Here is a 55496-nt window from a genome sequence, read left to right on the forward strand (position 1 = left end):
GCTATTGCTACATCGTCTTGATCGTATTGCTGCCGTTTCGGTTTATCGGCGTGGACGGGGCCAGCGCCTTTGAAGCGGGGCTGATGATGTTGGCACTCTCTGCCCCGATGCTGATTGTCCCGATCATTGCCGCGTCGCTAACTCGCTGGTTGTCGGCGGGCGTACTCTGCGCAATCGGCTTCGTGATCGCAGCGGCCGGGCTCTACTGGCTGAGTACGATCCCGGCCGGCACGCACGCGCAGATCATCGCGGCCATGCTGCTGACCGGTATCGGTACAGGCCTGCCCTGGGGTTTGATGGATGGTTTGTCGATCAGCGTGATCCCCAAGGAACGGGCGGGGATGGCCGCTGGTATTTTCAACACGACGCGGGTGGCCAGCGAAGGTGTCGCCCTGGCAATCACTGTTGCGGTGCTGACAGCCCTGGTCGCACACCATCTGAGCATCAGTGACTCGGTCAAACTGTCCGCTGTTGACTATTCAACTATCGCGCAACGCCTGGTGATGGGTGATATCCAGCACGCGAGCACCGACGCCAGCCAAATCCCGTTGACGATGCTGCGCTCGGCCTATACCGCAGGATTCAACACCTTGTTGCAACTGCTGGCGATGTTCACGCTGTTCACTGCCGCCGTGGTCTTTCTATTCCTGGGACGTCAAAACGAGGTCGGCGCCGAATCCGCGCCCGATGTCGCCCGTCTCTCATCGGATACCTGAAAGTCGCTTTGGAGCCATGCCTGATGTCACTCAACACACACTTCACGCCGCTGATTCTGGCGGGCATTGCCTTACTGTGCAGCTTGTCGATGGCCAATGTTTACTTCAACGAGGCACTGCTGCCGGTCTTCGCCAATGACATGCAGGACGTCGACAGACCGCTTTTGGCCGATTGCTACCCATGGCGATGGGCAGCAAACCCAAAGCTGCCTCTCAGAGAGCCAAAACTGAGGTTGTCACTCGTCAAACAGAGTCCAGCCATGGCAAATGCCGTCAAAGTCTTTTGCCGTAAAAAATAATACAAGTTCTTCTGGGTCAAATTTTTTGTACAGCCAGTGTCCAGAAACAGGGCCTCTCGTTATCACGTATTCCAAGCGGTACTTTTGAACAGCTACAGAACTGAAGGAGGCTGAATTCAACTGTAATCTGTCACCTTGGTTGAGCGCCCATAGTTTTCCAACAAGGCAATCATCAAGTACCACCTCTTCAGCTGTCTCCATCAGATGCCGTGTATGAAGTTTTTTTTGAAGCCTAACGCTTCTGGCCATAGATCAACCTACCTATAAACAGTCCGAGCATCGGCATAGTAATACTGGAACGCGGAGGTGACCGCTTTGAGTCGAAAACGCCCCTTCATAAAGACGCTCAAGCCCTGCGCGTAGAGCAATACTCCACAATGAGCTGAGTGACCGCTGCCGCAATCGCCTGATCCGCTTCAGGAGAGGTGAACAACCGAAATTGCACATCCGGTAAATCCGGTAACCCTTGTTCGGCCCCAAGAGCCACCAGTCCTTGCCCCAACTGGCTGAGAGGCATGGGCGCGACCGCGAAGCCTGCAAGCGCCGCCGCCCGCAACCCGGCAGCGCTGCTGCATAACATCGCCGTGCGTTGGGCGATCCCCGCCTGGGCCAGCCGTGTCAGCGCTGTCTCTCGATAAGGGCACGGCTCGGGGAACAGGGCCAACGGCAATGGCGTCGGTAACCGGGTGACGGGTTGCGCCGACCAGGCCCACACCAGCGGTTCTTGCCACAGCAGTAGCCCCGCTTCGCTGGTTTCGCATAGAGAACCGATGACCAGTTCCAGATGGCCTTGCTTCATCAGGTTCAGCAACGTGCCAGGAATGCCCACCTGCACGTCGATTTCCAGGCCCGGGTACTGCGCCGCGAAATCCTGAAAAGTGCGCAATAACCGCGATTCGACAAAATCCTCGGACACCCCGATCCGCAGCCGTCCGTGAAACGGCGTGCGCGTCAGTTCTGCCCAGGCATCACGGTTCAGCACAAGGATCGTGCGCGCATAAGAGACCAGGCGTTCGCCATCGGGAGTCAATTGCTGGGAGCGGGTGGTGCGCGTCAACAGCGGTTTACCAATCTGCTCTTCCAATCGCCGCATGTGGCCACTGACCGCAGACTGAGTGAGGTGCAGCTTCTGGGCGGCACGGCTGAAGCCTTGTTCATCGACGACAGTGACAAATGTCTTGAGCAGCAGTGTATCGAACATAGTTTTATTCGTGATCAATGGTGTTGGTATTTACGATTTATATTTCAAATCCAACTATGTTGCAATGCGCCCACTGCCCTACCCCCCACCACTCGAGGCGAACCATGACGACTCTTCTGCACATTGAATGTTCTCCGCGCAAGCAGCGCTCGGCCTCCCTTGAAGTCGCCCGCAGCTTCATTGCGCGTTACCAAGAACACGCCCCAGACACCGAAATCATCACGCTCGACCTTTGGAACATGGCGTTACCGGAATTCGATGATCTGGCCATGGAGGCCAAATACGCCGGGCTCAATGGCACCCCTTTGACCCCGGCACAACAAGACGCCTGGAACACGTTGAAAGCGTTGGCAAGTCACCTGCACCGCTCGGATGTGCTGGTGATGTCTGTACCGCTGTGGAACTTCAGCATTCCGTACAAGCTCAAGCACTTCATCGACCTGGTGTCGCAGAAAGACATCCTGTTCAGCGTTGACGCGGAGCGCGGCCTGGAAGGCATGTTGCTCAACAAAACCGCTGTGGTGATGTACGCCCGAGGCCTGGATTTTTCGGCGCAGTCGAGCACGCCGGCAACGCGCTTCGACTTTCAGAAGCCCTATGTTGAAGCCTGGCTGAAGTTTGTCGGCGTGACGGATGTGCATTCAGTGATTGTGGAGAAAACCATCCTGGGCGAAGACGTTGATCGCAGCGCGCGTGAGGCCGCGACTCAGCAGGCCAGGAGATTGGCAGACAGTATCTGTTGCTGACGTTTCAGGGGCTCGGTTGGTGTGGGCTGTCTCACGCGACAGCTCGCGCTTTCGCGTATCGCACCAGGCCGATCTTGATGCCGATCAGTATGGGCGCGGCGACGACAAACAGCAGGGCCACGGCGTAGAACGCGGTGTCGAAGGCAATCACCGTGGCCTGACCTGACACGACCTTGCCCAAGAGGCTCGTCGCTGCCCTGCCAGCGGCCACTTGATCCATCCCCTTTCCCGCCAACATCGCCGTGGTGGCCGTCAGTCGTTCGATGAGCGCGTTTCCCCCCGGGGTGACGTTGGCGCCGAGAGCCGCGACATTGATGACGATGTGATGGTCAATCAGGGTCTGGATCCCGGCGACGCCCATTAAGCCACCCAATTGACGCCCGGTATTGAACAGCCCGATGCCGAAAGCGAGGTTGCGGCTGTTGAGGTCGCTGAAGGCGATCAGCGTAATTGACAGAAACAGGAAGCCAAGGCCCAGGCCCCGCAACAGGATAGCCGCCATCATGTCACCGGCGCCGCTGTCGCTGGTGGAGCCGGACAGCATCCACATCGCCCCCATGATCAGCAGGATGCCGAAGGGCACTGTCGCAACCGGTGGAACGCGGCGCACTTTGATAAAAAAGGCAGCGATGAGCAGCGAGCCGACAAACAAACCGCCACTGGGCAGCAGGAGCAAGCCGGCGTCGGTCGGGGTGAACGCCAGCACCGACAGGGCGAATGCCGGAATCAGAAATGCGCTGCCGAACAAGGCGGCGCCAGCGACAAAGCTGACGATAAAGGCAAAGGTAAAATCACTCGATTTGAACACCGTGAAATCGAATACCCCCAGGCCTTTGGCCAACGCTTGTTGGCCGAAAAATGCCAGCAGCGCGGCGGTGCCGATCATTGTCAGCATCAGGATCCGAGGTTCCTCGAACCAGTCCCATCGACTGCCTTGGCTGAGCACGTAGGTGAAACAGAACAAGGTGGCCGAGATCAGGGAGAAGCCGAGCCAGTCGAAGGGGCGCTGCCGGACTTGGGCAGGCGATGGGCCGTCTGCAATGAGCAAAAGACCCGTCGCCGCCAGGGCCAGCGGTACCACGCTGAAGAAAATCCAGGTCCAGGACTGACTGTCGATCAACCACCCTTGAAGGGCCGGGGCAATAGTCGCGGGCGCAACCACCGAGCCCATGGCAAACAGGGCTTGAAGTATCGGCTGAAAGGCTCGCGGCCAGGCACGAAAAATCATCGCCTGGCCCGCCACCAGCAGGGTGCCACCGGCGAAGCCTTGAATGATCCGAAGCGCGATCAGCAGGTCCAGTCGAGCGATGATGGCGGCCATGCAGCACGCCAGGCCCATGGCCAGGGTTGAGCCGATGATCAGGTTACGCGCAGAAAAACGCTGCATCAGCCATGCGGCCATGATGAACCCGATCAGCTTGAGCGTGGTGTAGCCGACATCCAGCCAGGCGATTTCATCAGGTGTTGCATAGGTGTCGCCGATGATATCGCCGCGCCCGATTGATAGAACGGTGCCGGCGATCGCTTCCGTCAGTGTGGCCAGCACGACGCCCACGATGAGCAGGACGCCAGTCGTAGCCTTGGCGCCGCTCGGCGTTGCGCTGGCAAAGGTGTTCATGAGCCGCCCCCTTGCGTCACCTCCACCCGCGCGGACAGACCTGGCACGATGCGCCCCGGCAGCGGATTGTCGGCCAGCCGGATCTTGACCGGAACCCGCTGCACGACACGGACAAAGTTTCCGGTTGCGTTGTCAGGCGGCAGCAAGCTGAACGCCGCCCCACTCCCCGGCGCAAAGCTGTCGACCACGCCTTCAAGTGCTGTGTTGGGGTAACCATCGACCGTGATGCGCACGCGCTGTCCGGGACGGATATGTTCGAGCTGGGTTTCCTTGAAATTGGCCACGACCCACACATCATTGACCAGCACGATATCGAGCAGGGAAACGCCCGGCGTCACGAGCCGGCCGACACGAACCTGGCGGTTACCGACGACGCCATCCACTGGCGCGCGTACCACGGTGTAGTCAAGATCGATCTGGGCGAGATCGCGCGCAGCCTGTGCTTGCGACACGGCCGCCACGGCAGCCTCTCGCTCGGCCACATAGACGGCAATGTGTTGCTGTTGCGCCTCCACCGTTGCCGAAGCGGCCGATACCGACGCCTCGGCTCTGGAACGCGCCGTGCCGGTTTCATCGAACAAGGCCTGGCTCACCGCGTTGCTGGCGATCAGTTTGCGACTGCGATCGTGGGTCTTGGCTGCCAGATCCATGTCGGCGCTGGCTGAACGTCTTTGAGCTTCGGCCTGCCGAATCAACGCGCGCTGAAGCTGGGTCTGCGCATCGACATGGGTCAGGCGAGCCTTTGCCGCGCTGACATTAGCCTCTGCTTGCGCAAGCTTTGCGCGAAAGTCCCGGTCATCGATACGAAACAGGACGTCACCCGCCCGGACGGTCTGGTTGTCCACGACCTCTACCGCAGTGACATAGCCGGCCACCTTTGCAGCGAGTGAGGTCACGTCACCGCGAACATAGGCGTTATCGGTCGAGGTTGTGCCGCTCGAAACAGCCATGGTCCCCCAGGCAGCCACGACCACCACCGCGCCGACGCACAGCAGTATGCCGATTGTCTTGCGCGTGCTTCGCCGCGCCACTACGACGGGGGACCCGGCGATTGCCCCGGTGGCAATGGCGGCCGTGTCCTGGAGCGAGTTCATTTTTTCATTTCCTGTTCAATGCCATGCACTACAGCAGCCCAGGGCGACAGTGGCCTGCCGCCCGGCTGTCGAGCATTTATGAGCGCGTTGATCGGCTCACTTTTTGATAGGTGTAACGAGTGTCTTTTCGTCGCTGTCGAGGACGAACACGGCCAACAGGCGTGCAGGTTCGGTGTTGCTGGCGTTGGCGCTGACTTCGTGCACGGAACCCGGTTCCTCTACGAAGTTTTCGCCGACGTGGTAGATCTTTTCCGGCTGGCCTTTGACTTTGATACGAAACGCGCCCTCCAGGACCGTTGCATAGATGAAGGCCGTTTTCGGATGGGTGTGGGACGGCGACGCGGCGCCCGGCCCATACTCGACGACCACACCCTTCATGCTCTTGCCAGGGATGTTGGGAATGGGACGGTCAAACACGACTGTCACCTTGGCATCAGGCGGCTCAGCGGCCGACGCTGCGCTGATCGACAGTGCTGCGAAAGCAGCGGCTAAGAGAAATCGGGCAACCATGGCAATACTCCTTCGTGTGCAGGGGTTATGACGGCGCGCCCCACTACCGGGGCGGCGCCTTCGTGAGTTGTCCCTGGAGACCTCAGCGGCCCGCTTCGGCCGTTGACTGGCTGAGCCAGTCTTCGAAACGGATCGCGCCCAGGAGCGGGTTCTTGCCGGGGGTCAGCGATCGATCGTCAAGCACGGCGCCGTAGTAGCGTGCGTGTACGTCCGGTACGACCTGGCGAGTATCCTGAGTGGCCCGCAGAAAACGCCTGATCAACTCGTCGAGCGGCATAGCCTCGGGCCCCGCGACTTCGACCGTGCCATTGACCGGCGATGCAAGCACGACGTCGGTAAGTGCCGCCACCACGTCATCGGACGCCATCGGCTGGATCAGCGCCGGCGAAACGCAAAGTTCTTCGCCGACGGTAAACGAATGGGCAATGCCGCCGACAAATTCGAAGAATTGCGTGGCACGCAAAATAGAGTAAGGAATGCCGGATGCCTTGATGAGGTTTTCCTGCGCGACCTTGGCCCGGAAATAGCCGTTCTCGGGAAGCCGTTCGCTCCCGACAATCGACAGCGCAACGTGATGGCGAACCCCGGCAGCCGCTTCCGCGGCCAGCAGGTTACGGCTCGACGTTTCGAAAAACTCGAGGACGGCCTGGTCCTCCCACGACGGCGCGTTCGCCACGTCGACGACGATGTCGGCACCATCCATCGCTTGGGCCAGGCCGTCGCGAGTGATGCTGTTTACGCCCGTGCTGGGGCTGGCAGCGAGCACGTCATGGCCGCGCTCGCGGAGGTTCTTCACAAGTTTCGATCCGATGAGGCCGGTGCCTCCGATGACGACGATCTTCATGGGCTTTCTCCACGTATCGACTGCAACCATTGCGTCGGTGTAAGGGGAGATTGCCTGCGCGCGTGAACTTAGTCCTTGTGCCTGCTATGGGTTTCCCTCCACGAATGCTTGGTTTTACGTCCAAAGACGCCGCTGTCCGCCGCCGTCTCTGCCACGGACGGTGCGGCGGTTTTAGCGCTGCCGTATCATCAAATCAAATACTAATCGCCAGTCGCCCGGGACACGGAGTTGAGGGCGCTTCGCCAGGGGAACCGCACTTTGCCATTCGTATTTGAAGACTACGTGCTCGATGAGGAGCGCCGGGAACTCACCTTGCGCGGGCAAACCGTGGCCGTCGGACCGCAGGTTTTCGATCTATTGCTGCTGTTCGTCAACAACCCTGATCGTGTCGTCAGCAAAGACGACCTGCTCAAGGCGGTGTGGAGTGGCCGGATCGTCTCGGAATCGACGATCACCAGTCACATCAATGCGGTGCGCAAGGCCATTGGCGATACGGGGGAGGAGCAGCGCCTGGTGCGCACCGTCGCCCGCAAGGGCTACCGCTTTGTCGGCCAGATCAAGGTCGGCGGAATCGGCGAAGCGCAACAGCCTGACCAGCCTGTCATCGACGAACGCGCGCATACAGACCCGAAGGAAACGCCCTCCTCCTCGCTCGTCCTCCCGGACAAACCTTCGATTACCGTCTTGCCCTTCCAGAACTTGAGCGGCGATCCGGAGCAGGAATATTTCGCTGACGGCATCGTCGAAGACATCATCGCTGCCCTGTCGCGTATCCGCTGGCTGTTCGTCATCGCGCGCAATTCGAGCTTCACCTACAAGGGCCGGACGGTGGACGCCAAGGGCGTCAGCCAGGAGCTGGGCGTTCGCTACGTGCTGGAAGGCAGCGTGCGCAAGTGCGGGAACAAGGTACGCATCACCGGGCAGCTCATCGACGCGACGAGCGGGACACATATCTGGGCGGAGCGCTTCGAAGGCACGCTCAACGACATCTTCGAGCTGCAGGATCAAATCGCCGAAAGCGTCGTCGGAGCCATCGCACCGCAGCTCGAACGGGCAGAAATCGAACGTGCCAAACGCAAACCGACGGAAAGCCTGGACGCCTACGACTACTACCTGCGCGGAATGGCAAAACTGCACAACGGCACCCGGGAAGCCCTCGACCAGGCGCTGCCGTTGTTCTACAAGGCCATCGAGCTCGATCCGGAATTTGCATCGGCCTATGGCATGGCAGCCTGGTGTCACTTCTGGCGCAAGCTGAATGGCTGGATGACCGATCGTACGCAAGAGATCGCTGAGGGCGTACGGCTTGCGCGGTTGGCGGTGACGCTTGGCCGGGATGATGCAGTCGCGTTGACGCGAGGCGGACATGCATTAAGCCATCTCACCGGCGATGTTGACGGCGGCATTGCATTGCTCGACAGGGCACGTCTGCTCAACCCCAACCTCGCCCCCGCCTGGTACCTGGGCGGTATCCTGCGCACGCTGCGCGGTGAAACAGACGCCGCCATCGAGCAACTTACCCATGCCATTCGCTTGAGTCCGCTGGATCCGGAAATGTTCAGGATGCAGGTCGGAATGGCGCTCGCGCATTTCTTTGCCGGGCGCTTCGATCTCACGACGGACTGGGCGGAAAAGGCGCTGGGCAACCTGCCCAGGTTCCTCGCCCCGGTGGCCTTGGTGGCGGCCAGTCATGCCCTCAGCGGACGAATGGATAAAGCGCGGCTGGCGATGCAGCGTCTTCGCGATCTGGATCCCTCTTTGCGTATCTCCAACCTGAAAGACTGGCTACCCATCCAACGGCACGAGGATTCCACGCGCTTCGCCGATGGACTACGGTTGGCCGGGTTACCCGAGTGATCGTGGAACGGCTCCAATATCCCGGATAGATTATTTGCCGGTACCAACCTTCGTAACGTTTCGCCCGGGAGGTTGCCTGCAAAACCCCCAAGGGCTGACCTTTCCATCCGCCCAGCCACAAGCGATGCACATGGGCCGAAGGCGCCAAAAATCTCCGGCTGGCGATAGCATTTTTCCATCCTGCCACCCTCCTCCTTGAACGCAATCGGTCTAAAAAAGCCCGGCCTGCGCTTTAGAGTTTTTGCTATTCTGAAACTGTAGGTGAAGACGCAGACTGATGCGCAAGAGGATAGCAAGGAAACGTGGGGCGACGTTCCGAAGGGTACACGGTTAGAAAGATCTCCGCGCTGAGATCCAGCCCTTATGCCGTGTGAAGCAGAAGAGCATATTTTTGTTCCCGTGCAATTCTGTGAGAGGCCTGATAAACCTTGTAAGCCGGGGACCAGCGCCGGCCACCTACTCGATTTTCAAAGCCCGCCTTGTGCGGGCTTTTTCGTATCTGCTGGTGCAAGAAAGGCCCCCCCTTCAACCGCGCTCGTGTCCAATGCCCGCTCATTGCCGGGTTGCGCACACACCTCCCGAAGGCAGCCGCGCAACCAGCGATGCGCCAGGTCGGCATCCAGCCGTGGATGCCAGAGCATTGAGACGGTGAACGTCGGCAGGGTCAGTGGAAGCGCAAAGCTGTGCATGCCGGCGCGCAGGTTTTCGGTGTGCCGCTGCGGAACGCTGGCGATCATGTCGCTGGCCCGGGCGAGCGACACTGCAGTCGAAAAGCCGTCGACGATAGTCACCACTTCCCGCGCAAGCTCCAGCGACTTGAGAGCTTCATCGATCGGGCCCTTGTCGAGCCCCCGCCGGGAAACGTAAATATGCTTGCCCGCCGCGTAACGAGCCGGCGTGATCTCGCCTTGGCTCAGCGGATGCCCCTTGCGCACAACACCAATGAAACGGTCCCTGAACAGTGCCTGCGTACGCACCTCGGGGCCTTCACTTTTCCCCACCACACCCGTTTCCAGATCGACGCTCCCATCGCGAAGTGACGTGCTGTCTTTATCGGGCTTCTGCACGAACCGCAGCCGTACGCCGGGGGCTTGCTCGCTGACGCGTGCAATCAACTGCGCGCCGAAACTCTCCACAAAACCTTCACTGGTGCGCAGCGTGAATGTGCGGACCAGCCGTTGGAGGTTGAGTGCTTCAGCCGGGCGCAGAACCGTCTCGGCATCCTGCACCAACTGACTGACCTGCTCGCGCAGTTCGAGCGCTCTCGGGGTGGGCACAAGTCCGCGGCCGGCCCTGACCAGCAGCGGATCGCCGGTGGTTTCACGCAGTCGCGCCAGTGCCCGACTCATCGCCGACGGGCTCAGCCGCAAGCGCTTCGCAGCCCGTGCAACGCTGCCTTCTGCGAGCAGCACATCAAGGGTGACCAGCAAGTTGAGATCGGGTGTCGACATGGATCGCCCCTTGGTACGGCGTGAGGGTGATAAGGCGTTAGACGCACGAATTAAGTGCAAATGCTGCGCCTTCCGCCATGTTATGCGCCAGCGTAGATTTCTGACAACTCCGTTTCGGACGTCGCCAAACAAAGGGAACATGATGAAGCCAATCAGTGCAGCACGAGATGAGGCCGTCGCCGGCAGCGCACCACGAGTACCCTCGGTTCGCTGGGCCCTCGCCAGCCTTTCGTTATCCATGTTGCTGTCCTCGCTCGGCACCAGCATCGCCAACGTCGGCTTGCCGACGTTGGCACAGGCGTTCAACGCCTCCTTCCAGGAGGTCCAGTGGATCGTCCTCGCTTACCTCCTCGCTATCACCACCCTGATCGTCAGCGTCGGACGCCTCGGCGATATCACTGGTCGTCGGCGGTTGCTACTGGCCGGCATTTTCTTGTTCACGCTGGCCTCGGCCTTGTGCAGCGTCGCGCCCACGCTCTGGCTGCTGATTGCCGCCCGGGCGCTGCAAGGCCTCGGCGCGGCCATCATGATGGCCCTGACCATAGCCTTTGTCGGCGAGACGGTTTCGAAGGCAAAGACCGGTAGCGCCATGGGCTTACTCGGGACGATGTCTGCGATTGGCACCGCGCTGGGGCCGTCGCTCGGCGGCGTGCTGATCGCCGACCTCGGCTGGCAGGCGATCTTTCTGATTAGCATACCGTTGGGCATCCTGACGTTTCTGCTTGCGCATCGTTACCTGCCCGCCGATCGCCAAGCGCCGAAGCCCGAGCGCGCCGGCTTCGACCCGCTGGGCACTTTGCTGCTGGCGCTGATGCTTGCGGCTTATGCGCTGGCCATGACGATTGGGCGCGGCAGTTTCGGTCCACTCAATGTGGCCCTGCTGGTGGCGGCAGCCTTCGGTGTCGGCCTCTTCGTGCTCGCCGAAGCGCGAGTTGCCTCACCGTTGATTCGATTGGCGATGTTCCGCGATCCGGTGCTGAGTGGGAGTCTCGCCATGAGTGCGCTTGTCTCGACGGTGATGATGGCGACGCTGGTGGTCGGGCCTTTTTATCTCTCGCATGGCCTCGGGCTTGACGCCGCTATTGTCGGGCTGGCCTTGTCGGTCGGGCCGATTTTCGCGGCGCTGACCGGGGTGCCCGCGGGTCGCCTTACCGACCGTTTTGGCGCACAACGCATGACCGTCTTCGGACTCATCGCAGTGGCGACCGGTTGCTTCATGCTCTCGCTGATACCAGAGACGCTCGGGATCCTCGGCTACATCGCCCCGATGGTTGTCATCACCATTGGCTACGCGCTGTTCCAGACGGCTAACAACACCGCGGTCATGAGCGATATTCGCCCGGACCAGCGCGGCGTTGTCTCCGGCTTGCTCAACCTGTCGCGGAATCTGGGGCTGATCACCGGTGCGTCCGCGTTGGGTGCGGTGTTCGTGCTCGCATCGGCAACAAACGACATCACCGCGGCGCGTCCCGAGGCCGTTGCCAGCGGTATGCGAATCACATTTGCCGTCGCCATGGCGCTGATCGCCGCTGCGCTCGTTATCGCGCAGGGAAGCCGCGCGCTGACACCCCGCCCTTCTCTCCCCGCCGACGTCTCGTGACGTAATAATAATCTGCAATCTTTACGCTCCCCCTCGGCAGCTGCTACGGAGGTAGTCGATGGTCATGAGGTAGTCCGTGGTCATGACGCGAAAAACAAAATCGGCTGCAGCCTAAAAAGGCATTGCGCTGGGTGGGGCTAATTCGCGCATCATGAGCGCAGTCAGCTCAAGGAGAGTTTCATGCGCGTCCTGTCATCCGTTATGCGTCTTGCCACGTTGTCGCTGGGGCTGGTGTTCGCCGCCACTGCCGTGGCCACCGAAGAGTCGCAGCTGGTCGAGTCGATCAACACCTACCGCAGCCAGGTGCAGCGTTGCGCCAGCCTGGTGTCTCAAGAGCTGCCACCGCTCGCGGCCGATCCGCGCCTGATCCTGCCCGGCAACAATATCGGCGACCTGCAGCAGGCGCTGGCGCGTACGGCTTATCCGATGGTCAGCGTACAGGCGATCACGCTGTCCGGCCCGCGAGATGCGCCATCGGCCATGAAGGCTGTTCGGGAGAGCTTCTGCCAGGTCGTGCTGGACCCGCAGTTCGTCGATATCGGCGTGAGCCATGAAGGAACTCTATGGCGCATTGTGCTCGCGCGCCCACTGTTGGCCGGCCGCCTGGGCGACTGGCAGGCCGAGGGACAGAAGCTGCTCGAGATGATCAACAGCGCCCGCAAGCAAACGCGTCAGTGCGGCGCTCAGTCCTTTACCGCCACCCAACCGCTGGCCTGGAACGCCACGCTGGCGACAGCCGCCCAGGCGCACACCCAGTCCATGGCCAATCACAACTTCTTCGACCACAAGGACCGCGATGGCCGCACACCGGGTGATCGGGCCGAACTGGCAGGCTACGCCGGCCAGCAGATTGGCGAGAACATTGCCGCCGGGCAAGACACCGTGCGCAAGGTGGTCGATGGCTGGCTGTCCAGCCCCGGTCACTGCGCCAACCTGATGAACCCGCAGTTCCGCGAGCTGGGCGCGGCGTATGCGGTTGATCCGAAGAGTGATGCGGGCATTTACTGGACGGCGATGTTCGGTACGCCGTAAGTACTTTGGCGATCCGGCGATCGACCTATACTGTATGGATTACCACACTCGATGCGCCACGCATTCGTGTTCGATGGGCTGCGTGACGTGTCGAGCGGTCCGTTCACGCAGGCGCAGGCCTGCCTTCGTATGAAGGAGAACATCATGTCGCGTAAATATATCGATTGCCGTGAATTTCCAAGCGGAATCAAGTGCTCTGTCGCACTGTCCGCTGACTCCGAAAAAGAATTGCTGGATGCCGCCGCGCAGCATGCGGTCAGTGTTCACAAGCACGTCGATTCGCCAGAACTGCGCGCGCAACTGAAGACCATGTTTCACGATGGCACGCCGCCGCTAGAAGCCCGACGCGCTTGATGCAGAAGGTTTGGCGGGGGATTCAGAGTCGCCTGCGGGGCTCATATTGATGAGCCCCGCAGTTTTAACGCGTCTATCGAAGCCTGTCGCCCGCCTCGCTCAACCCCCACTCAACTGCCGGTTCTGTCATGACGTCCAGTGATCCCCTTCGAGCCGTCATTCCAGCGACTATGATGAGGGGCAACACCACTGAGGAGTTGAACGATGTCGCTGACTCTTTACTACCATCCACTGTCGTCGTACTGCCACAAGGTGCTGATCGCGCTTTACGAAAACGCTACCGAATTCGAAAAGCGGATCATCGACCTGACAGACGATGCGGACCGCGCGGAGCTTCAAGCCCTTTGGCCACTGGTCAAGTTCCCGGTCATCAGTGATCACCTGCGCCAGCGCGCCCTGCCAGAGGCCACGATCATCATCGAGTACCTGGATCACCACTATCCGGGTGAGCAACGGTTGATTCCGAACGATTGGGAGACCGCGCTGGAGGTGCGTCTGTGGGACCGCTTTTTCGACAACTATGTGCAGGGGCCGCTGCAACAGATTGTCAGTGATCGACTGAACAGCACCAACGCTGATTTGAGCAAACAACGGTCCATGCTGGAGACAGCCTACGCCATGCTCGACCATCGAATGGCGTCGCGAATCTGGATGGCCGGCCAGGACTTCAGCCTGGCCGATTGCGCCGCAACCCCGGCGCTTTTCTATGCCAGCACGCTGGTGCCGTTCCCGAGCGAATTCAAGCACTTGAGTGCCTATTTCGACCGGTTGACACGCAGACCCTCCGTGCAGCGAGTCATCGACGAAGCCCGACCTTACTTTTCGCTCTACCCGTTTGCGGACGCCATCCCCAAACGGTTTCTCCAGGCACCGGGCATCACTTGAGGAGCGGATACAAGCCCCTGCGACACTCGACTAACGGTACTTGAGCCCACGCACCCACCTTCCTAGGATAGTTTTGCGCAACTGTTAAATGCTCCAACAGTTGCGTAGGTGGTGAGTGATCTGAACCCCTACCAAGCTCACCACTTGCTTCACGTGCATCTTGAGCCTCTGGGCTCTACTTCCTCCCCATCAAAGAGCTTTGAGGCTCTTTTTTTGTCTGAAAAACCCCAGAAACCGTTACGCAACTTGTAGCAGCTGGCGAAGTCGAGCGGCCGAGCGGCCGAGCGGCCGAGCGGTTACTCAGCGTCAATCGCGGTGCCGGGTCAATCCTTTTGGGGGCGTGCCGGGTTGTCCTGACGATAGGTATGCTGGGGATTGATGACCAATTGCCTGACCTGACTGTCCAACTCTTTGCTGTGATAGAGGTCCAGGCATTTGAGCAGTTCAAAGCGAACGCCTTGACGCTCTGACTCGACCAGTGGGTTGTGATAATCACGAGCCAGAAACTGGTCAATCAGAGGTCTACCGGCTTGAGGTGCTTGCTCCAGATCGAAATAGGTCCAGTCCATAAGCGCACTGGCACTGCTTCCGGCATCCTGGGCGGCTTTAGGTTCGCTCTTGTAGGCGGTAGCGATGCAATCTGCCAGTACCATATCCTTGTAGTTTTGCGCGTAGGTACGTTCGCCTGCCTGTGGAGAGTGTTTCGGGGCATCCTTGGACCAACTATTGGAAGGTGCGGCTGCCCAAGCCAGTACCAAGACCGCAGTTAAATATTTCATCAGGACAATCTCCAGAAGCTTGCGCGGTCGGTTTGATAGTTCACACCTGGCCCATTGAAATAGCAGTGGTCATAACACATTCTGCCGTCAAACAATCAGGACCTCATACTTCGGCCCTTGGCGTTACGACCACCGGGGGAAACTGAACGGTGTACATCTGAGTAGGTAGCCATAGCCCGAAACCATGTCCTGGCTTTGCGGGGCTGGGTAGATGACTTGGCCGGATGCATACGAACAAACGCCAGAAACGATAAAGCCCGGCACGAGTCCGGGCTTTATCGTTTCTGATCGGTCCAGCAACAAGCCCCGCCAAACAGTGTGTGGCGGGGCTTGGTCTTACAGGGCCATATCAGTCGCTGGGTTGCTTTCTTTCTGTGGTTGCGCTGGAGCTGGAGCAGCTGGTTGCGCGGCCGCTGCCTTGCCAATCACAGGCGGTGTAGCAAGTTGCAGAATTTGACTGGTGTACGTCCATTCCTGGTAAACACGCTCAGGACTGTCGTTCAGCTTGGTGCCGTAGCTCGGGATGATCTGGTGCAGCTTTTCCTGCCAGGCCGGGGTCGCCACCTTGTCCTTGAAGATCTTCTCAAGCACGCCCAGCATGATCGGAGCCGCGGTGGACGCACCTGGCGATGCGCCCAGCAGACCGGCAATGCTGCCGTCCTCGGAGCTGACAAGCTCGGTGCCCAGTTTCAGGATGCCGCCCTTCTCTTCATCACGCTTGATGATCTGAACGCGCTGACCGGCTTGCCACAGGCGCCAGTCTTCCTTCTTGGCATTCGGGAAGTATTCCTTCAGGGCATTCATGCGGTCTTCGTCCGACAGCATCAGCTGGCCGGCCAGGTATTCAACCAGTGGGTACTGCTCGATGCCCACCTTGGTCATCGGCCAGAAGTTGTGCGTAGTGGTGCTGGTCAGCAGGTCGAAGTAAGAGCCTTCTTTCAGGAACTTCGTGGAGAAGGTCGCGAACGGGCCAAACAGAATCACGCGCTTGCCATCCAGCACGCGGGTATCCAGGTGCGGAACCGACATCGGCGGTGCGCCGACCGACGCCTTGCCGTAGGCCTTCGCCATGTGCTGTTCAGCGATTGCCGGGTTATCGGTCACCAGGAACGAGCCGCCGACCGGGAAGCCTGCATACTCTTGAGCCTCAGGGATGCCCGACTTCTGCAGCAGATGCAGTGCACCGCCGCCCGCGCCGATGAACACGAATTTGGCGTCGGTCTGGGTTTCGGAACCGTCTTTCAGGTTCTTGTAGGAAACGCGCCAGCTGCCATCTTCATTGCGCTTGATGTCTTCCACTTCGCTCGAAAGCTTTAGCGCGAAGTTCGGCTTGGTTTGCAGGTAGCCAACGAACTGGCGGGTAATCTCGCCGAAGTTCACGTCGGTACCAATCGGAGTCCAGGTTGCTGCGACCTTTTGTTTCGGGTCACGGCCTTCCATCATCAGCGGAACCCATTTCTTGATCTGCTCCGGGTCTTCCGAGTACTGCATGCCGGCAAACAGCGGGCTCGCCTGCAGGGCTTCGTAGCGTTTCTTCAAGAACTTGATGTTGTCATCGCCCCACACAAAGCTCATGTGCGGAGTGGAGTTGATGAACGAATGGGGATTCTTCAACACGCCATTCTTGACCTGCCAGGCCCAGAATTGACGCGTGATCTGGAAGCCTTCGTTGATTTCAACGGCCTTGGGGATCTCGACCTTGCCATTCTTGTCTTCTGGCGTGTAGTTCAGCTCAGCCAGAGCAGAGTGACCGGTGCCGGCGTTGTTCCAGCCGTTCGAGCTTTCCTCGGCGACGCCATCAAGACGTTCAACCATCTCCATGGACATGCTAGGCTCAAGCTCATTGAGATAAACGCCCAAGGTCGAACTCATGATGCCGCCGCCGATGAGGAGCACATCGACTTTCTTTGTTTCAGCTGCGTGCAAAGGCATGAGGACCATCGACATGGCCAGGCCGAGTAGCCCTGTGTTGACTTTTTTTAACATTCAGTAATACCTAGGATAGAACGCCATCCACCTACCACTCTTGATCATGAGCTGCCCGGGCTCACCGCATGCAATGCCGCATGCCGTCGAACCCTGTACTCAGAAAGACTGATGGGTAGACATATAAGACCGACAGACACCATCGGTCTCACGTTTAGGCCCCTCCCGCGCTGACTTTTTATTAGTCATTGGCTTCAGCTACTCGGGTGACACTAATTCTGTTTTTAAAATATCGGACGCAGAAATGAACAGACGTGCGTCCAGAGCGCGGCATTCTACCTCAGTGTGCCGAATCGACGAAGACGCAAAAATTTCTCATCCTTCGACGAGTGCTGCACAAAGGGCCTCGCGCAGCACCTGTTCCAAAATGGCAAAAAAACACTTGATGTGGGCCTGTTTCAACGCTTGAGGCCGGGTCACCAGATAGACCTCCATATCCGGCAGCTGGATATCCGGAAACACGGCTATCAGGTCCTTTGCCAAAATACGCGGCAGCACCGCGACGCCCATCCCTCGCCTTACCGCTTCGATCTGTGCGGCGAACGAATTCACTCTGATCTGCGCACGCTCCAGCCCCGCGGCCCGTGCCGCACGCATTTGCGGCAACATGTCCAGCGGCGGGAGCAAGGCAATATTCACCGCGGTGACCGGAGTCACAGCTGGAAAACGCTGCAGATAGGCCGCATCAGCGAAGACGCCATAAGCGAGCTTGCCCATGGGTCGATAAACCAGTGATGGCTCGCCCAGGTGCGCTGTGCGGATAGCGATATCCGCTACGCCGCGGACGATCTTGTGAAAGTCGGCGGTGACCAGCAATTCCACCGAGCAACGCGGATGCAAAGACGTAAAGCGATGCGAGGCCTCCAGCACACAAGACGAAAATCCTTCGCCGACACTGACCAGGACACTGCCGCTAAGCTCCGTCGGCAATTGCGATGCGCCGGCAGCGGCCTGACGCCTCAAGCCCTCCTCCGCGGCCAGGGCAACTTCAACCAGGGATTGGCCCCGCGAGGTCAGCCAGCAGCCTTCAACGCCACGCTCGACAAGTGGCTCGCCGAGTGAACCCTCAAGCTGAGTGATCCGTCGGGACACTGTAGACGCCGCGATGCCCAACAATTGGCCGGCTTGAAGAAAGCTGCCACGTCGCGAGACCGCCAATAACAGACGCAGATCGTCCCAATTCGCTTCTGAACTCATGTACATGCCCGCCGCTTTGCAAATGTGCAAAACCATTATGCAGCAGTCGCTGTTTTTCGGGAGTGACAGCAACGGTATATCTACCTGCTTTAGTCAATGAAGGGATGAAACATGCGCAGTACATTCGTCACCGGCGCAACCGGTTTGCTGGGCAACAACCTTGTGCGTGAACTGGTCGCCGGTGGCTACGAGGTCAAAGCCCTGGTTCGTTCAAGAGCCAAAGGTGAACAACAGTTCAAAGATCTTCCGGGCGTGAGACTGGTCGTGGGTGACATGGCCGATGTCGATGCCTTCGCCGCGTCGATGCAAGGCTGCGATACGGTGTTTCACACGGCGGCGTTCTTTCGCGACAACTACAAGGGCGGCAGCCACTGGGAGGAACTTGAAAGGATCAACGTGACAGGCACGCAGCGCCTGCTTGAGCACGCCTACAATGCCGGTGTTCGCCGTTTCATCCACACCTCTTCCATTGCCGTGCTCGACGGCGCTCCCGGCACATCGATCGATGAGACGTGCCTGCGCAACGAAGCCGATGCTGATGGCTACTATCGCAGCAAGATCCTAGCTGATCGTGTCGTGTTGTCGTTCCTGGAAGACCATCCCGACCTGCATGCCTGCATGGTTCTGCCTGGCTGGATGTGGGGCCCTGCCGATATTGGCCCGACTTCCTCGGGGCAATTACTCAACGACGTCGTGCGCAATAAACTGCCCGGCCTGGTTCCCGGCAGTTTCTCTGTCGTCGATGCCCGCGATGTGGCATTGGCGCAAATCGCCGCTGCGCAGCACGGCCGAAGTGGCGAACGTTACCTGGCAGCGGGACGCCACATGACGATGGCTGAGTTGGTGCCCTTGCTGGGCAAGATAGCGGGCGTCAAGACGCCGCTACGACAATTGCCGCTGTCACTGCTGTACGCCTTGGCGTTTACACAAGAGCTCTACGCGCGCCTGACCGGCAAGCCGATTCTGCTGAGCATGGCGACCGTGCGCCTGATGGTGCGCGAAGCCGGGCGCACGCATTTCAACCCTGACAAGAGCAAACAACAGCTTGGCCTGCGGTTTCGCCCCGTCGAACAGACGCTTACCGATACGCTGGCCTGGTACCGCGATCATGGCTGGTTTGAAAAGCGCTAGCACTGCACCAGTGTCATCGCGGTTTACGCAGATTCGCCTTGCACGCCAACAGCGGCGACACTCAGGCGATTTCTGCCTTGCGACTTTGCCAAATACAGCGCACGGTCGGCCAGGTCAATCAGCGACGTTTCATCATGCTCGCTATCGTAGGCGGTAAAAGTCGCCAGCCCGAGGCTGGCGGTCACGCTACCGAAAGGGCTCGACAGGTGTTCAAGTCGCGCCTGTGCAATGCCGAGGAGAATGGCCTCGGCAACCGAGCGGGCACCCGACTCGTCTGTGTTGGGCATCACCACAGCGATTTCTTCACCGCCGTAGCGGGCGGTCATGTCAGCTGGACGGCGCACGCACTGCTTGATCGACTGGCTGATGATGCGCAGGCATTCATCTCCGGCGAGATGCCCATAGTGATCGTTGTAACGCTTGAAAAAATCCACATCGATCAGGATCAGCGACAAAGGACTTCGCTGGCGCTTGGCGCGCTTGAATTCGATATCCAGAAACTGATCGAAATGCCGGCGATTGGCAAGACCGGTCAGCTTGTCTTCGCTGGCGAGAACTTCCAGCGTCTGGTTAAGCTCGATCAGCGTAGTCTGGGTGGTTCGCAGGTCTGCCTCTGCCCGAATACGATGACTGATATCGGCAATCAATCTGCGCCCAAGCGTAATCAGGAGTCCCAGCAACACCATCACCACCGCAACCGATTGCCTGGTCTGGCTCCACCACGCTTGCATGGCTTCGTCCTGGCCCACCGCGACCGTCGTCACGAGGGGATACTGATCGCTTCTGGTGAACGCGTAGATTCGATGGATGCCATCGACGTTTGAAACAAAGTCCACGGTACCCGACGACATCTTGCGCAGGTACTCGGAAAATATCGGTGCACGAGACAGATCACGCCCGATGTCCTGCTCCTGGAAGGGATACCGCACCAGAAGACGCCCTTCGGATGAGGTCAGGCTGATCGCGCCATACTGCCCAACGGACATGGTTCGATAGAGCTTGAGGAAGTGCTCGAGACTCAAGGTGGCGGCGATCACCCCGGCAAAACTTCCATCCGGATGATCGATTCGTCGACTGACCGAAATCACCCAGACGCCAGTGGCACGACTGAGAATCGCCGGACCGATGAAGATGCCGCGGTCCGAATTGTCGCGGTGATGCTTGAAGAATGCTCGATCAGCGTGGCTGCTGTTGGGTGAGACATGCTTGTTGGTCGAGAATATCCAGTTACCCTGAGCGTCATACAGCGCCACGCTGTTCAATTGCTTCAGTGCACCCTTCTCCTGAGCGACCAGTACTTTCAGGCGTTCGAGCTGCTGCGGGCCGGTGCCGTCTTTCTCGATCCTGTCCGTCAGCCCCAGCAATACCACTTCACTTTGCTTGAACGTGCCCTCGGTGTACGTGTTGAGTGCCTTGGTCAAATTCAACGTATCGGTTTCAATGTCACTCAGGGTGTTCTCACGGGCTGTCCAGATCTGCCAGGCAGTCAGCACCACCACGGATACACACACCAGAGAGGTCAGCAAAGTGGCAAGTCGAAGGTCGCGTTTCAAGTGAGTACCCAGGCGGTTGAGCGCGCATTGATCAAAAGCCCGCGCAGTATAAACGCCTTCGAACGGTACAAATGACTGAAATGAAAGCTATTGGCCATCTTTCTTCCACGCCAGAGCCTGCTTGCGTTGCTTCGAAACGGTGAGAGAGTCGCCATTCAGCGGAGCCCTGAAACAGGGCTCCGCCGCTCACTCAATAGCCCAGCGACAGCACCGGGTCGAAAGCAACGTGCGCCACAACCGCTATTGCAACGGAATATAAATATCGGTCTGCCACTGATCGTGCGGTGTCTCGGGATAGACGCTCAGGTAATCGAAGTACAGCGGATGGTCACGAAGCTCCTCACCGCTGGCAGGCAGCCAGTCGCGGTAGATCGGATAGATCGTTTCGCCGATATGATCCGTCGAGCCCACGTGTCGCACCACCACGCAGCGGCCGCCAGGAATGACGAGTTCGCGCACGCCAAACTCATTCGGCGCCACTGCCTCGTGAATCTCGCCGCACATGGCGAAGCGGAATTCTTCCGGCGGTGTCGTATCGGGGTTGCCATAGGGAATGCCAAAGGTGCGACTCGATGCCACCGGCGACTGTCCGCTCTGCGTACGCCACTCGATGAACTTGCGCACGCTCTCATCGATGAGCCCGGTTGGCCCGCAGTGCTCAAGCGCTGCGACCCTGACTTCGGAAAACTCCACGATTCGTACCTGCATGATGATGCTCCTGGAAAAATGAGGAATTGCAAACACCGCACCCCAGACCTGCCAGTTCGGTTGCTTCCTGAATGCACTCGGCGTCATACCGAACGCCCGCCTGAACGCCCTGGAGAATGCCTCGGGACTTTCAAAGCCGGCACCGAGTGCGGCGTCCAGCACCGAATGATCCGCAAGGGAGGCCAGGCAATGCGCCGCGCGTCGTAGCCGCATCAGTTGCACATAACGTGAGACCGGTACGCCCACGAACGCGGTGAATTGCCGATGGAAGTGAAATTCCGAAAAGTTCGCCACACGGCTCAATGTCTTCACCGAAAGGACACCTTCGAGGTTGGCGTCAATGTAGGCGAGTACGGCGTTGAAGCGTTTCGCGTAGGCGGCGTTGGTCGGCATGTCAGACACTGGATAAAGGCTCCGGGAAGTACGGTAGGCACAGGATCGACCATGCCGGCATGAACGCGCCTAGCCGCGTTTGCTCAAAGCGCTTGTGGCCAGGAGCTGGCAACGCTGGCGGTGAAGCATCTGATCCAGCAGGCGCAGCTGCATTGGAACCTTAAACAATTGGTTGCCAACGTATACGCAGGCAATATCGGCTCGGCAAAAGTACTGAAACGGTGTGGCTTCTCGATCGAACATGCTTCTCGGCAAGAAGGGACAGAGCACGAATATCGATTTGGCCTTTCGATTTAGATCACTGAATGATTGGCCAACACTTGTAGAACGGGCGCCTTCAAGGCTGATGCAAGTCAGTCAAGAGACCGCGCAGGCAACACATGACCCGTAGCAGCCGGTGCAAGTTCGGGAAACTCAACCAGCAGTGCCTTGTTACCCCTGGCGATGTGCTCCGTCACCGCTTGGGCGATGTTTTGACGTACCACTCCGGCCGAGACGTAATACATGGCCCAGGCTTGTTCGGGCGTGCAATGGGCGATCTGTTCCTCAATTTCCTTGTAGGCTTTGTATTCGTCCGACTCCACGTAGCATTGGCAATCACCTTGACGCATGACTTTTCTCCTTCCCTTGAACTGCTGTGACAACCCTTTAGTCAGTCGACTGATAAAGGCAGCCCCTGCTCCCTACGTGATGACCCGCATTTTAAATAAACGCTGACTATCGCCGGAAGCAGAAGCAACTCTTCAGTAAAGACAACACCCCAGCCAGATCAAATGCCAGTCTTCACTTTGCTCCAAACTCGGGTGCGGACACGCTCCAACTTCAATGGCAGCGGTTCAAGTGGAATAAGTGTAGCAATCGTCTTTTGATCCGGGTAAACCCAAGGATTGTCTGCCAGCTTCCGCTCGACAAACTCAGTGGCATCTTTATTAGCGTTAGGGTACAGCGTGTGGTTTGAGGTCTTGGCAATAACTTCTGGTCGCAACATATAATTAATAAACGCCAACCCTTCCTTCGGGTGAGGTGCGTTTTTTAGCAGAACCAGATTTTCCGACCACACCAGCGCGCCCTCGCGAGGAAGGCTGTAGGCAATCTTGCGTCCAGTGTTGGACTTCTCGTTTATGGCCCGCGCAGCAAGGGCGCCATTAGCCCATCCCACCACCGCACAAATATTGCCATCCGCCAGGTCAGCGTCGATTCTGGATGAGTCGAAATAGAGGACGTAGGGGCGGATTTTTAACAGCAGGGCTTGTGCTTTCTGGTAATCATCCGGGTTCCTGCTGTTGCTGGGGAGCCCAAGGTAATGCAAAGCAATCGAAACGATCTCACTGGGAGAGTCGAGCATTGCCACACCACACGACTGGAGTTTGCTGATGTTTTCTTCTTTGAAGATCAGATCCCAGCTATTCACCGGAGCATCATCACCCAATGCCGCTTTGACTTTATCAACGTCATAGCCAATGCCGGTAGTGCCCCATAAATAGGGCACGGCGTAGCGATTACCAGGATCATTGACCGCGACCTGGGACAAGATCTCAGGATCGATATGTGACAAATTGCTCAGTTGATTACGATCCAAGGGCTGAAGGACTCCCGCCTGGATCAGGCTTGGCAACACATCGGAGGTAGCCACAACCACGTCATACCCCGTGCGCCCAGCCATTACCTTACTCTGCATGATTTCGGCACTGTCGAACGCATCCATCTGCATTCTGGTACCGGTTTCCTGCTCAAACTCCTTTGGGGTCTCCGGTGCGATAAGCCCAAACCAGTTATACAGATACATCCCAGGCTCTACAGCCGCCACTGATGTGCTGATCCCTACACAGAGAAGCGAGGCTGAAAAAATGCTTCGCAAAGGTGATTTTCTCATGCAACTATCCTTGTCAAGACGATGTGCCCTCATGGCCATTCCAAGCCCTGAATAGTGAATATACCGGGCACTAGCGAATAGTAAATACCTACGAATACTTACCCCTGACCGACGAATCCCTAACCCTAAAGGGGTAGAAAGTGCCACTCGACCTTCACAGCCTGGCCTGGCACCGATCGATTGGAACGCTGATCATGCAGTTGAACCGTCCAGAGTTCTGGAGATCGCTTATTCGCACATTAAATGAATACGTGCAAATCGATAACTATGCATTTCCGCTGGCAGCAACATCCACTTCAATCAAGAACAAATAACACCACGCGAAAATGACGCACTCAAATTGCTACTGGGTGGCTTCTCCAACAAAGAGATAGCCGGAAAACTTTCCCTGTCGACAGAGACGATAAAAGTTCACCGCCGCAATATTTACGCCAAATTAAACATCAAATCACAATCCGAACTATTTTCGCGTTTCTTTATGCCAAAACAGGATACCTCCCCTATAAATTGAAGTGAGCGACTCGAAGCTGGACATCGGGCAGAAGGAAACCTTCGCCCGGTGCTTACTCGGCAGGTTTTCGACAACGAAGCCGAAGACAGCACATCCGGGTTGCCGTATTCATGCACACGTATGGCTTTCATGGTGAATCCTCGGAGTATTTCGAAAGATGAACCTGAGAGGCGCCGCACGCGTTCATCCACTGCGGCGCCATTGGCTCAGTGACGACGGGCGTCGAGGCTGAAGCGACCGGCGCCGAATGCGACGACCTGCAACAGGCCACCCGCCATGGCGATGTTCTTGAAGAAGTGGATGAACTGGTTCTGGTCGCCCAGGCTGTTATGGAATGCCAGCGCGGTGATCACGCTGAACAGCGTAAGCACCAGCGCCACGGCACGGGTGCGGTAGCCAGCGATCAGCGCAATACCGCCACCGATCTCGATGATGATGGCCAACGCCAGAGCGAGTTGCGGGAATGGCAAACCCACCGAACCGATGTAGCCGATCATCATCGCCGGGGCGCTCAGCTTGGAGATGCCCGAGAGGATGAAGATGGCGCTGAGGAACACACGGCCGACCAGCGCCGCCGTGGCGGTGGTAGCGACAGCACTGGACAGCTCATGGGTATCTTTGGAGGTAGTCGCTGCAGATTGGGACATGGTCGTTCTTCCATCAAGTTGGGCGCATCCACCATTGGAGCACCGCGTTGAAGAAAGTCTGCCACCCACTCTACAATCGCAATAGCCGACTAATTTCGACGATTACGTTCGAGTAAATAGAAATGATCTCAGACCCAGGCACTCCCACTCTCGATCAACTGCGTGTGTTCCTGACGGTTGTCGAGGTCGGCAGTTTTGCGGCTGCCGCACGAAAACTGCACCGAGCCACTTCAGTCATCAGCTACTCGATCGCCAATCTTGAGATGCAACTCGGCGTGTCGCTGTTTGACCGCCATACGACGCGCAAACCCCAGCTCACCGATGCCGGCCGCACCGTGCTGGCCGAAGCCAGAACCATCGCCAATGGCATTCATGGGTTACGCGCCAAAGTAAAAGGCCTGCTTCAGGGGCTCGAAGCTGAAGTTCATGTGGTACTGGATGTGATGCTTCCCGCTGAGCGCGTGGTGGACGCACTCAAATCATTTCGAGAGGAATTTCCTACGGTTGCACTCCACTTGCATATGGAGGCGCTCGGCGCAGTCACTCAACTGGTGATCAACGGCGGCGCGTCCGTCGGCGTCAGTGGCCCGATGAATGAGGGGATTGATGGTATCGAAAGAATTGCAGTCGGCAGTGTCGAGCTGATTCCGGTGGCAGCCCCCAATCATCCACTGGCTTCAAGCGATTCGAATATTCCAGGTGCTGGACGTGAGTTCATCCAGCTTGTGCTGTCCGACCGTTCACTCCTGACAAAAGACAAGGACTTCGCAGTCCTCAGTACCCGCACCTGGAGATTGGCCGACCTGGGGGCTAAACACATGTTGCTGCGTGAAGGCATTGGCTGGGGGAACATGCCGATCACGATGGTCCGGGAAGATCTGGATACTGGCCGACTCGTCCACCTGAAAATGCCGGAATACAAAAGCGGGATGTACACCTTCGACGCCATCTATCGCACGGACCTGCCGCCAGGACCCGCCGCAAGGTGGTTGATTGATCGGTTCATTCAACAAAGCTCAGCGGGCGATGCGCCCGATCTTCGATAGCCCCGGGATAATCTGCATCACTGGGGTTTCAGGCCATCGCGCCAGGCGATAGCTTCGAGTTCGACCCGGACCGCGTCCTCGACGGCAACCACCGGGCGCGCCTGGAATTCAAACGCAGGAAACGTCGAGCAAACCTTGTGAACCGCCAGCGGATCGTCGCACTCCACCAGCATGTGTCCGCCCCACTCGCCCACGCGCACGACAAACACCTCGATCTTGAAATTGTCCGGGGCTTTCCATTGACCGAACACCTCCAGGATCCGTTTCTGCGCACTCTCGTACTCCGCAGGCGAACCTTGTGGCCGTTCAAACCAGCTGATCATGTACTTCATCGCCATCCTCCTCTGGAGAGGTAAGGATAGTTCTCGATGCAACTTCTCGCTTCAATCGCCTCAAGTAACCCGCCCTTGCATTACAACTTTGTCATTGTGCTGTTGGTCGGCTGTTGGAGTTGCCTTGTTACCGTGAACTCACTGCCAAACAACAGGCAGCTCACTTCAGACAAGGAGATACTGCCATGAAACTGTTAACGCTCGGACTCGCCACCCTCCTCGCCACCGGCTCAGCCTTCGCCGGTACCAACGACACTTCGGCGGTGATCCACGACAGGACCGGTTTCTTCGTCCACCTGGACGTTGCGAAAGTCCTGTCTATGACTGAAATTCCGGACCAATGTGACGTCACTCCAGCCCGTCTCGATTACCTGGATCATCAGGGTCAGGAACATGTGCTGGACTATTCGGTTCAAGGACGTTGCACCAACGGAAACTGATGGAATGCGGTATACACATGACTGTCCGGGAGCAGGCAATACGCAACAAAACCTGATGATTGGGCTAAAATTGCGCGACCTGCTCTCGGCGTTCAGGCCCGTTCTTTTGGGTTGAAGGCCGACACCGAACCAAGGTCATTCTCATGAACATCCTTGTCGTGGAAGACGAGCCCAAGGCGGGCAATTACTTACTCAATGGCCTGCAGGAGCAGGGATACTCCGTCAGCCTGGCCCGCGATGGCGTAGAGGGTTTATACCTGGCCCTGGAAACGCCTTTCGACGTCATCGTGCTGGATGTGATGATGCCGAAAATGGACGGTTGGGAAGTACTGCGCCGCCTGCGCAAGGACGCCGATACGCCGGTACTGTTCCTGACCGCGCGCGATGACATCGCCGACCGAATCAAAGGCCTGGAGCTGGGAGCCGACGACTACCTGATCAAACCCTTTTCTTTCGCCGAACTGGTCGCACGCCTGCGCACCTTGACCCGTCGGGGTCCAACCCGGGAAGAAGAGCAACTGCAGATCGCCGACCTGCAGATTGATGTCATCAAACGCCGCGTCACCCGCGCCGGCGTGCGAGTGACGCTGACAAACAAAGAGTTTGCCTTGTTGCACCTGTTCGCCACGCATCAGGATCAGGTGCTGTCGCGTTCACTGATCGCCTCCCGGGTCTGGGACATGAACTTTGACAGCGACACCAACGTGGTCGACGTGGCGGTGCGACGCCTGCGCCTGAAAATCGACGACCCTTTCCAGCTGAAGCTGATCCACAGTGTGCGGGGCATTGGCTACCGCTTCGATACGCAACCATGAACCGTCGCCATTACTCCCTCACCCTGCGCCTGGCCGTGGTGTTCGCCTTGCTGGCCTTCGCCCTGATGGCCACCACCGGCGTCGCACTGTATCGCGATCTTGAGCGCGAACTGATCCGACGCGACGAGTCCACTCTGGTCTACCGCATCGATCAGCTGCGTACTTTTCTTAATGGCAGCAATACGCTGGAACTGATCAAGACCAAACCTATGCTGTTTCAGAACATGCTGGGCAATCGCGAATACATACTCACGATTGGCGTTCCAGGGGAAGCCCCGTTACTGCTGGTCAATCCCCGTCATATCGATATTCCCGACCTCACTCCCGTGACCATGGACCATTCCCTGTCGCTGACCGATGTACAGCATCTACCCGCCGTGAACGGAACGCCCTTCGCGGCCATCTCCGCAAGTATCGACTCGGGCAAGCTGAAACTGACCGTTGGCTGCCTGATGACCGAACGAACTGCCGTACTTGCCAGCTATCGTCTCAGCGTTTACATCCTCGCCAGCCTCGCGGCGATCGTCCTGGCGTTGGCTGGATATGCCCTGGTTCACCGCGGTTTGTTGCCCGTCAGGCGCCTGGCGCAACAAGCCCACGGTATCGGCATCGGCAACCTGACAGAGCGACTCGACAGCCAAGGTGCTCCGAAAGAGTTGCTGCCGATGATCGACTCCTTCAACACCATGCTTGAGCGACTCGCCAAGGGTTTTGCGCAACTGAGCCAGGTCTCGACCGACATGGCCCACGAACTGCGCACACCCATCAACAACTTGCTGGGCGAAATCCAGGTCGCCATGCATAAGAACCGTAGCGTGGAGCATTACCAGCAGTTGCTCGCCTCCAACGTCGAAGAACTCGAACGCCTGGCACGCATGCTCGACAACATTCTGTTCCTTGCTCGTACTGATCCCGGTAGCGCTCGTGATCAGCGCCAGGAACTGGGCGCCGCCGACGAGCTGGAACGCGTAGCCGATTACTTTGAAGGCCTGGCCGCCGACGTCGACATGACCATCCGCGCGGAGGGCGACGGCCTTATCTGGGCCGAGCCCATGCTGCTACGCCGCGCCTTGGCAAACCTGTGCGCCAATGCGATCAAATATGGCGCACCTCATTCCGAACTGTTGATCCAGGCCACACCGTCCGAGGACGGCATCAATCTGCGCGTGCGCAACTACGGAACCACCATCCCGGCGGAACACCTTCCGAGACTATTCGAGCGTTTCTACCGCGTTGATCCATCACGCGAGCGCTCGGCCCAGTCCAATGGCCTGGGGCTTTCGATCGTCGCCACGATCATGCAACTGCACAGTGGCCGCTACAGCGTCACCAGTGAGAATGGCGTGACCTGTTTCGATCTGTTTTTTCCGATACGGGAACAGTGAGAGCCAAAGCACGGGTGGATCAATGGATTGATTGGCAAGCGTCAGATCTCAACAAGTCATGGAGTTATGCCTTCATGTCACTGGTCAGGCATTCGCCTGAACATCAAGACAGCGTTGAACTTCACCTTTTCACAGTCAATTGCAGCTTCTTTGAGGAATATGCTGATTTTTTGCCCGTTCGGTGTATCGGCCGTATACAACGTGATGGGGTAAGACGCGCTCATGAGGGAACTCCATTCCAGGGCTATTTCATTGCATTTGCAATCATATTGAGGCGTGCAGTATGGTGCAAGCACGACGGAACGCACGGAGTTTTCAGGATATGATCGGCTTTTCCAGCTTCAATAAGACACCACAGACCACTCTTGCCGCTCAGGCCTGCATCGATAAAATACAAAACCTGGCACAGCAATACACTGCTGGTTTTTCCTCGCCGCTCTACACCATGATTGATATCGCCAATCGACTGGAAAGGGATCCTGGAACGGCCAGGCATATCTGGGTCATCCGATCCAACAACCAATCTCAAATCGATAGTTGCCACCCACATATCAATGCCTGGCCACTGCGTTTTAGCCCAGCAGCCCGTGCCAGCGAAAAACCGCTGTTGTACCTGACCAGTTCTGCGACATCAGCCGAACTTTGCGCACTTTCGAACGAATCCGCCCACAGGGGCATTCTGTGCAATGACATAGAAACCCTGCCTTCTCGCTGGCCGAAAGGCGCCCACCCTTGGGTCTCGATCTGGCTGGCCGCCAATCCGCAATGCCTGCCCTTCGACCCCGCCAGCGGTGCCGAAGCGCACGCCATTGCGCTTGCTGCGTTGCAAAGCTTGTATGTGGAAGGTAATGACGGTTTCTATTACATGGCGCTTCACGATGAACCCAATGATTTCATCGCCCCCATCAGCCAACTCAGTGCGAGCCAGGCACTTAAGGGCATGTACAAGCTCAACGAGATAGATACAGATGCCGGGCAACCTCGGATTCGCTTGTTGGGCGCGGGGCTGGCGTTGCAGTCAGTGGTCTCAGCGGCGCAGATGTTGCGAGATGACTGGGGTGTCGAAAGCGAACTCTGGAGCTGCCCCAGCTACACCCGCCTGGCCCGGGATGCAGACAAGGCACAACGCTGGAACCGGATGCATCCGCACATGCCGCGGCGGTCGTCACATTTGCTCGACTGCCTGAGCGCCGATGATTGCCCGGTGGTCGCTGTGACCGGTTATGCCCAGCATGTCGCCGATCAGATCGGTGCGCATATCCGGTCACGATTCGTGGCGCTCGGCGCTGACTCAACCGAAACACCGCCGGGCAAATCGTTGGATAAACGCTGGATTGTGGTCCTCGCTCTGCGAGCCTTGGCTGAGGACGGTGCTATCGCGCAGACACGCGTCGAACAGGCCATCGGGCGCTATCTGCTGCAATGACCGGACAGCGGTCAACCCGCTTGCCCACTGTTGCGCGCCGCCCTAGCGGCTCGCTCAAGCGCGTCACTGAAAAACCGCTGTTGCTCGTCATCAAATTGCGACAAAAACAGCTCATCCACTGCCCCTTCATAGATTTGCCACATTTTTTTACGTAGCACTTTTCCACTCTCGGTAATGGCGGCATACGCACCACGGCCGTCATCGCTGGCACGGCTGCGTGTAACCAAGCCTTCGGCCTCCAGACGGTCCACCAACCGGGTGAGGTTGTAACGCTCGATCGCCATCACGTCAGCCAATTCGTTCATGCGCCGGGTGCCGTCAGGGCCGCTTTCCAGGCCCCATAGCGCGTCGTACCACGCGTAAGCGGGCAGTCCGGCGGCCGCCAGCCGACGCTCGATTTCCCGGATCAGGCAGCGGTGAGCCCTGACGAATCTGAACCAGGTATCCGGATCGCTTGAAGACATGCATCACCCATTTTATGAAATCTATTTAGTTGCAATTGTAGCGTGCAGCAGGCTAAGTTCTCGCATGTAGTTGCAGTTGCAACTACATATATTATTCAAGGTTGGCGTCGACCCACGCCCCTTAGCTAGGCACCAAACGACTCGGTGCTGCAGCACTGTCCAGGAGACGACGATGGCACAACAACCCCTGTTTCTCGACGAGGATCCACAAGAAACTCTCGAATGGCTCGAATCCATTGAATCGGTGGCGAGCGTCGAAGGGCGCACTCGCGCCCACTATCTGATCGACCAGATGCTGGATTTCGATGCCAACCGCCATGGTGATTTTTACGGGCGCGTCACCACGCCCTACGTCAACACCATTTCGGTCGACCGTCAGCAGCCCTACCCCGGCGACCTGACGGTAGAGCGCCGAATCAATGCGTATATCCGCTGGAACGCCTTGGCCATGGTGCTGCGCGCCGGCAAACATTCGAACGTGGGCGGACACATCGCTTCCTATGCCTCGGCGGCCGTTCTGTACGACGTCGGCTTCGAGCATTTCTTCCGTGGGCGTACCGAGCAGTTTGGTGGCGACATGGTGTATATCCAGGGCCACTCTTCGCCGGGCATCTACGGGCGCGCTTATCTGGAGGGACGACTGAGTGAAGATCAGTTGGATAACTTCCGCCGTGAGACCGACCGCGACGGTGTCTCGTCCTATCCGCACCCAAGGCTCATGCCGGACTTCTGGCAGTTTCCGACGGTGTCCATGGGACTAGGACCGATCACCGCCGCGTATCAGGCCAGGTTCATGCGCTACCTCGAAGACCGTGGTCTGAAAGAACATCAAGGGCGCAAAGTGTGGGCGTTTCTCGGTGACGGCGAAATGGACCAGCCGGAATCGCTGGCGGCAATTTCCCTGGCAGGTCGGGAGAAGCTCGACAATATTATTTTTGTCGTCAACTGCAACCTCCAGCGCCTGGACGGACCGGTGCGCGGCAACAGCAAGGTGATCCAGGAATTTGAAAGCCTGTACCGAGCGGCCGGCTGGAATGTCATCAAAGTGATCTGGGGCAGCGGTTGGGATGCCTTGCTGGAAAAGGACAAAAGCGGCCTGTTGCGTCAGCGCATGATGGAATGCGTGGACGGCGACTATCAAAACTACAAATCCCAGAACGGCGCTTACGTACGTGAGCATTTTTTTGGCAAATACCCTGAGTTGCTGGAACTGGTCAGCGACCTGAGCGATGACGAAATCTGGAAGCTCTCACGCGGTGGCCATGACCCGGAAAAAGTCTACAACGCCTACGCCGCCGCCATGCGCCACAGCGGCGGGCCAACAGTCATTTTGGCGAAAACGGTGAAAGGCTTCGGTATGGGCGAAGCAGGCGAAGGCCAGAACATCAACCATCAACTCAAGAAGATGGGCGAGGACGCGGTCAAAGCGTTCCGTGATCGTTTCGGGCTAGACCTCACCGACGATCAATTGGGCGACATGCCCTACCTCAAGCCGGCGGCAGACAGTGTCGAGGCCCTTTATCTACAAGCCAGGCGCGCCCAACTGGGCGGTTACGTGCCTGCGCGCTTCAGTGCGGTGAAACCGTTGCAGATCCCGCCATTGTCGGCCTTGGACAACCAGCTCAAAGGCACCGGCGAGCGCGGGATCTCCACCACCATGGCGTTTGTGCGCATCCTCGGCACTTTGCTCAAGGACCCGAATATCGGCAAGCTGATTGTGCCCATTGTCCCAGACGAATCACGCACCTTCGGCATGGAGAGCCTGTTCCGCCAGATCGGCATCCACTCCCACGTCGGCCAGTTGTATACACCTCAGGACGCCGGACAACTGAGTTATTACAAGGAGGCACGGGATGGCCAGATCATGCAGGAGGGGCTGAACGAGTCCGGCGGTATTTCTTCCTGGATCGCAGCGAGTACTTCGTACAGTACACACGGTGTGATGACGGTGCCCTTCTACATCTTTTATTCGATGTTCGGCTTCCAGCGCGTCGGCGATCTGGCCTGGGCGGCAGGCGATGCCCGCGCCCGAGGTTTCCTGCTGGGCGCCACGTCCGGCAGGACCACGCTGATGGGCGAAGGCCTGCAACATGACGATGGTCACAGCCATGTGCTGTCCTCTACCGTACCGTGCTGCGTGTCCTACGACCCGACTTTCGCCTATGAACTGGCCGTGATCATCCAGGATGGCATGCGGCGTATGTATGTCGAAAACGAAGACATTTATTACTACATCACGCTGCTGAACGAAAACTACGCCCATCCGCCCATGCCCGAGGGTGTCGAGCAGAATATTCTCAAAGGCATGTATCGGCTCTCAGCATCGGCGCAGCCTGTTGAAGGCAAGCACGTACAATTGATGGGTTGTGGTTCGATCCTGCAAGAAGTCATCGCCGCCGCGCAGTTGCTGGAGCAGGACTTCGGTGTCAGCAGCGAAGTGTGGAGCGTCACCAGCCTGACCGAACTGCGTCGCGATGGACAGGATGCCGAACGCTGGAACTTGCTGCATCCCCAGCAGCCACCCCGTATCGGTCACGTTGAAAGTTGCCTGCAAGATAAACAGGGCCCGGTGGTGGTAGCGACTGATTACATGAAGATATTCGCCGACCAGATCCGCCCGTTCGTGCCAAAGAGGCGCTTCGTGGCATTAGGCACCGACGGTTTCGGCCAGTCGGACACCCGGGAATCGCTGCGCAGGTTCTTCGAAGTGGATCGCCACTTCATCGCGTTGGCAGCCTTGAAGGCGCTGGCCGATGACGGAGGTGTGTCAAGGGAAAAAGTGGCTGAGGCGATTGCACTTTATGGGATTGACCCGGAGAAGCAGAACCCAGCGAAAGTTTGAGTCTTATCCAATGTAACTGCCTCCCATTATTAAGGAAGGAGGCGACTTCTGGCCGCTGCGTTTGCAGCGGCCTTTTTAGAACTCTATTAACTCCCCTGCTATCCGTGTTGAAAAGTCGGCTTCGGTTTCCGCTAGTGTTTACACATCAGGCCATGAAGAACGCCGAACCTTAAGCCTGGTTCGGACGGAGTCATATGCGGGATACCAAATACCTTGAACGCCGCCAGCATGAGCACCAGGCCGCCGGGCAAGGCGCTCAGGCGATGGGTTGGCAAACCCGCTAATTTGAGTCGTTTCACATGCCCCACTTCCAGCAGACGCAATGACAGACGCAACAGACCGCCGTAGGTGATACCGCTTTGGCCGTAGTCGTTCAATCCATTGGCCTTGAGCACTTTGGCCAGCATCCTTGCGGTACCTGAAGAACCGATAGTCTGCTGCCAACCGAGTGCACGATAACGACGTGCAACTTTTTCAAACTGTAGGGTGGCCACCCGCTCAGCCTCGAGGAGCGCCTCAGCCGTGATACCACCGCCCTGAAAGTAACGTGCACCAAAGGTGCCGCTGCCGATGGCAATACTCTCGGTCAACAGGGGGTGAGCACCCTGCCCCAGAATCAATTCAGTGGAACCACCGCCGATGTCCACGACCAGCCGCATACTCTCTGTACCCGGTATCGTGTGGGCAACCCCGGCGTACACCAGTTGGGCCTCTTCATGCCCGGAGATGACATCAATACGAAAACCTAAATGCCGCTCCGCACTGCCCAGAAACAATTGAGCATTATCAGCTTCGCGGACGGCACTGGTCGCCACCGCACGTACACGACCGGCCTCAAAGCCGCGTAACTTTTTGCCAAATCGCGCCAGTGCCTGCCATCCCCGATCCAGCGCCAATTCGTTCAGCGACCCGCCCTGAAATCCCTCCGCCAAGCGGACAGGCTCACGCAGGGTTTTCACCTCCTGGATAACGAATTGCCGGTTCCGTTTGACCGACTGGCCAATCATCATGCGGAACGCATTGGAACCCAGGTCAATGACCGCAAACAGGGAGGCGTCTCCTTTCATACGGGTATTCCTCGCAAATTCATCAGCCATCAGGCGGAGCACTGCTGAGTGCTCAAGACGGTTTGCGAGGATCTTGCCATCGGTTCGATGACGCCAAGATGACACCCACTCTCCATTTTCAATGCAACAGGCACCAGACCAACCTGTCTCGACACCCCAGACCTCCCGGCACACTCGCCCTGACGCCGCCTAGCCGCCTCCGAAAGGCTGGGTTGTCTGGATGGACGCAGGGTGCATCAAATTTCGCAGCCATGCAGAAGCCGAAGCGTTCGTAAAAAGACCGGAAGATCGTGTAGTCGCAGAAGACAACCCGCCATGTGCTAACGTTCGCGCGTCATCACTTTAAAGTCATACGCCGATGTCTATCGCAGATAATCTCCTCGCCTTTACCTTCGCAGCCACTCTGCTAACGCTGACGCCCGGCCTCGATACCGCTCTGGTTTTGAGAACCGCAACGGTGGAAGGTAAGCAACAGGCGTTTCGCGCTGCGCTGGGTATCAATGCTGGCTGCTTACTGTGGGGCGCCGCTGTCGCCTTTGGCCTGGGTGCTCTGATTGCGGTATCGGAGCTGGCGTACAGCCTATTGAAATACTGCGGCGCCGCTTATCTGGCATGGCTCGGATTGAACATGTTGCTGCGCCCGCGTAGCTCACTATCGCCCGTTGAAGATGACGGCAAGCCAAATGCAAACTGGTTCCTGAAGGGCATGATGGGGAACGTCCTCAATCCCAAAATCGGCATTTTCTACGTCTCTTTTCTCCCTCAATTTATCCCCCACGGGCACAGCCTGGTTGCCTGGACATTTGGTTTGGTCAGCATTCACGTGGTGCTGGGTTTGATGTGGTCTTCGACGTTGATTGGCGCTACTCAATCCCTTGCCGGCGTTCTGCGGCGTGAGAAAGTGATCAAGTGGATGGATCACACCACAGGCATGGTCTTTGTGCTGTTCGCAACTGGTCTGGCCTTTAGCAAGCGCTGATGGCGACATCCCCACCTGGCCGTGATTAACCTCCGGGCGACAGCGCGCTGAGAGCCCACCGCGATCCCACAGGCGCTCACCTTAGGCAGAGCGGCGCAGGAAAGAGGAGCATCAATAGCCACCCCGCCCCAAAGAGCCCGATTCCGAACGTCAGATGCGCAATGACACTTCTGCACCTTGCCATGTTCGGTGCCGCTGCCCTCGAAGCCGCGATGCCAAAACCGAACGCGGGCTGCATGATGAAGAAAGGTGCAATCACACTGATCAAGCCCGTCACCAGCGCGGGCATCAGAGAGGGATTGCAGATCCAGGCAAGCCCTTGGGCACCGTAGAGCATCATCGCAAAGACACAGCCAGTGATGTAGTGGAACACCCAGCCAACCAGGCGTTCATTCTGGACACGGGGCGCAGTCACAATCGAGGCGTGACGAAACCGCCCTTGTAACATGTGGCCCAACCAACGACCGACGAGCCCATAGTCAGGCGACGCCAAGCCAAATACCCGCTTTTGAATAAAAGCCGATACGTCCATGATCAGCGTGGCCCCCATTCCAACAAACAGAATGCGCAGTACTGTCTCACCTACTTCCATGATATTTCCCCTGCCTTCAGCCTGTCTTGGCGGTTTGATTCCGGTAGTCTGCAAGTTCAAGTCGACTTGAGGTCAAGCATGAAAGAGATGGATATCGGTGAAGTGGCACGTCGTTCCGGTTTGCCCTCTTCAACCCTGCGCTACTACGAAGAAAAAGGTCTTATCCGCTCGATAGGTCGTCGTGGCCTGAGCCGCGTATTTCGTGCAGATGTACTCCAGCGACTGTCATTGATCGCGCTCGGGCAATCTGCGGTGTTTTCATTGGACGATATCGCCGCCATGCTGGACGCAGACGGTCAGCCTGCCATTGATCACAAGAGGCTTGCAGAGAAGGCTGATGAACTGGACCGCACCATCGAGCGCCTCAGTGCCATACGTGACGAGCTTCGTCGTGCTGCGTCCTGTCCGGCTCCCCGTCATATCGAATGCCCGATGTTTCAGAAAATGCTGAACGCTATTGGGTCAGGGAATCTCAAGAGAAAAACAGGCAAAGGCAGTCTCCGCAGACATGGATCGTGAGACGGTCACATGCCCACTTGGGGCGATGGCTGCCCCTCATGACCGGTTGAATCCACAGCCAAAAGCAGTCAGTCGACTGTCTTGACTGAGATGGATAAGCTGGCGTGTTTTCACGTGCAGGGTTGGGTGCATGACAGAGGTATACCAAGGAAGCTGCCTATGTGCAGCAGTCAGTTACGAGCTACTCACGCCACCAAAAGCAGTGAGTCATTGTCATTGCAGCCAGTGTCGCAAAGGTCACGGGGCAGCGTTCGCTTCGTACGGCAGCGTTCCCCGCAACGCGCTACGGATACTTGGTGGCGCCACCAGCATCAAAACCTATACGTCCTCAGCGACGGTGTTACGCGAGTTCTGCGCGCACTGTGGTTCGACGTTGTTCTGGTCACGATTTCAAGGCGAATTTGCCGACTGGGTTTCGATAGCACTGGGCACGCTCGACACGCCCTTCTTGCCTCAAAAGCAAAAACACCTTCATGTCGACTCCGCAGTCGATTGGTACACGCCATCCAAATGTTGTCCCCAAGTCGACTGACTGCTTCAGGTCGCGAGCGGCCCTCCACTACCGGCGGCTTTCGCTCCGAAGTGGTCATCGAACCTTGCAGCATCCATTTTGCCCTCCTGCTGACTCTTTCAATCCCACCTTCAAGGACCGAACCTGTGATCGCATCCCCCGCCAAACTCCTCTTCCTGCCCGGAGCCTCAGGTAACACCCGGTTTTGGTGCCCGGTTGCTGAGCGCCTGGCCCACCCGGCGCAGCAGGTCCATGTCGGCTGGCCCGGCTTTGGAGACACTCCGCCCTTGCCCAGCGTGACCGGTATGGATGATCTGGTGACTCGCGTGCTGGCCGAAATCGACCGGCCCACAGCGCTGGTGGCGCAATCCATGGGCGGCATAGTCGCGGTGCTTGCAGCGCTTGAACGCCCTGAGTTGATCACGCACCTGACGCTGACCGTCACCTCTGGCGGGGTGGATATGTCTGCTCTGGACGCGCATGACTGGCGCCCGGATTTTGCTGCCGACAACCCGACACTGCCGAGGTGGTTTCTCGACGACCGCACCGACCTCACGCTCCGGCTGGTCGAGTTGCGCATGCCAGTCCTGCTCCTCTGGGGAGATTCTGATCCGATCAGCCCCGTTAGCGTCGGCCAGCGCCTTGCTCAACTGTTACCCCGCGCGGAACTACACGTTTTCCCTGGCGCCGATCACAGTCTGGGCTTTACTCACGCGGCCGAGGTGGCGAGCTTGATCGAGAAACATCTGGCTTGCTGGTGAGCGGAGCACTTGTTGCCAACGAGGAGGAGTCCATATACGGACGTTCGATCCATGCCTGCTTTCAGCCAAAAAAGAGAAGCTGGCCTTCTCCCGCAGGCCCGTATTGCTCAAGTTCCCGGCTCACCAGCCGACAGCCTTCGTTCCCACTTCACGGATGATTTTAATGTCCCGCTCTCTTTTTTTCGGCGTTGCTTTGCTCGCCGTCGGCGCCGCCTGCACTGCCCAAGCCCAGACCGTCACCACGCCCGAACAACTGCTGACCGAATTCTCTCGTTGCGATGCGCATTTCTTCGAGAGCCTGCGCGATGCCCGCCTGCCAGCAGGTACCTTGCGCCTGAGTGACTACGGCTCGGTCAAGGCACCAACCATCATGAGTCCGCTGCAGGAAGGTGGCACTTACCAACACTTCGAAACGCCCCTGATCGTTAACGGCGTGCGTATGGTCGGTTATTACAACCAGGCCGAAACCATCAAGAACGTCGGCAATTTTCTGTTCTGGGGTTTCGTAGCCGATGGCTTGCCGCAAGAGGTGGCCGCAAAACTCAAGCCGCTGATCGTCGACAACGCACGCTTTGTCAGTCAGGGCAAAGCCATTACCCGCGCCGAAATTCGCCGCATCGGTGACCCGATCGGTCAATGGCGCACCGAAGGACTGACCGGCCCCGGCGTCGCCACGCCATTTGGTTTAGTAGACCGCGTGCTGATCGTCGACACGGGCGACACGACACCGCCGCTCGCGGGACACACCACCGTGTTCTGCTCGCTACAAGGCACCGTGACCGCGCCGCTCTTGCAGGTCTATCGCCCTGACCTCAACGCTCATCTGCTCGACTGACAAGGATGCTTATCATGAATACTCGCTGGCCCGCACTGATCGCCTGCTCCGTCATCCTCACAGGTTGTGCAGGGATGCAGAACCCGCAAAAAGCCAACCTTGTCCACTGCACTAATCAGTTTAAAGCGTCCAAAGCCGAAAACTACTCTCTGGCGCTGCAGGAAGGTGATCTATGCCTGCAAAAAAATACGCTGCCCGCCTCGCTGCAAAGCTTGATTTACGCGGTGCAGGCCGACGCCTACAGCAACCTCAAGCACTTTCCCGAAGCCGTGGCCGCCAAGGAAAAATCCATGCAACTGGCGGTCAAGCCTGATCCGCGCGCCAACCTGGACTTGAGCGCCATGTATCGCGACGCTGGCAACCCGAAAAAAGCCCTTGAACTCGTGCAGTACAACCTTGACAACGGGATGGGAGAAGCTGGAAAGGGTTCCGGCTTCCACATGCCGACCTACTATCATCTGGGCCTCGCGCTGACAGACCTGGGTCAGTACCGAGAGGCCGCTGAAGCGTTCAGCACCGGCCTTCAGCGCCAGCCGGACTATGCCTGGGCCTATTACGCGCGCGCGATCGCGTACGACCATTTGGGAAACAAGGACGACGCCAAGGCCGACTTCATGAAGTTCTCGCAGATCGCCAACAAGAAGTACGTGCTGGAGGAGCACAAGGCCAAGCTCGCCGAGTACAGGATTTCCATGCCGTAGCAGGAGAGCCGGCTTAGTGACGAATGCGGTGGGTCAGCGAGCGCGGAGTGACCGCTTGCCTCGCATCTCAGACGAGTGAACGATCACCTCTGCTCCACCCCCGGGCGACGAAAAGAACCAAATGTGTCGGGGCCCCTTATAGCCCCGACGTCACTAAATCTACAGACTCGATCGCTGCTCATGGCAGCTTTCTGTATCAATCCTAACGCGAGGGAACGACTACTACTGACCGGTTTATGCCCATCGCGAAGGGCAGATAACGGCCAGAAGCTGCCGTTGAGCGTCTACGAAACCAACGGTGACTCACAACTTTGCACCATGGCGATGCAGGAGCGAAATGTGCTTTTGCGTTTTCATATCGAAGCCAATACGCCAGAATGCGTTCAACGCCTGCCATCAGATCAGCGAGAGCTGACACTTGTGGGGCTGAGCCGATAGCCAGCAAGGAACGCACATGAATTTCTTCAAGAAACTTCTCATTTCATTGAAAACTCCTTTGACCCAAGACGTCCAACCTACACCGCAACCCCTCGAATTGCGCGAGCCTGTTACTCCCGGCAGCTTGACTGAGGCTGAAGTGGTAAATCAGGCAGCCCGACAAGCTAGCGAAGCGTGCCTGGATCGTCATTGGGGATCCGTCGGCACAGTCGAGCGGGATGTTCTTTCCTATATCATTAGTCCGAGCTTTTCGGGTGGTCCTTACTGGCCCTCGACCCGTCAGGCTTACCGAGTGGTCCGCCGTGGCGACTCAGTTATCATCGCCACCGAAGGCCTGTCAGATCCATTCGATGACGCTGAAGGGATGGGCAATGGTTTCGAGATGGAGTTGTTCATAGAAACAGCAGATATACCCGAGCACGCCCGTGGCCCCTTGGGTGAGGTCGATCCTTTCAAGCGCAGTTGGGCATTCGAGCTGGTGGAACACGTTGCCAAAACGGTGGCAGATGCTGGAGGAATCACCCACCGTCTCGAGCAGTACGGTGCGCTATCTCTTGAAATTCCCGGGTTCAGCCTGTCGCACCACATGAGTGATCAACTCCCCAGACTCTTCGTGACCGATGACGACTCTACCGGCGTCTTGCTGGGAGCCCCTGAACCGGATTTCCCTACCCAACTGGATGACATGCCTTTATCCCCGGTCAGATTGGTTCCAGTGGTATTGATCACAGCGTCGGAGCTTGAATACGTCCGTTCTGGCGGGCGAGAGGCACGCGAGGATCTGGTGGTCCGTTTGAAGGCTGCGGGCGTCGGACATATGAACAGCCTTCATCGTGCTAGCGTTGTGTGACACCGGGCGGCTCTCAACCGGTAGCTGACCGAGGCGAACGGCTGTTTTAAGTCTAATGTCAGCTTTGGTTTTTTTGCCAGTCGCGACCGGCTGAAAGCAGCCCTTCGGATGACAGTCACCGCTGAAAATGAACGGCTTTACTCGAACGAAAGACCAAGCAGCTCGCTGCCACCAGCACCCATGCCGCTACCCCGCCATAGAGCATCACCCAGCCAAACCCATGCGCCAACGCTGCGTTGGCGACATCGACCGGAATCGTAGCTCCCTGGCCAGTCTGCGCCAACACGGCAGAGTTGCCGGCTGAAATATTCTCCGCCAGCAACCTCAGTTGAACATCATCGGACAAGCCAGATAACTGGTTGCGTAGAGAAGACAAAATACCTTCCACCAAGATGAATCCCATCAGCGCGATATTGATTGCAAGGCTGATCATACGAGCGCTGATATCGATGCCCGATGCCATGCCAGCGCGCTCATTAGGCACCGATCCGGTGGTGGTATTGGTAACAGGTGTATTGGTCAGCCCCAGCCCGATCCCGGCGATCAGGCAGCCCGGAAGCATCGTCAGCCAGCTGGCATGCGCGACACTGCTGCCCCATTTCATCAGCAAGAATCCCAAACCTATGGTGAACAAGCCTGCGGGAATCACCACGTCAGGTCGATAGCGCAGCGCCAGCCGCTCGCTCAACGGGGGGACAACCAGCGTCGGCAGCGTATAGGCCAGCAGTGCCAGACCAGTGCCCACACTGGCGTAGCCCAGGCCATTTTGAAAGTACAGAGGCAGGTAGATCATGAATGGCCAGAAGCTGAAGTTCATGGCCGCCGCCCCCAGCAATGCACCCGAGAAGCGGCGAATGCGGAACACTGAGAAGTCGAACATCGGATCGACATTGCGTCGCTGTGCGACGACAAAGACGATGAAGCTGACCATTGCCACAACCAGACTGGCGATCGCCGAGCCACTGGAGAACCCCACCCCCGCTCCCTGAGTGATGAACCAGGAAAGGCCCAGCACCGCCAGCGACAGTGAAATAATACCCAACACATCAAGCCGGCGACGCTGCGGATCGCGTGATTCATCAACACCGGCGATCACCAGCACCAGCGCGAGCACCGCAATTGGCGCATGCACCAGGAACACCCATTCCCAACTCGACAACGCTACGATAGCTGCGCCAATAATCGGGCCGAACCCCAAACCGATGCCAAACACGATCCCCCACGCACTGAAAGCTTTGCCGCGCGCAGCTCCCGACTGGAATCGGTGAGACAGCACTGCCACCTGACAGATCAGCATGGCACCACCGGACATACCTTGCAGGCATCGACTGGCGATCAACACACCGGGGCTGGGCGCCCATCCACAGCCCAGAGAGGTAATGCCGAAAAGCACCAGGCTAATGACAAACACTCGCTTGCGCCCATACCGATCCGCCAGTATGCCGGTGGCCATTAGTACCGTGGTGCAGGCGATGGTGTAGGCATTCATGATCCACTGTATATCTTTGAAATCGCTGCCCAGAACCGATTCAAGAGTGGGCAGGATTGCCGGCACGCTCGAGATCTCCAGGCCGAACATCAACGAGGCCAAACAAACGGCGGCTAGTGTGAAAACATCTTTTTGCGAAGAAGTGAACGGCATCATGATCTTCCAGATCAAGTTGATGGGTGCTGGCAAGACCACCCCGAACACCATCAGGGAAGAGACGCGATAGCCTTGCCAGGGTCACCTGGTACAAGTCCAGGAGACCGGACGCATTCTGGAAGCAATTAAAAAATGACAGAAATGATTTAATTTCGTAAGTTTTATTAATATCCATCATGAGTCAACTTAATGGACTTCGACCCAACTCTGTTGCGTGCCTTTGTTGCGATCAAGGAGGCCGGTAGTTTCACTCGTGCCGCAGAGCGGCTGCACCTGAGCCAGTCGGCGATCAGTCATCAGATCCGGCGTTTGGAAGAACAAGCCGGTACCACGCTACTGATGCGCACCACCCGACGTTTGACGCTTACAGAAGATGGCGAAGATTTTCTGCGCCATGCCGAAAACGTCCTCAGAGCGCAAGACGCCCTCTCCCGGCGTTTCAAAAAATCATCGGTATCCGGGGCTGTGCGCTTCGGTGTGCCAGAAAATTTTATCGGCGATGGTCTACCGCCGTTGCTGACTCGGTTCGCCAGACAATTTCCCGCAGTACGCCTGGATGTAACCGTCGGCACCTACCTCGATCTGCGCGCGCTGGTCGATGTCGATGGGCTCGATCTGGCCGTGATCCTGGCATTGCCGGGAAGTCAGGCCGACGGTACCGTGCTGCGTGAAACCCGGTTTGTGTGGGCGGCGGCGCAGAGTTTCGACTTCACCGGCGATGCCCTTTTGCCGCTGGCGTTTGCACCAGCGCCCTGCTTGCACCGCCAGGTGGCCGTAGAGGCATTGGAGCATTCCACTGTAGATTGGAGAGTCGCCTTTACCTCCCCCAGTCAACAAGGACTGCGAGCGGCGGTATTGGCAGGGCTTGCCGTCACCGCTCTACCGCTGGGTGATCTGGAGCCTGGTATGGTGGTGATTGACGGTCAGCATGGCCTGCCACCGCTGCTGGCTGCAGATTTCAGACTGATTTGGAGTGTCACAGGAAAGACACCTGCGGCCGACGCATTTGGGCACCTGCTGGTGGAGATGTCTGAGTCGTCATCGATCTAGAACCAGCTGACTCGATTGGCATTGCAGTGATAAGCATCTGATAAGGAGACAGACTTATTGATCTGCCATCAGCCTCGACGCTTGATGCGCGCCGCAACACTGACACTGCCCTGCTCGGCGGCGATGAAATACTCCAACTGGCGGAAGGTGAAGCCGATCATCGCAATGCCCCCTCTCGGATACTTGAACCAACAGCTGCGCCGCTACCCCGCCAGAGCCGGGTTCAACGCTGCTGGCGTACGCCAGGGTATATCGGCCCAGGCACCGCCGCCGGGCGCCAGCAACTGGTGCAGATGCTGCTCGTGGAACGCTTCGCCCAGCGAGTCGACGCGAAACGCCGCAACCCACTGCTCGCGCCCCAGCTTATAGGCTTTGCCGAAATCTTCCCAACCGTCGAAACAGTCCTGCGCCCGCTGTGCATTGAGCAGCAGCACACGCCAGGCGAGATCGGGCTCGAGCCAACGCATCAGCAACGCACAACGGACCAGAAACGCCACCCGCGCGCAGGCAAAGGCCATGGCCGCACGCGGCTCATCGCCGGCCGTCAGCGCCTGCAGGTCGAGGCTGTACCATTGCTGTTCGAGGGTCGCACTGAAGTGCGCCCGCACCGCCTCGTCATTGCAATTGCTGCGTACCCCCGCCTGGTGCAGCAACGCTGCGCGCATGATCGTCTGCGCTTGCTCGGTGAAGTGATCGCACGCCGGCGAGTAGAAGCCCTCGACTTCCATCGCATCGGCCATGGGCCTGGCCAGCAGCAGCGACCAGTGCTTGCGCTGGCTGAACAACGGCGTGGCGCCGCGTGGTCTGAATGCTCGCCACAGCAACCAGGCTGAAACAACAACTGCGATAAACAAAGACATGCCGTTCTCCTTACCTTGCCCGGGCCTGCCAGGCCTGGATTTCCTCGGCCTGGGGCGAGGTCATGTCAGGCCACGGCACACCTTCGGTCAGGTACAGCGGGTCATTAGGCTGACGCTCAATGCGTTTACTGAAAATATGCCGGGTGGCGTACTTGACCGACACCGCTTGCGGGGCAACCTGCAAGAACTGCTGCGGCTGACGCCCGGCCACCAGCCATTCGACCATGGCCGAAGGCGCATCGAGGCGCTCGTACAGTTGCGGATAACGGGCCACCAGGCGAGTCTGGGCGGTCGGGTCGCTGACCTCTTCGATGCGCAGCCAGCCGGCTTCGGTGCGCACGATGCCGATGGCGATGCAGTCGGCGGGCGTCTGCTGGTCGGTGCCCAGGGCATTCAGGCACTGCAGCAGGTCCTGGTAATAGCGCTCGACCGGCGGCCGGTTCTGCTTGCCCTTGACCTGCTCGACGGTCAAGGTGCCGTCGGCCTGGACGATCAGGCTGATGGTGATGTGTGGCTGGCCCTGGCCGTCGCGAAAACTGAACACGCGCATGCGCCGCTGCTCCACCGCTTCGGCATAGCGTTCACCGTAGCCGCCGGTCAAGGCGCGGCGATCGGCGAACTGGCCCAGGCAGTGGCGCATCACGTAGCTTTCAAAGGCCATTTCCGCGCGCAGCAAAGAACTCTCGGGGCGCAGCTCCTGCAATACGTGCTCAGCGGTGGTCACCCGCGTGAGCAAGGCCTCGGGCTGGCTCTGGCGCCAGCCCTGCTCGACCCGCGCAGTCATCTGCACGTGTTCCTTTTGCCACAGCGCCAGCGCCTGCGGGCAGTTGATACGGTCGAGCTTGCCGGCCAGCGCCGTGCCCTGACGCGAGGTCAGGAACTCCACCAGCAAGGCCTCCTGGGCCAGCAGTGGCGCCTGCTGCGGATCGACCCAGACCAGCGGCGCAAGCGCCTGCTGCGAATCTTTGCCAGCGTCGCTTAAATGCCTGGCCACCCATGACGGCGGCTCGGTTCCCAGTGCCTCGACAGCCTGCTCCAGGGTCAGGATCCGCCGCGCAGGCTCGAAGTTGCCGACCAGATGACGGTAGAAATGGTTGAGCAACCATTTGCCCACCTCTGGCGCATCACCGCGGGCCTTGCTGCGCTCGGCAATGCCACGCTTGAGTTGATCGGCATTGAGCGCGTTGCGCGGGGCGTAACCGGATTGTCGCAGCTCTGGTGTCACTTCCATATCTGCCACCAGGCCTTGCCGGCCGGTTTTTCCGAAGCCTGCAGCTCGGCGATGCTCTGGCGGAAGATTTCATTGTTGCTCTGGTCAACGTCGTTGTTCGGATCACTGCGCAGGATGGAACGCTGGTAATAGGCCAGGGCCTCTTCCTTGCGCCCGAGGCCCTTGAGCACATCGCCGGCGCAGCCCAGCAGGGAGGATTCGTCGCGTTCGTTGATGTGCGGCGCGTAACGCAGCCACAGGCTGGTGGCCGCCTCCGGCAGGCTGTACGACAGGTACATGGCAACTTTTATCCGTGCGAACAGCGGCGAGTATTTCAGCTCCTTGTCGCTGATTCCGCGCTCTTCCTGCCATTTGAGAATACGCTCCAGCCAGATCAGAATCTCGCGTTCGCGGTCCAGGCGGTACAGGGCGCGGGCGACGTCCTGCAGGTATTCTTCCGGGTCGTGGCGGCTGTAGCCATAGTCGGCTGCGTAGTGCCAGAGCTGTTCGGCGGCTTCGGCGATGCCCGGGTTATCCTCCAACAGAATGCGGTTTTGGAGGATGCCCTGATAATGTTCTGCGAACGAGCTGGCGGCGATACCGCGGGTATGCAACTCAAGGGCCTGTTCATACAGGCGCTGGTCGTTGTAGCAGCGGTAGTTGATCGCCAGGTTGTTGCACAGCATCGAGTACAGGTGCGCGCAGGCATCGAAGCGGTGTCCGCGGCCGCTGGCGAAGCATTGCTCCATACGGGCCTGGCCGTGTTCGTAGGCAACTTTTTGTACTTCGCGCAGCAACGACCAGGCCCGATCTGTCTCCTCGCTCGAGAGCTTCTCGACTTGCGCTTCGACCAGGTCTTCGATGGCATTCGCAAACTGGTAGTAGTACATGCCACTGGCCATTGGCGGCAAAGGTTGGCGCAGGGCATCGATAATGCCGAACACACTGGCATGGGCGCTGACCAGGCTGTAGGCGCTGCGGTTGTCCTGCATATCGCCGGCCGGGACGGCCTCGCGCAGCATCGTCAGTTCGGTGTTGACGTCGATGCGCCCGGCCTGGCGTTCACGCACCGCCATCAGGCGGCTGATCCACGGGTGGTTCGGCGCGCGGCGCCGAGCTTCTGCAAGGGCCTGGGCGAAGACGTTGTCGATTTGCTCAAGGTCATCGCGCGCAGCATGCAGTGCATCGAGCAGCGGGCCCTGGGACGGCGTCGACTCGTCACGCCACGGCAGGCCGGAAATGAACCGCTCCAGCACCGCTTGATCGTCACAGGCACGCATCACGCACAACGGCCACCACGCGGACTGGTCCTCGGCATCGAGCAGGCGATCGTGTACCCAGTAGGCCGTGCCCGGCCACATTTCGTCGCGCACTTCATAGATTTCCATGAACGCACGTTGCCCGGCCTCGTCGATCTGGCCGTTCTCAAGCAGCCAGGGCAAATGGAAATCAACGAAGTTGTCACCGCCGCCGGACTCCAGGCTCAGGGTCGCCACTTCACAGATTTTCAATGCGCCGGCCAGGTCGCCCTGGGCCTTCAGTGAACGGGCGGCCAGACGCGCCAGGCGTACTTCCCATTCCCGGCGCCGGGGCAGCGACAATTCGGCGATCAACCGCACCACAGGTTGCTCGAACATCGCCAGGCGCAACGGCACGATTTCGATCAGCGCATCGCCCAGCCACAGCCAGTCGTTACCGTCGACATCCTGATCTTCGCCGGCGTTGCGCAACGCGGCAATTGCCGCCAGCGCGGCTTCGCGAGCCTCTTCGTCACGTTCATGGGCGGCCAGCACCCGGGCCCGGCGCCGGTGTTGATCGGCATCGTCCCAGGCCCGCAGGGCGTGACGGCCGGGGTTGATCAGGGCCAGGGTGCGACGCACCTCGATAACCTTGAGGGCGACGTCGAGGGTGGTGTGCTGCAGATCGTCGAAAATGCGGTAGCGCCGGTACTGCTCGATGTCGAACGTCAGCGGCTCGTTGGTCAATTGCTGCAGGGTGTCGAGCACCTGCAGCAGGCCCTGCTCGTCTTTGAGGTAGTTGCCCAGCCGCAGTTGGCAGATCAGCAGGTTGACCTTGAGTTCGTTGCGCGCGCCGTCAGGCGTAGCCTCGATCAGTGCCTGGCCGTCGTCGGCCAGTACCGCCTTGGCTGCGTCAGCATCACCGGCGTTGACCCACAGCACGTGCAGACGGTCGATCGACTCCAGCGAGGCCGCCTTGAGCGGCTGGGCGCGCAGCTGGCCCAACAGGTAGTCGGCACCGTGTTCCTGATGCTCGACCTCAAGACGGTCCATGAATTGATCCAGCTGGATGCCGGACAGCACGGTGCTGTTTTGCGTCATTGTGAACTCCATTTGCGAATGACTGTGCATCGCCCGATGCGTCCTGCGCAGCGCCTTTGAGTGGGGCAGCGGGTATCCGCGTGCGTCTGCCTTGGACTGGCAACGATGACGAAAGGGATCGGGCAATACAGCGAGGTGCTGCACGCTACCAGTTGGCATTTGAAAATCCAAGAGCGTGCGGGGGGCGGAGTCAGTGATTAACGTGCAAACAGCGGATCGACACTGTGAATCGCCCCTGGATTGGCAGGCACCTTCGAAGGGCTGCTTCTGGCTGTGGATTCAACCGGTGGTGGCAGGCAGCAATCGGCCAGAGGCGGTCATTTCGACGATGCAGTACGATGCTCGCCCACCGATAGATCATTAGGGCTAACCCATGCAGTTCCATGGCTTTGCGTTCGGACATATCGAGGTTGAGATTCACGACCGTGCGTACGATCTGCATAACTTCTACCAAGCCAGCGCCATCAATTACGACATCGTGGATCGGTCGCTTGTGCTTAGTTTTACTCGACGGACTGAAGCTTGGGTGCCGATCGAAGAAGCAAACAAGATTACTATCAGCTTCCATGAGGTCGACTACTTTTCAGCGAGTGGCCGGGACGAAAACCCAGTTGACGAAGGCGGTGGTGTTATTCATTCGATTGGAGCGGTGGAGTCCTACGCCGAGACACAAGCCTTCTACCTCACGGATAACATCCAACCAGATCATCACCTTGTCATGTGCTTCGAGTCTGGTTTGATATTACGAGTACAGGCCGCTGAAGCACGGTGCGAAATCGTTTTCTGAGCGGTATAAAACTATGGTCCAAGACGTCTGTTTTGAGTCGTTTGCTGCCCTTCGTGACAGGCAGCAACCGGCCCATAGTGTGTAAAAACAGATCAGCCAACGGCACTCAACCAAGGATCTCGTTGCTGGATCTGCTAAAAGTTTCCCTGACTGAAGCTGGCGTTTTTAAGTGGCCCCGGCCGAAGGTAGACTTGAAAAATCGTTTAGTCGAACTCCACATCTGATGCGAGTTCCGGATACTCAACCTTCATGTCTGCAAGGCATTTTTGCATGAGCTTCGCATCCCTCGGCAAACGTCTGGATAAAGTATCCCACCCTGAAATTTTCAGTTGCGCGGGCATTTGCACAAGTCCTGTAATTGCGTCCCAGAAAGCATCCCAATTACAGCCGTACCAGCCGGGGAATCCGAGCGCAACCCTCAAGGTGGAATGGAGTTCATCGGAACTCGCCACCCCACTTAAGTCAATCTTTACAACCTGTAAGCGGGTCATCGTCAGCACCTCAAAAATTGTTCACCGGTGAGAGGGGTAACTGAAGTCTGCTTCTGCCATGGAGCCTATACCTCCGCGCACCTTTGCTATGATTTCCGAGGGAGTAACTCAGGGATCGTCAATGAAGCGCTTCATCCAAGGCGAACATCGCGGCCAAAGCACCTTGCTTCCCGAGAGCCTTGACGACTACGTCAGCGATACCAATGCGGTGCGCGTAGTTGACGTTTTCGTCGATGAACTCAACCTGGTCAAGCTGGGTTTTGACGGTGTCATACCGGCAGATATGGGCCGGCCAGCTTATCATCCCGCGATCCTGCTGAAGATTTACATCTACGGCTATCTCAACCGCATTCAATCGAGCAGGCGCCTTGAGCGAGAGACGCAGCGCAATGTCGAATTGATGTGGCTGACCGGGCGATTGACGCCGGATTTCAAGACCATCGCCAACTTCCGAAAAGACAACAGCAAGGCCATCCGAGGAGCCTGCCGTCAGTTCGTCGTACTCTGTCAGCAGCTAGGATTGTTCGGAGAAAATCTGGTCGCCATTGACGGCAGTAAATTCAAAGCCGTCAACAACCGCGACCGCAATTTCACCAGCGCCAAACTGAAGCGGCGAATGGAAGAAATTGAATCGAGCATCAACCGTTACCTGACTGCACTCGATGCTGCCGACCGGCAAGAGCCAGCAGCTTCCGAGCCTAGCGCCGTGCGGCTCGAAGAGAAAATCGCCAAGCTCAAAACTCAAATGAAAGAGCTTCAAGCGATCGAAATCCAGCTCAATGAATCGCCGGATAAACAGGCCTCACTGACCGATCCAGACAGCCGCTCCATGATGACGCGCGGCACAGAAATCGTCGGCTACAACGTGCAGACAGCGGTCGATACTCAGCACCATTTGATCGTTGCGCACGAGGTGACCAACGTCGGTTCCGACCGCGACCAACTCAGATCAATGGCCAGGCAGGCCCGCGAGGCGATAGCGTCAGATACGTTGTCGGTAGTGGCTGACCGAGGTTACTTCAAAAGCGAACAAATCCTGGCTTATCACGATGCAGGCATCACCGCCTACGTGCCCAAGCCGATGACCTCTGGAGCCAAGGCTGACGGGCGTTTCAATAACGATGCCTTCGTCTATGACGCGGCAAAAAATGAATACATTTTCCCGGCTGGAGAGGCGCTGATCTGGCACTATTCCTACGTTGAAAAAGGCCTGAAGTTGCACCGTTACTGGAGTTCGAAATGCCAGGGCTGCGCGCTGAAAGCTCAGTGCACGCCGAGCACGGAGCGACGAATTCGACGCTGGGAGCATGAAGCCATACTGGAGGAAATGCAGCTTCGACTGAGCAAGTCCCCGGAGATGATGCGAGTCCGAAAACGGACGGTTGAGCATCCCTTCGGGACGCTCAAACAACGGATGGGTACGACGCACTTCCTGACGCGGAAGCTGGCCGGGGTGAGTGCAGAGATGAGCTTGAATGTGCTCGCCTACAACCTGAAACGGGTCATGAAAATCATCGGTGCCAACGGTTTGATGAAAGCGCTGCTGGCCTAAAAAAGGCTGATTTTTGCTCATCCAAAAGACGGTAAAAACGGTAAAAACGGCGTTGACGTGTTCCAGGTCGCGACTGATGCGACACGCAGCATTTGCCTTGTGATCGTTCCGCCAAGAATGTTAATGATCCAAGATGATGAAGCTATGAGCGTTTTTACACACTCAGGGCCGGTAGTGGCCTGTCATGAAGCGTTGCCATCGGCAGAAGCTGCTGGGCGACTTCCCTTAAATAAGCACTAACTAAGGTGGACATCGCAATGAAGAGCTGGATAGCTAATACGAAAATTAATGCACTGTTAGAGGCTAACGCTCAAAAATTTGATGGCGTGAAGGTTAGACGGACCCTTATAGAGTACTGCTGTAGGTATCAAGAGATTTATCCTTTTGAAACTCTGGAAGAGCCACTTGAGTTTTTGACAAATGACGTAAATCCGGGTTGTAAATATAGGGAGATGCGAGCACTGCTTAGGATTGCTGCTGAAGAATACTGCTTTAGTTTAAACGAGATAGCTGATGCTCTTCTTGAGCTGATAGACACGCGAGCCCTTACTACGGACCAAGCAAAGAAAATTATCAACCACGTTTTCGAAGCATTTTCCTGCAATGAAAGCCCTGAAGATTTCATCCCAAGAGAGGATGCTTACTTGTGTAAAAATCTATTTGCGATTACCTCCAGCTAGTAAATGGTTCAAACCGCTCGCCTTGCTCACTAGGACGGGCCCGATTGGCAGTGACTAGATACTCGTTTCTGGCCAGTTTTAGGCCTTTGGTGACCGGCCGCTTCTGGCCGTACAGCGGACGCATAGAAGGCCTCTACACATCATCAATACGAGTGACGTCATGCCAAAACCCACGAGTTACCTATTTGCTTATGTTCGCAAAGTGAGCGAGGGCCGGCCAGATGTAACCGCTATCGTACTGTTTGGTTTACAGGCGGAAGGCGGTGATCCGGTATATCTGGAAATTCGCTTTCGGGATTATGAAAAAATGCAGATTGAAGGTGATCACTTGATGCTCGGATTAGAAGAAGCATTGGAAAGCGCCGAATTGGAGTATGGAATTTTGCCCAATGATTGGCGAGCAATGAGCGAAGCGGAGATTCAGCGGATTCCATTCAGCGTCGGCGGAACGAGCAGTTAGCGAGTTGTCCGATTTTGGCCGATAGCAGCCAGACATAGGATTCAGCTCCCTGATTTTTTCCGACCAACAAGCCTACGTGCCCTATGACGGCGAGACTGGGACAACGTTTTGTCCTCGGCGCAATGCGCCAAGAGCGCAGTCAGCTCAACGTCTATAGGAAAACCATCCTCAAGCCATTTAAGCGCCAGCCCCGACCAATATTCGGAATGCGACGTCAAGGCTGTGATCACCAGCGGCTGCAACACTATATCGGCAGGCAGTGTATATTTTTCGCTAAGGGCTCTTACCGCATCTGGCAAATCGAGTGCAGCTGTTTCGAAAGGTTTCTCAAGCAGTGGCAACAACCAGACATAGCTGAATTCTTCGTTCATCTTCTCCCCCCGATTGTAATGGCGACGTTCCGTATTCCAGGAGGCAGCTCTCGACCCAAAGTGGTCTTTATTTATCGTCCGTTTTTAGCCGTCTTCCACCTGTCACCAAGAGCAAAAATCGACCCGCAGAAAACAGTCAACACCCATGGACGTGTTAGCTGGGTACGCCGAAAAACTGCTAAAAAAGGCTAAAGATTTATTTTTCGTCGAGTTGAGAATCCAGGCGTCCATGGCCGTGGTAATTCATGAAGTCCCGCATGGTCGGTGAAAGCTTTTCTTGTGAAGCAATCCGCCAGAACTTTCTTTCCCCCAGAACCGGCCGTAACCGTTTGATTAGTTCCTGCGCCGTATTGTGTTTGCCAGTACGCAACCAGTACCTGAATAAGTACTCGTTTTCCTGCCTCGGTAGCTGTGCCGCTTGGAGTAGTTTGAGCGAGTATCGGTAGTTCAGTTGCCATAGTCGCTTTAGAAAATCGAGTCTCTCAGCGATTGGAAGACTCAATAGCCATTGCCTCACATGCCTATCCGCCTGAGCAATACCAGATCGCGATGCCACTTGCTCCGGGGTGAAACGAGAGTCGTCCATGGTGTACAAGGCCGAATGGTCTAAGGAAAGATCTCATTCTGTCCTAAGCACAGGAGTAACGGGCAGCTTTATTTCACGTCAATGTCTGCTCTTGCCGATGACAGTCAGGCAGAAATCGGCCAGAAGCGGTCATCTACCCCATCGACTTACTTCACGCAATCACTCTCGCATACACCGAGCGGTCCACATTCCCACCGGACAGAATCACCCCCACCCTTCTTCCAGCCATTGCTTCACGCTCCTGAATCAGCGCAGCAAGGGCCGCCGCACCCGCCCCTTCAGCAAGATTGTGGGTATCGGTGTAATACACGCACATGGCCTCGGCAATCTGCGCCTCACTGACCGATACGATTCGCTGCGCACCTTGCGCGTAGATGGCAAAGGCTTCCGGAATTGGCTTACGCACGGCAAGGCCGTCAGCAAAGGTATTCGCCGAAGCGGTTTCGCATATGGCTCCTGTGTCAAACGACAACTTTGCGGCCTCGGCATTAGTGGAAACCACGCCCACCACCCGGGTGTTCAGGCCAAGCGCGTCGCGGGCGGCGATCACCCCACAAATCCCCGAGCCACAGCCAATCGGCACGTAGACCGTATCCAGATCCGGCGCAGCCTTGAACAGCTCCAGCGCGTAAGTGGCCACGCCTTTGACCAACTCGGCATGGAACGGTGGAACCAGATAGAGGCCATGCGCTTGCGCCAGGCGCGCGGCCTCTTCACGGGCTTCATCGAAATCGCGGCCACACTCGACCACTTCACCGCCAAAGGCGCGCATGGCATTGTTCTTTTCTACCGAGTTACCCTCCGGCACTACAATCAGCGCCCTCAAACCCAGCGCGCTGGCTGCCAGCGCCAGGCTCTGGCCATGGTTGCCGCGAGTGGCGGAGACAATACCCTTGATGCCCGGGTGCTCGCGCTTTAGCCAGTGCATGAAAGTAATGCCGCCACGCACCTTGAAAGCACCTGTCGGTGTGTGGTTTTCGTGCTTGACCCAAACGGTGCAACCCAAGCGCTCGGCCAATAAGGGCCAAGGGTATTGAGCGGTAGCGGGCATGACCTGGTACACGTGGTGAGCAGCGTGTTCGATATCGTCGCGAGTCAGTCTGAGCATGAGTCGTCTCCCTGAGGTTTTGCCCAGTCTAGATACGGGCGCATCACGCAGGCTTTCAAAAAACTGACCTGACTTTTGTGCCCCCGCTTCACTACTATGGTGTTCATGAACCATCGAAGCCGCCTTCAGCCAACGCCCCGCCCCGAACCGGTCCGTCGAGTCGAGGCAGGGCCATGGGCGATTGAATTGTTACCCGGCGCCGCCTACGCGACCCGGTATGTAGCGCCCCAGGCAGCGATTGGCTTTGCCTTCGACAGCCAGCGCGGCCTTCACGCCATTGGCAGCGACCGAGTGCTGCCCTTCGATGCCATGCCCAACGGTCTGGCGTTCGTCCCCGCCGGCTGTGACGTGCTGTCCGAGTCCCCCATGGGCGGTGAATACCTGCGGGTAATGCGCACTGACGGTAATGCGTTGGTCGGGGATAGTGCATTCAACAATCGCATTGATCAGCAGGCCATTACCCTCGCCCTGCGAATGCGCGGCGCGTTGTTGCACGCCTCCGTGGACGACGATTGGGAGGCCTGGGCACTCGCATTGGCTGAACGGGCGACGGGCGATCAAACATTTTCGGCCCCACCCCAAGGCTCTATCACCGGCAGCCGGATGCGTCTGCTCGATGAGTTCATTGACGCTGGCCTCGACGGGCCGCTGGGCATACCGGCAATGGCGGGCTTACTTGGATTGTCCGAAGGCTATTTCATGCGGGCGTTCAAGAACGCGACGGGCAAGAGCCCGCACAGTTACCTGATCGACCGACGCCTTGCCAAGGCCCGCGCACTGATACGCGATTCGACAGCAAGCCTGGCAGAGATCGCCCACACCTGCGGTTTTAACTCCCAGGCGCACATGGCAACCACGTTCAGGCAACGCCTTGGATTAAGTCCGGTACAGCTGCGTGGATATGTGAGGTCGTTAGTGCAGGGGTCGGGCAAATATCAGCCAAAAGCAGCCATTGGAATATCCTCCCGGCCATGAGACAACGACCGGGAGCCCTGCGAACCACCTACCCAATCAAGGAGAGTTGCACATCATGGACGAAGCCATTACTTACCGAACTGCAACGGTAGAAGACGCACTTAGCATGTGTGAGTTGGGACAATTGCTTAACGCGGTGCACCACGCTGCCCGTCCCGATATTTACGCGGCTGCCACCCAAGACTTTTCGCGCGACCTTCCTCACTGGTCAGGCCTTTTCGAGAAACCGGGTCAGGTTGTATTCATCGCGAATGTCGGTCACCAGACCGCAGCCTTCATTACTGCCAGCCTGTCGGCAAGTTCTGGGCCGCTGATGCAACCGCTGAATGTTGTTCGCATCGGATCGGTATGTGTTGCCGAGCAATTTTGGGGGAAAGGTATTGGACGTGGGCTT

55 protein-coding genes and 4 pseudogenes (2 of these 59 cut by a window edge) are annotated in these 55496 nt (G+C 57.9%); 32 read left to right on the plus strand and 27 right to left on the minus strand.

Features of this window, described 5'->3' with window-relative positions:
- Together AABM55_RS17925 and AABM55_RS17930 are read left to right on the plus strand one after the other, a co-directional pair.
- Positions 1-716 carry the 3' end of an MFS transporter gene (locus AABM55_RS17925; protein ID WP_347927174.1) on the plus strand. It extends 838 nt beyond the left edge of the window, so only the last 716 of its 1554 coding nucleotides appear in the window; its start codon lies off the left edge, out of view; its stop codon occupies positions 714-716.
- Positions 717-739: 23 nt separating this feature from the next.
- Positions 740-1015 carry a hypothetical protein gene (locus AABM55_RS17930; RefSeq protein WP_347927175.1) on the plus strand — a complete coding sequence of 92 codons (276 nt, stop codon included), beginning with the start codon at positions 740-742 and terminating at the stop codon, positions 1013-1015.
- A gap of 346 nt (positions 1016-1361) precedes the next feature.
- On the opposite strand, the gene AABM55_RS17935 is transcribed toward AABM55_RS17930, so the two are convergent.
- Positions 1362-2216, minus strand: a complete 855-nt coding sequence (locus tag AABM55_RS17935) for a LysR substrate-binding domain-containing protein (RefSeq protein WP_347927176.1) — start codon at positions 2214-2216, stop codon at positions 1362-1364.
- A gap of 104 nt (positions 2217-2320) precedes the next feature.
- Here AABM55_RS17935 and AABM55_RS17940 point away from each other — a divergent pair, with 104 nt between their 5' ends.
- Positions 2321-2962, plus strand: coding sequence for an NAD(P)H-dependent oxidoreductase (locus AABM55_RS17940; protein ID WP_347927177.1), 642 nt, complete (start codon positions 2321-2323; stop codon positions 2960-2962).
- A 31-nt stretch (positions 2963-2993) separates the two neighbouring features.
- Here AABM55_RS17940 and AABM55_RS17945 read toward each other — a convergent pair whose 3' ends face one another.
- From AABM55_RS17945 to AABM55_RS17960, 4 genes are all read right to left on the minus strand, one after another.
- Entirely contained in the window at positions 2994-4580 is a 1587-nt protein-coding gene (locus AABM55_RS17945) for a DHA2 family efflux MFS transporter permease subunit (RefSeq protein ID WP_347927178.1), read from the minus strand.
- Positions 4577-5674: an HlyD family secretion protein gene (locus tag AABM55_RS17950; RefSeq protein WP_347927179.1), complete on the minus strand. Its 1098-nt coding sequence runs from the start codon at positions 5672-5674 to the stop codon at positions 4577-4579. The genes AABM55_RS17945 and AABM55_RS17950 overlap by 4 nt, the downstream gene beginning before the upstream one ends.
- Positions 5675-5770: 96 nt before the next feature.
- Positions 5771-6184: a cupin domain-containing protein gene (locus AABM55_RS17955; RefSeq protein WP_103315922.1), complete on the minus strand. Its 414-nt coding sequence runs from the start codon at positions 6182-6184 to the stop codon at positions 5771-5773.
- A gap of 82 nt (positions 6185-6266) precedes the next feature.
- On the minus strand, positions 6267-7028 hold the full coding sequence (locus AABM55_RS17960) for an SDR family oxidoreductase (protein WP_347927180.1): 762 nt from the start codon (positions 7026-7028) through the stop codon (positions 6267-6269).
- Positions 7029-7286: 258 nt separating this feature from the next.
- On the opposite strand from AABM55_RS17960, the gene AABM55_RS17965 reads away from it, so the two are divergent.
- The gene (locus AABM55_RS17965; RefSeq protein WP_347927181.1) at positions 7287-8885 is read left to right on the plus strand and encodes a winged helix-turn-helix domain-containing protein; all 1599 of its coding nucleotides are present in this window, start codon (positions 7287-7289) and stop codon (positions 8883-8885) included.
- A gap of 467 nt (positions 8886-9352) precedes the next feature.
- Here AABM55_RS17965 and AABM55_RS17970 read toward each other — a convergent pair whose 3' ends face one another.
- A complete protein-coding gene (locus AABM55_RS17970; RefSeq protein ID WP_347927182.1) occupies positions 9353-10336 on the minus strand; it encodes a LysR family transcriptional regulator in 984 nt (327 codons plus the stop codon).
- 142 nt (positions 10337-10478) lie between these two features.
- Here AABM55_RS17970 and AABM55_RS17975 point away from each other — a divergent pair, with 142 nt between their 5' ends.
- From AABM55_RS17975 to AABM55_RS17990, 4 genes are all read left to right on the plus strand, one after another.
- On the plus strand, positions 10479-11936 hold the full coding sequence (locus AABM55_RS17975; RefSeq protein ID WP_347930055.1) for an MFS transporter: 1458 nt from the start codon (positions 10479-10481) through the stop codon (positions 11934-11936).
- A 180-nt stretch (positions 11937-12116) separates the two neighbouring features.
- Positions 12117-12968, plus strand: coding sequence for a CAP domain-containing protein (locus tag AABM55_RS17980; protein ID WP_054597983.1), 852 nt, complete (start codon positions 12117-12119; stop codon positions 12966-12968).
- Between the two features lie 144 nt (positions 12969-13112).
- Positions 13113-13322: a DUF1059 domain-containing protein gene (locus AABM55_RS17985; protein WP_054598376.1), complete on the plus strand. Its 210-nt coding sequence runs from the start codon at positions 13113-13115 to the stop codon at positions 13320-13322.
- 204 nt (positions 13323-13526) lie between these two features.
- Complete coding sequence (locus tag AABM55_RS17990) at positions 13527-14207, plus strand: glutathione S-transferase family protein (RefSeq protein WP_347927183.1); 681 nt, start codon at positions 13527-13529, stop codon at positions 14205-14207.
- 323 nt (positions 14208-14530) lie between these two features.
- Here AABM55_RS17990 and AABM55_RS17995 read toward each other — a convergent pair whose 3' ends face one another.
- From AABM55_RS17995 to AABM55_RS18010, 4 genes and pseudogenes are all read right to left on the minus strand, one after another.
- The gene (locus tag AABM55_RS17995) at positions 14531-14986 is read right to left on the minus strand and encodes a type VI secretion system amidase immunity protein Tai4 (protein ID WP_054597985.1); all 456 of its coding nucleotides are present in this window, start codon (positions 14984-14986) and stop codon (positions 14531-14533) included.
- Positions 14986-15111 (minus strand): annotated as a pseudogene (locus AABM55_RS18000) (cytoplasmic protein); the annotation flags it as partial. The gene AABM55_RS17995 and the pseudogene AABM55_RS18000, both read right to left, overlap by 1 nt.
- A gap of 211 nt (positions 15112-15322) precedes the next feature.
- Positions 15323-16972 (minus strand): malate dehydrogenase (quinone), encoded by a 1650-nt coding sequence (gene mqo / locus AABM55_RS18005; protein ID WP_347927184.1) that lies wholly within the window; start codon positions 16970-16972, stop codon positions 15323-15325.
- A 315-nt stretch (positions 16973-17287) separates the two neighbouring features.
- On the minus strand, positions 17288-18169 hold the full coding sequence (locus AABM55_RS18010) for a LysR family transcriptional regulator (protein WP_347927185.1): 882 nt from the start codon (positions 18167-18169) through the stop codon (positions 17288-17290).
- A 111-nt stretch (positions 18170-18280) separates the two neighbouring features.
- Between AABM55_RS18010 and AABM55_RS18015 the strand changes: the two genes are divergently transcribed.
- Positions 18281-19300: an SDR family oxidoreductase gene (locus tag AABM55_RS18015; RefSeq protein ID WP_347927186.1), complete on the plus strand. Its 1020-nt coding sequence runs from the start codon at positions 18281-18283 to the stop codon at positions 19298-19300.
- A 23-nt stretch (positions 19301-19323) separates the two neighbouring features.
- Here AABM55_RS18015 and AABM55_RS18020 read toward each other — a convergent pair whose 3' ends face one another.
- Both AABM55_RS18020 and AABM55_RS18025 read right to left on the minus strand, forming a co-directional pair.
- The gene (locus AABM55_RS18020; protein ID WP_347927187.1) at positions 19324-20853 is read right to left on the minus strand and encodes a diguanylate cyclase; all 1530 of its coding nucleotides are present in this window, start codon (positions 20851-20853) and stop codon (positions 19324-19326) included.
- A gap of 240 nt (positions 20854-21093) precedes the next feature.
- Positions 21094-21963, minus strand: coding sequence for a GyrI-like domain-containing protein (locus AABM55_RS18025; protein ID WP_054597989.1), 870 nt, complete (start codon positions 21961-21963; stop codon positions 21094-21096).
- Between the two features lie 72 nt (positions 21964-22035).
- Between AABM55_RS18025 and AABM55_RS18030 the strand changes: the two are divergent.
- Positions 22036-22251: pseudogene (locus AABM55_RS18030) on the plus strand (GNAT family N-acetyltransferase); the annotation flags it as partial.
- Positions 22252-22307: 56 nt separating this feature from the next.
- Here AABM55_RS18030 and AABM55_RS18035 read toward each other — a convergent pair.
- Together AABM55_RS18035 and AABM55_RS18040 are read right to left on the minus strand one after the other, a co-directional pair.
- Positions 22308-22565, minus strand: a complete 258-nt coding sequence (locus AABM55_RS18035) for a hypothetical protein (protein WP_347927188.1) — start codon at positions 22563-22565, stop codon at positions 22308-22310.
- A 158-nt stretch (positions 22566-22723) separates the two neighbouring features.
- Positions 22724-23827: a polyamine ABC transporter substrate-binding protein gene (locus AABM55_RS18040; RefSeq protein ID WP_347927189.1), complete on the minus strand. Its 1104-nt coding sequence runs from the start codon at positions 23825-23827 to the stop codon at positions 22724-22726.
- 140 nt (positions 23828-23967) lie between these two features.
- Here AABM55_RS18040 and AABM55_RS18045 point away from each other — a divergent pair.
- A pseudogene (locus AABM55_RS18045) lies at positions 23968-24338 on the plus strand (response regulator transcription factor).
- 206 nt (positions 24339-24544) lie between these two features.
- Here AABM55_RS18045 and AABM55_RS18050 read toward each other — a convergent pair.
- Positions 24545-24985, minus strand: a complete 441-nt coding sequence (locus AABM55_RS18050) for a DoxX family protein (protein WP_347927190.1) — start codon at positions 24983-24985, stop codon at positions 24545-24547.
- 122 nt (positions 24986-25107) lie between these two features.
- Between AABM55_RS18050 and AABM55_RS18055 the strand changes: the two genes are divergently transcribed.
- Complete coding sequence (locus AABM55_RS18055; protein WP_347927191.1) at positions 25108-26031, plus strand: LysR family transcriptional regulator; 924 nt, start codon at positions 25108-25110, stop codon at positions 26029-26031.
- Between the two features lie 17 nt (positions 26032-26048).
- On the opposite strand, the gene AABM55_RS18060 is transcribed toward AABM55_RS18055, so the two are convergent.
- Entirely contained in the window at positions 26049-26363 is a 315-nt protein-coding gene (locus AABM55_RS18060; protein ID WP_054597995.1) for a DUF3303 domain-containing protein, read from the minus strand.
- Positions 26364-26548: 185 nt separating this feature from the next.
- Between AABM55_RS18060 and AABM55_RS18065 the strand changes: the two genes are divergently transcribed.
- From AABM55_RS18065 to AABM55_RS18080, 4 genes and pseudogenes are all read left to right on the plus strand, one after another.
- On the plus strand, positions 26549-26803 hold the full coding sequence (locus AABM55_RS18065; RefSeq protein WP_347927192.1) for a DUF2790 domain-containing protein: 255 nt from the start codon (positions 26549-26551) through the stop codon (positions 26801-26803).
- A 143-nt stretch (positions 26804-26946) separates the two neighbouring features.
- The gene (locus tag AABM55_RS18070) at positions 26947-27618 is read left to right on the plus strand and encodes a heavy metal response regulator transcription factor (RefSeq protein WP_347927193.1); all 672 of its coding nucleotides are present in this window, start codon (positions 26947-26949) and stop codon (positions 27616-27618) included.
- Positions 27615-29003 (plus strand): heavy metal sensor histidine kinase, encoded by a 1389-nt coding sequence (locus AABM55_RS18075; protein ID WP_347927194.1) that lies wholly within the window; start codon positions 27615-27617, stop codon positions 29001-29003. The genes AABM55_RS18070 and AABM55_RS18075 overlap by 4 nt, the downstream gene beginning before the upstream one ends.
- Positions 29003-29113, plus strand: a pseudogene (locus AABM55_RS18080) (glutathione S-transferase); the annotation flags it as partial. The gene AABM55_RS18075 and the pseudogene AABM55_RS18080, both read left to right, overlap by 1 nt.
- Here the strand turns inward: AABM55_RS18080 and AABM55_RS18085 are convergent.
- Positions 29081-29227, minus strand: coding sequence for a hypothetical protein (locus AABM55_RS18085; RefSeq protein WP_347930103.1), 147 nt, complete (start codon positions 29225-29227; stop codon positions 29081-29083). The pseudogene AABM55_RS18080 and the gene AABM55_RS18085 sit on opposite strands and share 33 nt — an antisense overlap.
- Before the next feature lie 98 nt (positions 29228-29325).
- Here AABM55_RS18085 and AABM55_RS18090 point away from each other — a divergent pair, with 98 nt between their 5' ends.
- Positions 29326-30429 carry a pyruvate dehydrogenase gene (locus tag AABM55_RS18090; protein ID WP_347927195.1) on the plus strand — a complete coding sequence of 368 codons (1104 nt, stop codon included), beginning with the start codon at positions 29326-29328 and terminating at the stop codon, positions 30427-30429.
- An 11-nt stretch (positions 30430-30440) separates the two neighbouring features.
- Here the strand turns inward: AABM55_RS18090 and AABM55_RS18095 are convergent, their stop codons facing one another.
- Positions 30441-30893: a MarR family transcriptional regulator gene (locus AABM55_RS18095; protein WP_347927196.1), complete on the minus strand. Its 453-nt coding sequence runs from the start codon at positions 30891-30893 to the stop codon at positions 30441-30443.
- A gap of 172 nt (positions 30894-31065) precedes the next feature.
- Here AABM55_RS18095 and aceE point away from each other — a divergent pair, with 172 nt between their 5' ends.
- Positions 31066-33735: a pyruvate dehydrogenase (acetyl-transferring), homodimeric type gene (gene aceE / locus AABM55_RS18100; RefSeq protein WP_347927197.1), complete on the plus strand. Its 2670-nt coding sequence runs from the start codon at positions 31066-31068 to the stop codon at positions 33733-33735.
- Between the two features lie 131 nt (positions 33736-33866).
- Here aceE and AABM55_RS18105 read toward each other — a convergent pair whose 3' ends face one another.
- Entirely contained in the window at positions 33867-34802 is a 936-nt protein-coding gene (locus tag AABM55_RS18105; protein ID WP_347927198.1) for a Ppx/GppA family phosphatase, read from the minus strand.
- 358 nt (positions 34803-35160) lie between these two features.
- Here AABM55_RS18105 and AABM55_RS18110 point away from each other — a divergent pair, with 358 nt between their 5' ends.
- Positions 35161-35781 carry a LysE family translocator gene (locus tag AABM55_RS18110; RefSeq protein WP_347927199.1) on the plus strand — a complete coding sequence of 207 codons (621 nt, stop codon included), beginning with the start codon at positions 35161-35163 and terminating at the stop codon, positions 35779-35781.
- Between the two features lie 76 nt (positions 35782-35857).
- Here the strand turns inward: AABM55_RS18110 and AABM55_RS18115 are convergent, their stop codons facing one another.
- Positions 35858-36373, minus strand: a complete 516-nt coding sequence (locus AABM55_RS18115) for a DUF2938 domain-containing protein (RefSeq protein ID WP_347927200.1) — start codon at positions 36371-36373, stop codon at positions 35858-35860.
- A gap of 78 nt (positions 36374-36451) precedes the next feature.
- Here AABM55_RS18115 and AABM55_RS18120 point away from each other — a divergent pair, with 78 nt between their 5' ends.
- The 6 genes from AABM55_RS18120 (at position 36452) to AABM55_RS18145 (ending at position 40988) form a co-directional block, all read left to right on the plus strand.
- On the plus strand, positions 36452-36892 hold the full coding sequence (locus AABM55_RS18120; RefSeq protein ID WP_347927201.1) for a helix-turn-helix domain-containing protein: 441 nt from the start codon (positions 36452-36454) through the stop codon (positions 36890-36892).
- Between the two features lie 130 nt (positions 36893-37022).
- Positions 37023-37424, plus strand: coding sequence for a GFA family protein (locus AABM55_RS18125; RefSeq protein ID WP_103315945.1), 402 nt, complete (start codon positions 37023-37025; stop codon positions 37422-37424).
- Between the two features lie 125 nt (positions 37425-37549).
- Positions 37550-38164: an alpha/beta fold hydrolase gene (locus AABM55_RS18130; protein WP_347927202.1), complete on the plus strand. Its 615-nt coding sequence runs from the start codon at positions 37550-37552 to the stop codon at positions 38162-38164.
- 163 nt (positions 38165-38327) lie between these two features.
- On the plus strand, positions 38328-38999 hold the full coding sequence (locus tag AABM55_RS18135) for a hypothetical protein (protein WP_347927203.1): 672 nt from the start codon (positions 38328-38330) through the stop codon (positions 38997-38999).
- A gap of 14 nt (positions 39000-39013) precedes the next feature.
- Positions 39014-39700, plus strand: a complete 687-nt coding sequence (locus tag AABM55_RS18140; protein WP_347927204.1) for a tetratricopeptide repeat protein — start codon at positions 39014-39016, stop codon at positions 39698-39700.
- Between the two features lie 454 nt (positions 39701-40154).
- Complete coding sequence (locus AABM55_RS18145) at positions 40155-40988, plus strand: suppressor of fused domain protein (RefSeq protein WP_347927205.1); 834 nt, start codon at positions 40155-40157, stop codon at positions 40986-40988.
- A 115-nt stretch (positions 40989-41103) separates the two neighbouring features.
- Here AABM55_RS18145 and AABM55_RS18150 read toward each other — a convergent pair whose 3' ends face one another.
- On the minus strand, positions 41104-42630 hold the full coding sequence (locus AABM55_RS18150) for an MFS transporter (RefSeq protein WP_347930056.1): 1527 nt from the start codon (positions 42628-42630) through the stop codon (positions 41104-41106).
- Between the two features lie 192 nt (positions 42631-42822).
- Between AABM55_RS18150 and AABM55_RS18155 the strand changes: the two genes are divergently transcribed.
- Positions 42823-43683, plus strand: coding sequence for a LysR family transcriptional regulator (locus tag AABM55_RS18155; RefSeq protein WP_347927206.1), 861 nt, complete (start codon positions 42823-42825; stop codon positions 43681-43683).
- A 203-nt stretch (positions 43684-43886) separates the two neighbouring features.
- On the opposite strand, the gene AABM55_RS18160 is transcribed toward AABM55_RS18155, so the two are convergent.
- The 3 genes from AABM55_RS18160 to AABM55_RS18170 are packed head-to-tail and all read right to left on the minus strand — an operon-like array spanning position 43887 to position 48092.
- Positions 43887-44543: a DUF1266 domain-containing protein gene (locus tag AABM55_RS18160; RefSeq protein WP_347927207.1), complete on the minus strand. Its 657-nt coding sequence runs from the start codon at positions 44541-44543 to the stop codon at positions 43887-43889.
- A 10-nt stretch (positions 44544-44553) separates the two neighbouring features.
- Positions 44554-45774, minus strand: a complete 1221-nt coding sequence (locus tag AABM55_RS18165; RefSeq protein WP_347927208.1) for a hypothetical protein — start codon at positions 45772-45774, stop codon at positions 44554-44556.
- Entirely contained in the window at positions 45765-48092 is a 2328-nt protein-coding gene (locus tag AABM55_RS18170) for a hypothetical protein (protein WP_347927209.1), read from the minus strand. Before AABM55_RS18170 ends, AABM55_RS18165 begins: the two co-directional genes overlap by 10 nt.
- 373 nt (positions 48093-48465) lie before the next feature.
- Here AABM55_RS18170 and AABM55_RS18175 point away from each other — a divergent pair, with 373 nt between their 5' ends.
- Entirely contained in the window at positions 48466-48879 is a 414-nt protein-coding gene (locus tag AABM55_RS18175; RefSeq protein ID WP_103315954.1) for a hypothetical protein, read from the plus strand.
- Between the two features lie 203 nt (positions 48880-49082).
- Here AABM55_RS18175 and AABM55_RS18180 read toward each other — a convergent pair whose 3' ends face one another.
- Complete coding sequence (locus tag AABM55_RS18180) at positions 49083-49370, minus strand: barstar family protein (protein WP_347927210.1); 288 nt, start codon at positions 49368-49370, stop codon at positions 49083-49085.
- A gap of 121 nt (positions 49371-49491) precedes the next feature.
- Between AABM55_RS18180 and AABM55_RS18185 the strand changes: the two genes are divergently transcribed.
- The 3 genes from AABM55_RS18185 (at position 49492) to AABM55_RS18195 (ending at position 52062) form a co-directional block, all read left to right on the plus strand.
- Entirely contained in the window at positions 49492-50922 is a 1431-nt protein-coding gene (locus AABM55_RS18185; protein WP_347927211.1) for an IS1182 family transposase, read from the plus strand.
- Positions 50923-51179: 257 nt separating this feature from the next.
- Complete coding sequence (locus tag AABM55_RS18190; protein WP_347927212.1) at positions 51180-51602, plus strand: hypothetical protein; 423 nt, start codon at positions 51180-51182, stop codon at positions 51600-51602.
- A gap of 160 nt (positions 51603-51762) precedes the next feature.
- Entirely contained in the window at positions 51763-52062 is a 300-nt protein-coding gene (locus tag AABM55_RS18195) for a hypothetical protein (protein WP_103315958.1), read from the plus strand.
- 41 nt (positions 52063-52103) lie between these two features.
- On the opposite strand, the gene AABM55_RS18200 is transcribed toward AABM55_RS18195, so the two are convergent.
- A complete protein-coding gene (locus AABM55_RS18200) occupies positions 52104-52433 on the minus strand; it encodes a hypothetical protein (protein WP_347927213.1) in 330 nt (109 codons plus the stop codon).
- A gap of 737 nt (positions 52434-53170) precedes the next feature.
- Positions 53171-54127: a threonine dehydratase gene (locus tag AABM55_RS18205; RefSeq protein WP_103315961.1), complete on the minus strand. Its 957-nt coding sequence runs from the start codon at positions 54125-54127 to the stop codon at positions 53171-53173.
- 96 nt (positions 54128-54223) lie between these two features.
- On the opposite strand from AABM55_RS18205, the gene AABM55_RS18210 reads away from it, so the two are divergent.
- Together AABM55_RS18210 and AABM55_RS18215 are read left to right on the plus strand one after the other, a co-directional pair.
- The gene (locus tag AABM55_RS18210; protein WP_347927214.1) at positions 54224-55102 is read left to right on the plus strand and encodes an AraC family transcriptional regulator; all 879 of its coding nucleotides are present in this window, start codon (positions 54224-54226) and stop codon (positions 55100-55102) included.
- 55 nt (positions 55103-55157) lie between these two features.
- A protein-coding gene (locus AABM55_RS18215; RefSeq protein WP_054598012.1) for a GNAT family N-acetyltransferase crosses the window boundary here: on the plus strand, positions 55158-55496 show its 5' portion. The gene runs 144 nt beyond the window's last position; 339 of the gene's 483 nt are visible here — the first part of the coding sequence; it begins with the start codon at positions 55158-55160; its stop codon lies off the right edge, out of view.

The organism is Pseudomonas helvetica (genome assembly GCF_039908645.1).
Taxonomy (GTDB): Bacteria; Pseudomonadota; Gammaproteobacteria; order Pseudomonadales; family Pseudomonadaceae; genus Aquipseudomonas; species Aquipseudomonas helvetica.

Coding starts and splice junctions, on each gene's coding strand:
- AABM55_RS17930 (WP_347927175.1), top strand. CDS start 740: ATGTCACTCAACACACACTTCACGCCGCTGATTCTGGCGGGCATTGCC.
- AABM55_RS17935 (WP_347927176.1), bottom strand. CDS start 2,216: ATGTTCGATACACTGCTGCTCAAGACATTTGTCACTGTCGTCGATGAA.
- AABM55_RS17940 (WP_347927177.1), top strand. CDS start 2,321: ATGACGACTCTTCTGCACATTGAATGTTCTCCGCGCAAGCAGCGCTCG.
- AABM55_RS17945 (WP_347927178.1), bottom strand. CDS start 4,580: ATGAACACCTTTGCCAGCGCAACGCCGAGCGGCGCCAAGGCTACGACT.
- AABM55_RS17950 (WP_347927179.1), bottom strand. CDS start 5,674: ATGAACTCGCTCCAGGACACGGCCGCCATTGCCACCGGGGCAATCGCC.
- AABM55_RS17955 (WP_103315922.1), bottom strand. CDS start 6,184: ATGGTTGCCCGATTTCTCTTAGCCGCTGCTTTCGCAGCACTGTCGATC.
- AABM55_RS17960 (WP_347927180.1), bottom strand. CDS start 7,028: ATGAAGATCGTCGTCATCGGAGGCACCGGCCTCATCGGATCGAAACTT.
- AABM55_RS17970 (WP_347927182.1), bottom strand. CDS start 10,336: ATGTCGACACCCGATCTCAACTTGCTGGTCACCCTTGATGTGCTGCTC.
- AABM55_RS17975 (WP_347930055.1), top strand. CDS start 10,479: ATGAAGCCAATCAGTGCAGCACGAGATGAGGCCGTCGCCGGCAGCGCA.
- AABM55_RS17980 (WP_054597983.1), top strand. CDS start 12,117: ATGCGCGTCCTGTCATCCGTTATGCGTCTTGCCACGTTGTCGCTGGGG.
- AABM55_RS17985 (WP_054598376.1), top strand. CDS start 13,113: ATGTCGCGTAAATATATCGATTGCCGTGAATTTCCAAGCGGAATCAAG.
- AABM55_RS17990 (WP_347927183.1), top strand. CDS start 13,527: ATGTCGCTGACTCTTTACTACCATCCACTGTCGTCGTACTGCCACAAG.
- AABM55_RS17995 (WP_054597985.1), bottom strand. CDS start 14,986: ATGAAATATTTAACTGCGGTCTTGGTACTGGCTTGGGCAGCCGCACCT.
- mqo (WP_347927184.1), bottom strand. CDS start 16,972: ATGTTAAAAAAAGTCAACACAGGGCTACTCGGCCTGGCCATGTCGATG.
- AABM55_RS18010 (WP_347927185.1), bottom strand. CDS start 18,169: ATGAGTTCAGAAGCGAATTGGGACGATCTGCGTCTGTTATTGGCGGTC.
- AABM55_RS18015 (WP_347927186.1), top strand. CDS start 18,281: ATGCGCAGTACATTCGTCACCGGCGCAACCGGTTTGCTGGGCAACAAC.
- AABM55_RS18035 (WP_347927188.1), bottom strand. CDS start 22,565: ATGCGTCAAGGTGATTGCCAATGCTACGTGGAGTCGGACGAATACAAA.
- AABM55_RS18040 (WP_347927189.1), bottom strand. CDS start 23,827: ATGAGAAAATCACCTTTGCGAAGCATTTTTTCAGCCTCGCTTCTCTGT.
- AABM55_RS18050 (WP_347927190.1), bottom strand. CDS start 24,985: ATGTCCCAATCTGCAGCGACTACCTCCAAAGATACCCATGAGCTGTCC.
- AABM55_RS18055 (WP_347927191.1), top strand. CDS start 25,108: ATGATCTCAGACCCAGGCACTCCCACTCTCGATCAACTGCGTGTGTTC.
- AABM55_RS18060 (WP_054597995.1), bottom strand. CDS start 26,363: ATGAAGTACATGATCAGCTGGTTTGAACGGCCACAAGGTTCGCCTGCG.
- AABM55_RS18065 (WP_347927192.1), top strand. CDS start 26,549: ATGAAACTGTTAACGCTCGGACTCGCCACCCTCCTCGCCACCGGCTCA.
- AABM55_RS18070 (WP_347927193.1), top strand. CDS start 26,947: ATGAACATCCTTGTCGTGGAAGACGAGCCCAAGGCGGGCAATTACTTA.
- AABM55_RS18075 (WP_347927194.1), top strand. CDS start 27,615: ATGAACCGTCGCCATTACTCCCTCACCCTGCGCCTGGCCGTGGTGTTC.
- AABM55_RS18085 (WP_347930103.1), bottom strand. CDS start 29,227: ATGAGCGCGTCTTACCCCATCACGTTGTATACGGCCGATACACCGAAC.
- AABM55_RS18090 (WP_347927195.1), top strand. CDS start 29,326: ATGATCGGCTTTTCCAGCTTCAATAAGACACCACAGACCACTCTTGCC.
- AABM55_RS18095 (WP_347927196.1), bottom strand. CDS start 30,893: ATGTCTTCAAGCGATCCGGATACCTGGTTCAGATTCGTCAGGGCTCAC.
- aceE (WP_347927197.1), top strand. CDS start 31,066: ATGGCACAACAACCCCTGTTTCTCGACGAGGATCCACAAGAAACTCTC.
- AABM55_RS18105 (WP_347927198.1), bottom strand. CDS start 34,802: ATGAAAGGAGACGCCTCCCTGTTTGCGGTCATTGACCTGGGTTCCAAT.
- AABM55_RS18110 (WP_347927199.1), top strand. CDS start 35,161: ATGTCTATCGCAGATAATCTCCTCGCCTTTACCTTCGCAGCCACTCTG.
- AABM55_RS18115 (WP_347927200.1), bottom strand. CDS start 36,373: ATGGAAGTAGGTGAGACAGTACTGCGCATTCTGTTTGTTGGAATGGGG.
- AABM55_RS18120 (WP_347927201.1), top strand. CDS start 36,452: ATGAAAGAGATGGATATCGGTGAAGTGGCACGTCGTTCCGGTTTGCCC.
- AABM55_RS18125 (WP_103315945.1), top strand. CDS start 37,023: ATGACAGAGGTATACCAAGGAAGCTGCCTATGTGCAGCAGTCAGTTAC.
- AABM55_RS18135 (WP_347927203.1), top strand. CDS start 38,328: ATGTCCCGCTCTCTTTTTTTCGGCGTTGCTTTGCTCGCCGTCGGCGCC.
- AABM55_RS18140 (WP_347927204.1), top strand. CDS start 39,014: ATGAATACTCGCTGGCCCGCACTGATCGCCTGCTCCGTCATCCTCACA.
- AABM55_RS18145 (WP_347927205.1), top strand. CDS start 40,155: ATGAATTTCTTCAAGAAACTTCTCATTTCATTGAAAACTCCTTTGACC.
- AABM55_RS18150 (WP_347930056.1), bottom strand. CDS start 42,630: ATGCCGTTCACTTCTTCGCAAAAAGATGTTTTCACACTAGCCGCCGTT.
- AABM55_RS18155 (WP_347927206.1), top strand. CDS start 42,823: ATGGACTTCGACCCAACTCTGTTGCGTGCCTTTGTTGCGATCAAGGAG.
- AABM55_RS18160 (WP_347927207.1), bottom strand. CDS start 44,543: ATGTCTTTGTTTATCGCAGTTGTTGTTTCAGCCTGGTTGCTGTGGCGA.
- AABM55_RS18165 (WP_347927208.1), bottom strand. CDS start 45,774: ATGGAAGTGACACCAGAGCTGCGACAATCCGGTTACGCCCCGCGCAAC.
- AABM55_RS18170 (WP_347927209.1), bottom strand. CDS start 48,092: ATGACGCAAAACAGCACCGTGCTGTCCGGCATCCAGCTGGATCAATTC.
- AABM55_RS18175 (WP_103315954.1), top strand. CDS start 48,466: ATGCAGTTCCATGGCTTTGCGTTCGGACATATCGAGGTTGAGATTCAC.
- AABM55_RS18180 (WP_347927210.1), bottom strand. CDS start 49,370: ATGACCCGCTTACAGGTTGTAAAGATTGACTTAAGTGGGGTGGCGAGT.
- AABM55_RS18185 (WP_347927211.1), top strand. CDS start 49,492: ATGAAGCGCTTCATCCAAGGCGAACATCGCGGCCAAAGCACCTTGCTT.
- AABM55_RS18190 (WP_347927212.1), top strand. CDS start 51,180: ATGAAGAGCTGGATAGCTAATACGAAAATTAATGCACTGTTAGAGGCT.
- AABM55_RS18195 (WP_103315958.1), top strand. CDS start 51,763: ATGCCAAAACCCACGAGTTACCTATTTGCTTATGTTCGCAAAGTGAGC.
- AABM55_RS18200 (WP_347927213.1), bottom strand. CDS start 52,433: ATGAACGAAGAATTCAGCTATGTCTGGTTGTTGCCACTGCTTGAGAAA.
- AABM55_RS18205 (WP_103315961.1), bottom strand. CDS start 54,127: ATGCTCAGACTGACTCGCGACGATATCGAACACGCTGCTCACCACGTG.
- AABM55_RS18210 (WP_347927214.1), top strand. CDS start 54,224: ATGGTGTTCATGAACCATCGAAGCCGCCTTCAGCCAACGCCCCGCCCC.